This window comes from Streptomyces sp. NPDC031210 (assembly GCF_055570395.1).
The window spans coordinates 320,787-376,488 of sequence record NZ_JBVIHH010000004.1; the positions used below are offsets into that span (position 1 = coordinate 320,787).

The 55,702-nt window shown below is 72.5% G+C and carries 51 protein-coding genes (1 of these 51 running past the window's edge); 26 read left to right on the top strand and 25 right to left on the bottom strand.

Features of this window, described 5'->3' with window-relative positions; all coding sequences use genetic code 11:
- The first annotated feature begins 125 nt into the window (after positions 1 to 125).
- From mmpB to ACZ45Z_RS10955, 3 genes are all read left to right on the top strand, one after another.
- Positions 126 to 254 carry a morphogenic membrane protein MmpB gene (gene mmpB / locus ACZ45Z_RS10945; protein ID WP_468359492.1) on the top strand — a complete coding sequence of 43 codons (129 nt, stop codon included), beginning with the start codon at positions 126 to 128 and terminating at the stop codon, positions 252 to 254.
- Positions 255 to 348: 94 nt separating this feature from the next.
- Positions 349 to 1,833 (top strand): peptidoglycan D,D-transpeptidase FtsI family protein, encoded by a 1,485-nt coding sequence (locus ACZ45Z_RS10950; RefSeq protein ID WP_468359495.1) that lies wholly within the window; start codon positions 349 to 351, stop codon positions 1,831 to 1,833.
- A gap of 64 nt (positions 1,834 to 1,897) precedes the next feature.
- Entirely contained in the window at positions 1,898 to 2,509 is a 612-nt protein-coding gene (locus ACZ45Z_RS10955) for a nucleoside triphosphate pyrophosphatase (protein WP_468359498.1), read from the top strand.
- A gap of 54 nt (positions 2,510 to 2,563) precedes the next feature.
- Here the strand turns inward: ACZ45Z_RS10955 and ACZ45Z_RS10960 are convergent, their stop codons facing one another.
- The 4 genes from ACZ45Z_RS10960 to ACZ45Z_RS10975 all read right to left on the bottom strand — a co-directional run bounded on the left by ACZ45Z_RS10960 (position 2,564) and on the right by ACZ45Z_RS10975 (position 8,698).
- Complete coding sequence (locus tag ACZ45Z_RS10960) at positions 2,564 to 4,714, bottom strand: protein kinase domain-containing protein (protein WP_468359501.1); 2,151 nt, start codon at positions 4,712 to 4,714, stop codon at positions 2,564 to 2,566.
- Positions 4,715 to 4,778: 64 nt separating this feature from the next.
- Positions 4,779 to 7,007, bottom strand: a complete 2,229-nt coding sequence (locus ACZ45Z_RS10965; RefSeq protein ID WP_468359504.1) for a protein kinase domain-containing protein — start codon at positions 7,005 to 7,007, stop codon at positions 4,779 to 4,781.
- Positions 7,008 to 7,014: 7 nt separating this feature from the next.
- On the bottom strand, positions 7,015 to 8,070 hold the full coding sequence (locus tag ACZ45Z_RS10970; protein ID WP_468359507.1) for a protein kinase family protein: 1,056 nt from the start codon (positions 8,068 to 8,070) through the stop codon (positions 7,015 to 7,017).
- Positions 8,071 to 8,194: 124 nt separating this feature from the next.
- Positions 8,195 to 8,698 (bottom strand): hypothetical protein, encoded by a 504-nt coding sequence (locus ACZ45Z_RS10975; RefSeq protein ID WP_468359510.1) that lies wholly within the window; start codon positions 8,696 to 8,698, stop codon positions 8,195 to 8,197.
- A 436-nt stretch (positions 8,699 to 9,134) separates the two neighbouring features.
- On the opposite strand from ACZ45Z_RS10975, the gene ACZ45Z_RS10980 reads away from it, so the two are divergent.
- Positions 9,135 to 10,904 (top strand): acetyl/propionyl/methylcrotonyl-CoA carboxylase subunit alpha, encoded by a 1,770-nt coding sequence (locus ACZ45Z_RS10980; protein WP_468359513.1) that lies wholly within the window; start codon positions 9,135 to 9,137, stop codon positions 10,902 to 10,904.
- Positions 10,905 to 11,024: 120 nt separating this feature from the next.
- Here ACZ45Z_RS10980 and ACZ45Z_RS10985 read toward each other — a convergent pair whose 3' ends face one another.
- On the bottom strand, positions 11,025 to 12,209 hold the full coding sequence (locus ACZ45Z_RS10985) for an alpha/beta hydrolase (RefSeq protein WP_468359515.1): 1,185 nt from the start codon (positions 12,207 to 12,209) through the stop codon (positions 11,025 to 11,027).
- Between the two features lie 499 nt (positions 12,210 to 12,708).
- On the opposite strand from ACZ45Z_RS10985, the gene ACZ45Z_RS10990 reads away from it, so the two are divergent.
- Together ACZ45Z_RS10990 and ACZ45Z_RS10995 are read left to right on the top strand one after the other, a co-directional pair.
- Positions 12,709 to 13,284 carry an HD domain-containing protein gene (locus ACZ45Z_RS10990; RefSeq protein WP_468359518.1) on the top strand — a complete coding sequence of 192 codons (576 nt, stop codon included), beginning with the start codon at positions 12,709 to 12,711 and terminating at the stop codon, positions 13,282 to 13,284.
- Between the two features lie 325 nt (positions 13,285 to 13,609).
- Entirely contained in the window at positions 13,610 to 14,176 is a 567-nt protein-coding gene (locus ACZ45Z_RS10995) for a TetR/AcrR family transcriptional regulator (protein ID WP_468359817.1), read from the top strand.
- Between the two features lie 95 nt (positions 14,177 to 14,271).
- Here ACZ45Z_RS10995 and ACZ45Z_RS11000 read toward each other — a convergent pair whose 3' ends face one another.
- On the bottom strand, positions 14,272 to 15,222 hold the full coding sequence (locus tag ACZ45Z_RS11000; protein ID WP_468359520.1) for a DeoR/GlpR family DNA-binding transcription regulator: 951 nt from the start codon (positions 15,220 to 15,222) through the stop codon (positions 14,272 to 14,274).
- A 332-nt stretch (positions 15,223 to 15,554) separates the two neighbouring features.
- Positions 15,555 to 17,000, bottom strand: coding sequence for an NAD(P)H-quinone dehydrogenase (locus ACZ45Z_RS11005; protein ID WP_468359523.1), 1,446 nt, complete (start codon positions 16,998 to 17,000; stop codon positions 15,555 to 15,557).
- 140 nt (positions 17,001 to 17,140) lie between these two features.
- Here ACZ45Z_RS11005 and ACZ45Z_RS11010 point away from each other — a divergent pair, with 140 nt between their 5' ends.
- From ACZ45Z_RS11010 to ACZ45Z_RS11030, 5 genes are all read left to right on the top strand, one after another.
- Positions 17,141 to 17,578: a gamma-glutamylcyclotransferase family protein gene (locus ACZ45Z_RS11010; protein ID WP_468359526.1), complete on the top strand. Its 438-nt coding sequence runs from the start codon at positions 17,141 to 17,143 to the stop codon at positions 17,576 to 17,578.
- A gap of 177 nt (positions 17,579 to 17,755) precedes the next feature.
- A complete protein-coding gene (locus tag ACZ45Z_RS11015; protein WP_468359529.1) occupies positions 17,756 to 18,577 on the top strand; it encodes a purine-nucleoside phosphorylase in 822 nt (273 codons plus the stop codon).
- A gap of 209 nt (positions 18,578 to 18,786) precedes the next feature.
- Positions 18,787 to 20,493: a phospho-sugar mutase gene (locus tag ACZ45Z_RS11020; RefSeq protein ID WP_468359532.1), complete on the top strand. Its 1,707-nt coding sequence runs from the start codon at positions 18,787 to 18,789 to the stop codon at positions 20,491 to 20,493.
- Between the two features lie 196 nt (positions 20,494 to 20,689).
- The gene (locus ACZ45Z_RS11025) at positions 20,690 to 21,109 is read left to right on the top strand and encodes a hypothetical protein (protein ID WP_468359535.1); all 420 of its coding nucleotides are present in this window, start codon (positions 20,690 to 20,692) and stop codon (positions 21,107 to 21,109) included.
- A 50-nt stretch (positions 21,110 to 21,159) separates the two neighbouring features.
- Positions 21,160 to 21,492: a winged helix-turn-helix domain-containing protein gene (locus tag ACZ45Z_RS11030; protein WP_468359538.1), complete on the top strand. Its 333-nt coding sequence runs from the start codon at positions 21,160 to 21,162 to the stop codon at positions 21,490 to 21,492.
- Positions 21,493 to 21,540: 48 nt separating this feature from the next.
- On the opposite strand, the gene ACZ45Z_RS11035 is transcribed toward ACZ45Z_RS11030, so the two are convergent.
- The gene (locus ACZ45Z_RS11035; RefSeq protein WP_468359540.1) at positions 21,541 to 22,164 is read right to left on the bottom strand and encodes a PH domain-containing protein; all 624 of its coding nucleotides are present in this window, start codon (positions 22,162 to 22,164) and stop codon (positions 21,541 to 21,543) included.
- A 210-nt stretch (positions 22,165 to 22,374) separates the two neighbouring features.
- Here ACZ45Z_RS11035 and deoC point away from each other — a divergent pair, with 210 nt between their 5' ends.
- From deoC to ACZ45Z_RS11050, 3 genes are read left to right on the top strand one after another with little or no spacing between them, the layout of a single operon-like run.
- Positions 22,375 to 23,370 (top strand): deoxyribose-phosphate aldolase, encoded by a 996-nt coding sequence (gene deoC / locus ACZ45Z_RS11040; RefSeq protein WP_468359822.1) that lies wholly within the window; start codon positions 22,375 to 22,377, stop codon positions 23,368 to 23,370.
- Positions 23,371 to 23,377: 7 nt separating this feature from the next.
- Positions 23,378 to 24,808, top strand: a complete 1,431-nt coding sequence (locus ACZ45Z_RS11045) for an aldehyde dehydrogenase family protein (protein WP_468359542.1) — start codon at positions 23,378 to 23,380, stop codon at positions 24,806 to 24,808.
- Positions 24,801 to 25,661 carry an aldehyde dehydrogenase family protein gene (locus ACZ45Z_RS11050; protein WP_468359545.1) on the top strand — a complete coding sequence of 287 codons (861 nt, stop codon included), beginning with the start codon at positions 24,801 to 24,803 and terminating at the stop codon, positions 25,659 to 25,661. Before ACZ45Z_RS11045 ends, ACZ45Z_RS11050 begins: the two co-directional genes overlap by 8 nt.
- Positions 25,662 to 25,782: 121 nt before the next feature.
- Here the strand turns inward: ACZ45Z_RS11050 and ACZ45Z_RS11055 are convergent, their stop codons facing one another.
- Positions 25,783 to 26,184 carry a hypothetical protein gene (locus ACZ45Z_RS11055; protein ID WP_468359548.1) on the bottom strand — a complete coding sequence of 134 codons (402 nt, stop codon included), beginning with the start codon at positions 26,182 to 26,184 and terminating at the stop codon, positions 25,783 to 25,785.
- Positions 26,185 to 26,414: 230 nt separating this feature from the next.
- Here ACZ45Z_RS11055 and ACZ45Z_RS11060 point away from each other — a divergent pair, with 230 nt between their 5' ends.
- The gene (locus ACZ45Z_RS11060) at positions 26,415 to 27,038 is read left to right on the top strand and encodes an ATP-binding protein (protein ID WP_468359549.1); all 624 of its coding nucleotides are present in this window, start codon (positions 26,415 to 26,417) and stop codon (positions 27,036 to 27,038) included.
- 77 nt (positions 27,039 to 27,115) lie between these two features.
- Entirely contained in the window at positions 27,116 to 27,601 is a 486-nt protein-coding gene (locus tag ACZ45Z_RS11065) for an OsmC family protein (protein WP_468359552.1), read from the top strand.
- A gap of 195 nt (positions 27,602 to 27,796) precedes the next feature.
- On the opposite strand, the gene ACZ45Z_RS11070 is transcribed toward ACZ45Z_RS11065, so the two are convergent.
- On the bottom strand, positions 27,797 to 28,573 hold the full coding sequence (locus tag ACZ45Z_RS11070) for a SigE family RNA polymerase sigma factor (protein ID WP_468359825.1): 777 nt from the start codon (positions 28,571 to 28,573) through the stop codon (positions 27,797 to 27,799).
- A 228-nt stretch (positions 28,574 to 28,801) separates the two neighbouring features.
- On the opposite strand from ACZ45Z_RS11070, the gene afsQ1 reads away from it, so the two are divergent.
- The 5 genes from afsQ1 to ACZ45Z_RS11095 all read left to right on the top strand — a co-directional run bounded on the left by afsQ1 (position 28,802) and on the right by ACZ45Z_RS11095 (position 33,016).
- Entirely contained in the window at positions 28,802 to 29,479 is a 678-nt protein-coding gene (gene afsQ1, locus ACZ45Z_RS11075; protein ID WP_026169550.1) for a two-component system response regulator AfsQ1, read from the top strand.
- A gap of 116 nt (positions 29,480 to 29,595) precedes the next feature.
- Positions 29,596 to 31,461, top strand: a complete 1,866-nt coding sequence (locus tag ACZ45Z_RS11080) for an ATP-binding protein (protein ID WP_468359828.1) — start codon at positions 29,596 to 29,598, stop codon at positions 31,459 to 31,461.
- Positions 31,458 to 32,120, top strand: a complete 663-nt coding sequence (locus ACZ45Z_RS11085) for a hypothetical protein (protein WP_468359555.1) — start codon at positions 31,458 to 31,460, stop codon at positions 32,118 to 32,120. Before ACZ45Z_RS11080 ends, ACZ45Z_RS11085 begins: the two co-directional genes overlap by 4 nt.
- Positions 32,121 to 32,290: 170 nt before the next feature.
- Complete coding sequence (locus tag ACZ45Z_RS11090) at positions 32,291 to 32,764, top strand: VanZ family protein (protein ID WP_468359831.1); 474 nt, start codon at positions 32,291 to 32,293, stop codon at positions 32,762 to 32,764.
- A gap of 45 nt (positions 32,765 to 32,809) precedes the next feature.
- Positions 32,810 to 33,016: a PspC domain-containing protein gene (locus ACZ45Z_RS11095; protein ID WP_468359558.1), complete on the top strand. Its 207-nt coding sequence runs from the start codon at positions 32,810 to 32,812 to the stop codon at positions 33,014 to 33,016.
- A gap of 113 nt (positions 33,017 to 33,129) precedes the next feature.
- Here the strand turns inward: ACZ45Z_RS11095 and ACZ45Z_RS11100 are convergent, their stop codons facing one another.
- Complete coding sequence (locus tag ACZ45Z_RS11100; RefSeq protein WP_468359561.1) at positions 33,130 to 33,510, bottom strand: hypothetical protein; 381 nt, start codon at positions 33,508 to 33,510, stop codon at positions 33,130 to 33,132.
- Positions 33,511 to 33,649: 139 nt separating this feature from the next.
- Complete coding sequence (locus tag ACZ45Z_RS11105; protein ID WP_468359564.1) at positions 33,650 to 34,810, bottom strand: adenosine deaminase; 1,161 nt, start codon at positions 34,808 to 34,810, stop codon at positions 33,650 to 33,652.
- Between the two features lie 103 nt (positions 34,811 to 34,913).
- Here ACZ45Z_RS11105 and ACZ45Z_RS11110 point away from each other — a divergent pair, with 103 nt between their 5' ends.
- Positions 34,914 to 35,681 (top strand): alpha/beta hydrolase, encoded by a 768-nt coding sequence (locus tag ACZ45Z_RS11110; RefSeq protein ID WP_468359567.1) that lies wholly within the window; start codon positions 34,914 to 34,916, stop codon positions 35,679 to 35,681.
- A gap of 82 nt (positions 35,682 to 35,763) precedes the next feature.
- Here ACZ45Z_RS11110 and ACZ45Z_RS11115 read toward each other — a convergent pair whose 3' ends face one another.
- On the bottom strand, positions 35,764 to 36,786 hold the full coding sequence (locus tag ACZ45Z_RS11115) for a LysR family transcriptional regulator (protein WP_468359570.1): 1,023 nt from the start codon (positions 36,784 to 36,786) through the stop codon (positions 35,764 to 35,766).
- A gap of 62 nt (positions 36,787 to 36,848) precedes the next feature.
- On the opposite strand from ACZ45Z_RS11115, the gene ACZ45Z_RS11120 reads away from it, so the two are divergent.
- Positions 36,849 to 38,168, top strand: a complete 1,320-nt coding sequence (locus tag ACZ45Z_RS11120; protein WP_468359573.1) for an MFS transporter — start codon at positions 36,849 to 36,851, stop codon at positions 38,166 to 38,168.
- A gap of 72 nt (positions 38,169 to 38,240) precedes the next feature.
- Here the strand turns inward: ACZ45Z_RS11120 and ACZ45Z_RS11125 are convergent, their stop codons facing one another.
- The 12 genes from ACZ45Z_RS11125 to ACZ45Z_RS11180 form a co-directional block, all read right to left on the bottom strand.
- On the bottom strand, positions 38,241 to 38,837 hold the full coding sequence (locus ACZ45Z_RS11125) for a Uma2 family endonuclease (protein ID WP_468359576.1): 597 nt from the start codon (positions 38,835 to 38,837) through the stop codon (positions 38,241 to 38,243).
- A gap of 96 nt (positions 38,838 to 38,933) precedes the next feature.
- Positions 38,934 to 40,211: a thymidine phosphorylase gene (locus ACZ45Z_RS11130; RefSeq protein ID WP_468359579.1), complete on the bottom strand. Its 1,278-nt coding sequence runs from the start codon at positions 40,209 to 40,211 to the stop codon at positions 38,934 to 38,936.
- A gap of 87 nt (positions 40,212 to 40,298) precedes the next feature.
- A complete protein-coding gene (locus ACZ45Z_RS11135) occupies positions 40,299 to 40,694 on the bottom strand; it encodes a cytidine deaminase (RefSeq protein WP_468359582.1) in 396 nt (131 codons plus the stop codon).
- On the bottom strand, positions 40,691 to 41,983 hold the full coding sequence (locus ACZ45Z_RS11140) for an ABC transporter permease (RefSeq protein ID WP_468359585.1): 1,293 nt from the start codon (positions 41,981 to 41,983) through the stop codon (positions 40,691 to 40,693). The genes ACZ45Z_RS11135 and ACZ45Z_RS11140 overlap by 4 nt, the downstream gene beginning before the upstream one ends.
- The gene (locus ACZ45Z_RS11145) at positions 41,980 to 43,086 is read right to left on the bottom strand and encodes an ABC transporter permease (RefSeq protein ID WP_468359588.1); all 1,107 of its coding nucleotides are present in this window, start codon (positions 43,084 to 43,086) and stop codon (positions 41,980 to 41,982) included. The genes ACZ45Z_RS11140 and ACZ45Z_RS11145 overlap by 4 nt, the downstream gene beginning before the upstream one ends.
- Complete coding sequence (locus ACZ45Z_RS11150) at positions 43,083 to 44,729, bottom strand: ABC transporter ATP-binding protein (RefSeq protein ID WP_468359834.1); 1,647 nt, start codon at positions 44,727 to 44,729, stop codon at positions 43,083 to 43,085. Before ACZ45Z_RS11150 ends, ACZ45Z_RS11145 begins: the two co-directional genes overlap by 4 nt.
- Before the next feature lie 184 nt (positions 44,730 to 44,913).
- Positions 44,914 to 45,948, bottom strand: coding sequence for a BMP family lipoprotein (locus ACZ45Z_RS11155; RefSeq protein ID WP_468359591.1), 1,035 nt, complete (start codon positions 45,946 to 45,948; stop codon positions 44,914 to 44,916).
- Positions 45,949 to 46,078: 130 nt separating this feature from the next.
- The gene (locus tag ACZ45Z_RS11160) at positions 46,079 to 47,332 is read right to left on the bottom strand and encodes an amidohydrolase (RefSeq protein ID WP_468359594.1); all 1,254 of its coding nucleotides are present in this window, start codon (positions 47,330 to 47,332) and stop codon (positions 46,079 to 46,081) included.
- 127 nt (positions 47,333 to 47,459) lie between these two features.
- The gene (locus ACZ45Z_RS11165) at positions 47,460 to 48,668 is read right to left on the bottom strand and encodes a hypothetical protein (RefSeq protein ID WP_468359597.1); all 1,209 of its coding nucleotides are present in this window, start codon (positions 48,666 to 48,668) and stop codon (positions 47,460 to 47,462) included.
- Between the two features lie 22 nt (positions 48,669 to 48,690).
- Entirely contained in the window at positions 48,691 to 49,623 is a 933-nt protein-coding gene (locus ACZ45Z_RS11170) for an N-acetylneuraminate synthase family protein (RefSeq protein WP_468359600.1), read from the bottom strand.
- A gap of 80 nt (positions 49,624 to 49,703) precedes the next feature.
- On the bottom strand, positions 49,704 to 51,038 hold the full coding sequence (locus ACZ45Z_RS11175; RefSeq protein WP_468359603.1) for a cytidylyltransferase domain-containing protein: 1,335 nt from the start codon (positions 51,036 to 51,038) through the stop codon (positions 49,704 to 49,706).
- Between the two features lie 32 nt (positions 51,039 to 51,070).
- Positions 51,071 to 52,414 carry a DUF6716 putative glycosyltransferase gene (locus ACZ45Z_RS11180; RefSeq protein ID WP_468359606.1) on the bottom strand — a complete coding sequence of 448 codons (1,344 nt, stop codon included), beginning with the start codon at positions 52,412 to 52,414 and terminating at the stop codon, positions 51,071 to 51,073.
- Between the two features lie 187 nt (positions 52,415 to 52,601).
- Between ACZ45Z_RS11180 and ACZ45Z_RS11185 the strand changes: the two genes are divergently transcribed.
- The 3 genes in view from ACZ45Z_RS11185 to ACZ45Z_RS11195 are tightly spaced (each overlapping or abutting the next) and all read left to right on the top strand, a layout consistent with a single transcriptional unit that may run on beyond the window.
- On the top strand, positions 52,602 to 53,579 hold the full coding sequence (locus tag ACZ45Z_RS11185) for a glycosyltransferase family 2 protein (protein ID WP_468359609.1): 978 nt from the start codon (positions 52,602 to 52,604) through the stop codon (positions 53,577 to 53,579).
- Positions 53,579 to 54,925: an alpha-2,8-polysialyltransferase family protein gene (locus ACZ45Z_RS11190; RefSeq protein WP_468359612.1), complete on the top strand. Its 1,347-nt coding sequence runs from the start codon at positions 53,579 to 53,581 to the stop codon at positions 54,923 to 54,925. Before ACZ45Z_RS11185 ends, ACZ45Z_RS11190 begins: the two co-directional genes overlap by 1 nt.
- Positions 54,922 to 55,702 carry the 5' portion of an acyltransferase family protein gene (locus ACZ45Z_RS11195; RefSeq protein WP_468359615.1) on the top strand. It continues 383 nt past the right edge of the window, so 781 of the gene's 1,164 nt are visible here — the first part of the coding sequence; it begins with the start codon at positions 54,922 to 54,924; its stop codon lies off the right edge, out of view. The genes ACZ45Z_RS11190 and ACZ45Z_RS11195 overlap by 4 nt, the downstream gene beginning before the upstream one ends.

Below are 55,702 nucleotides of genomic sequence, written 5' to 3' on the forward strand. Positions count from 1 at the left end.
CCAACCCACCCCCCCCCCCCCCCCCACCCCCCCCTCCCCCCCCCCCTCCCCCCCTCCCCCCCCCCCCCCCCCCCCCCCCCCCCCCCCCCCCCCCCCACCGCTGTGACGGGCGCAGGATCGATTGCATGCTGTGGTCCGACCCGCCCGATGAGCCCCCCGACGAGCTGCGCGACGCGCAGGCCAAGCTCCGTCGGATGGGGATCGTGGTGGCCGTGGCGGCGGTGGTGCTGATGTTCCTGCTGGCCGGGAGGTGACACGCAACCCCGGCCGCGAAAATCTCCTCTTTCACTCCTGAAGAGCGCATTTGGGGCATGCGCCCGTACGTGCCGTACCGGGAGTGGGAGAGCGATGAACAGGCCGCTGAGGCATATAGCCGTCTTCTGCGGGGTGCTGGTGCTCGCGTTGCTGGTGCGGGCGACCTGGGTGCAGTTCGTCCAGGCCGACGCGCTCGCCAACGACACGCACAACCGCCGGGTGAAGATCGAGGCGTTCTCCTACCCGCGCGGCAACATCATCGTCGGCGGCAAACCGATCACCGGCTCCGTGGCGACCCCCGGCGACTTCAAGTACAAGCGGACGTTCACGAACGGCCCGATGTACGCCCCGATCACCGGTTACGCCTCACAGGCCCAGGGCCCCAGCTTCCTGGAAGGCGTGTACGACAAGGTCCTCAACGGCAAGGACGACCGGCTGTTCTTCAAGCGGGCGCAGTCCATCCTCACCGGCGAGAAGCCGCGCGGCGGCGATGTGATCACCACCATCGACGAGAGGGCACAGAAGGCCGCCTACAAGGGGCTGACGGACCTGCACGCCAAGGGCGCGGTGGTCGCCCTCGATCCGCGCAGCGGGAAGATCCTGGCGATGGCGAGCACGCCGTCGTACGACCCGTCCTCCTTCGCCGGCATCTCGCCGGCGGACGGCAGGAAGTTCCTCCGGCTCGACGCGGACAAGAGCAAGCCGATGAGCAACCGGGCACTGCGCGAGGTCTACCCGCCCGGCTCGACCTTCAAGATCCTCACGGCCGCCGCCGCCCTGGAGCACGGCACGGTCACCGACATCAACGCCTCCTCCGGCGCCCCCGCCCCGTACACCCTCCCGCAAACCCGCACCCAGGTCGGCAACGACATCAGCTCCGCGCCCTGCGACAAGGCGTCGATGAAGACCGGCATGCAGTGGTCGTGCAACAACGTCTTCCTGGACGCCGCGCACCGGCTCGGCACGGACAAGATGCGCGAGACGGCGGAGCGGTTCGGCTTCAACAAGGAGCAGTTCACGCCCGTCCGCTCGGCCGCGAGCGGCTACCCCGGCAAGCTGGACCAGCCGCAGACGGCACTGACCGGCATGGGCCAGGGCAGCCTGACCGCCACCCCGCTCCAGATGGCCATGGTCGCCGCCGGCATCGCCAACGACGGCAAGCCGATGAAGCCGTTCATGGTCGAGGAGCTGCGCGGACCGGATCTGTCCACCATCGAGAAGTTCGATCCGGTACCGCTGAATCCGAAGGATCCGCAGGCCGTCTCCGAGGCCACCGCGAAGAAGGTGCAGGAGATGATGGAGTACACCGTCTCGGACGGCACCGCCTCGAAGGCGAGGATCGACGGGGTGACGGTCGGTGGCAAGACGGGCACCGCCCAGCACGGCGCGGACGTCGACGACGCGCGCCCCTACGCCTGGTTCGTCTCCTACGCCAAGCAGAGCGACGGCAGCTCCCCGGTCGCGGTCGCGGTCTTCGTCGACCCCGAGGACATGGACATCCCCCGCTCGGAGATCGCCGGCGGCAAGCTGGGCGGCCCGATCGCGAAGGCGGTCATGGAGGCGGTGCTGCGGAAGTAGCGGCGCCGGGGCGCGGGCGGCGGCGGGTGCGGGGGTGTCCGGCGGGCTCCGTACGATGGCGGACATGACCGAAGAGCTCCGTCCCCGCCGTCTCGTCCTCGCCTCCCAGTCCCCCGCCCGCCTGGGCCTGCTGCGGCAGGCCGGACTGGCGCCCGAGGTCATCGTCAGCGGCGTCGACGAGGACGCGCTCACCGCCGCCACGCCCGGCGAGCTGGCCCGCGTCCTGGCCGAGGCGAAGGCGGCCGCCGTCGCCGCCCGCCCGGAGGCCGCCGGCGCGCTCGTCGTCGGCTGCGATTCGGTGCTGGATCTGGACGGCCGGGCCCTGGGCAAGCCGGCCGACGCCGAGGACGCCACCGCCCGCTGGAAATCCATGCGCGGCCGCTCCGGCGTCCTGCGGACCGGCCACTGCGTCATCGACACGGCGGCCGGCCGCCAGGTCTCTGCGACGGCCTCCACCACGGTCCGCTTCGGCGAGCCGACGGACGCCGAGATCGCCGCCTACGTCGAGAGCGGCGAACCGCTCCACGTCGCCGGCGCCTTCACCCTCGACGGCCGCTCCGCCCCCTTCATCGACGGCATCGACGGCGACCCCGGCAACGTCATCGGCCTGTCCCTGCCGCTGCTGCGCCAACTGCTGGCGGAGCTGGACGTGGCGCTCACCGACCTGTGGACGTGAGCCGGGCGGGATGACGCCGCCCGGCGCCCCGCCCGGCCACCAGGTGACCCGGCGTCAGAACACCGGCAGCGCGTAGAGCGCGTCGTCGTTCATGACGAAGACGCGGTTGCCGTCGGCGACCAGCCACTGGCGCTCGGCCTTGGGAAGCCTGAACGCCAGGACCTGGTAGCCGTCGGCCGCGTTCATCGCGTTGACGGCGTAGTACGCGTCGCCTTCGATCGTCCAGAGGCCGTTTCCCTGGAGGACCACGGGTGTGTCGATGTTGGCCGACCCGTGGAGTTGGAACACGTCGCCGCCGTCGCCGGGCTTCCACTTGTGGGGAAGCGAGGACTTCGAGCCGGTGTACGCCCGGTGGGTGGCGTACAAGGCGTCCTCGGTGGCGGTCACCGGACCCCAGTCCGTGAAGACCTCGTCGCCCCAGGAGGGCCCGGGCGTGTCCGACTGGCCGCGTTTTCTGACCGCCCACAGCTTCTTGCCGTCGGTGATCCGCAGGGCCGTCATGCTCTTGCCGCCGAGATAGACCGTGCCGCCGTGGCACGCGGGGCGGAGGAAGGAGTCGGACTGGTCGCGGAGCTCCCACACCCGGCGGCCGTTCGCGGTGTCCACGGCGAGGACGTCACCGCCGAGGGTCCCGAGGACCAGACGGCCGTGGGCCGTGACGCCGGGCGGGTTGACCTTGGTGCGGAAGGGCTCGTCGAGGGGCGCGGTCCAGCGGACCGTGGCGTCGGAGCGGCCGATGGCACGCAGCCGGTGGTCCTTGGTCAGGACGTAGACCGCCTCGTCGTCCGCGGCCAGCAGAGAGAGCGCGTCCGCGGCGGCGGTCCACCGGGGTTCGCCGGTGGAGGCGACGAAGGTGCGCAGCGTTCCCTTGCCGTCGACGGCCGCGATCAGGCGGTCGGAGAGGGAGAGGTAGCGGCCCTGGGCGTGGATTTCCTTCACCGCCCAGCGGCGTTCGCCGTCCACGACGTTGTGCGCGGCGATCCCGCCGCCGACCGCGCCGAAGACGATCACGTCGCGTACCGGCAGCGGGGCGGGGCTGTCCTCGTGGAGGACGCGCAGGGGGCCCCACAGCGGCTCGGGTGACCCGCCGACGATGAAGTCGCCGTCGTCGGCGTTCATCAGGTGCGCCGCGGGCGTCTTGACGGCGGGCGGGAAGGCGAAGAGGTCGACCTTCTTCCTGGGCGGCCGGGCCCCGCCGGTCGGCCAGAGCGCTACGGCCGCGCCGCCGCCCGCCGCGAGGACCACGCCGCCCGTGGCCAGGCCGGTCAGGAGCCGGCGCCGGGTCACGCCGTGCGGGGAGCCGGGCGCGGCCGGCCCGGTCAGCGTGGTCAGCGCATGGATCCCGGTCTCCCGGTCCTTGATCGCGTCGGCCACCTTGCCGCGCCGCCAGGCCCGTTCGGCTCCCTTGGGCGGCGCGAAGGCGGCGGCGATCCGGTCCGGGGTGGGTCGGGCGGCGGGGTCCTTGGCGAGACAGGGGGCGATGAGATGCCGCACCTGTTCGGGGACGCCGTCCAGGTCGGGCTCCTCGTGGACGACCTTGTACTGGAGGGCGGCGACATGTCCGCCCTCGAAGGCGCGGCGGCCGCTCGCCGCGTACACGAGGACCGCGCCGAGGGAGAAGACGTCGGCGGGGGGCGCGACGCGGCGGCCCAGGACCTGTTCGGGGGCCCCGTAGCCGGGGGTGACCGGGATCTGTCCGGTGGAGGTGAGCGTGAGGCCGTGCTCCGGGCGGGCGATGCCGAAGTCGATGACCCGCGGGCCGGTCGAGGTGAGGACGATGTTCGGGGGCTTGAGGTCGCGGTGGATCAGGCCCGCGGCGTGGATGTCCGTCAGGGTGCGGGCGATCGACGCGGCGAGGGCGCGTACGGCCGGTTCGTCGAACGGGCCGTACGCCTCGACGGCTTCGTCGAGGGTCGGTCCGGCCAGGAACTCGGTGGCGATCCACGGGTGGTCGCCCTCGGTCCGCGCGCCGAGGACGCGCGCCACGCCGCCGCTGGTCACGGCCTGCGCGGCCTGCGCCTCGCGGACGAACCGCTGGACGAGGTTGGCTTCGTGGACGAGTTCGGGCCGCAGCACCTTGACGGCGGCCACGGTCCCGGCGCCGTCCTGTCCGACGTAGACCTTGCCCATGCCGCCTTCGCCCAGTACGCCGAGCAGACGGTACGGGCCGAGGCGGAGGGGGTCGCCGGTGCCGAGGGGGTTCATGGGTGGAGGCGGCCTTCCGCGGAGGTCGGTGGGGTGGTCGGCGGGTGCGGGGGTGGCTGGGGGATCACTGGAGGGGGAAGCCGGCGAGGAAGTGCTCGCCCGACGCGATGATCATCTTGCTCGCCTCATGGGCGGTGAAGTGGTTCCCGTTGGCCTTGTAGAGGCGGGCGGTGGTGCGCGAGGCGAGGCCGATCGCCCGGAGCGTCCCCTCGCTCTCGCTGTAGGTGTACGCGTACCGGGAGCCGATGACGGGGCGGGTGGTCGGGGACGCCTTCGCCCCGTCGGTGCCCTTCTCCGTCCATCGCGGCTTCCCGGTGCCGGCGTCGGCCCCGACGAGGCCGAGGCCCTTCTCCACCGCGTACACCACACCGTCCTTCAGCACCGGCGGCCCGTAGCTCTTCCCCGGGGCCGATTCCCACGCCTTTCCCCCGTCGCTCAGCCGCAGCGCCCGGAGCCGTCCGGTGCCCAGGTAGAGGCGCTCGCCGTCGGCCGTCAACGGGTGGTGCACGTCAGCCGGCTTGACGCCGTCCCACGGCTTGTCCCAGGCGACCCTCCCGGTACGGGTGTCGTGGGCGACGACGCGGACCGTGCCGTCGTTCGTCTCCTGGAGGAGCAGCAGGCGGTCGCCGACGGCCTTGGCGGCGAGGAAGTGGTTCCGGTCCGACTTCTGCGACCGGAACTCCAGCGGCCGGGTCCACCGCCGGCTCCCCGTGGTGAGGTCCACGGCCGTCACGGACCAGGGAAGCTGGCGCTCGTACAGCTTGACCTTCCCGTGGGAGATCGCCATGTAGAGGGTGTCGCCGGCGACGGTCAGCAAGCGGGCGTTGAGGCCGCCGTAGGCGGAGTCCGACACCGCGGCGAGGTGCTTGCCGGCCTTGCCCGTGCCGAGATCGACGCGGGCGAGGAACCAGGAGACGGACTTCGGGAGCATGCCGCGCCCGGCACGCTCCTCGACTCGCACGTTCTGGTAGACGCGCTTGCCGTCCGAGACGACCTGCCAGGAGTCGTCCGCCCACAGCGAGAACGTCCACGCGGTCTCACCGGACTTCGGGTCGATGGCGCGCGCCTGGGCACCCCACACCAGGACGACCAGGTCACCGGCGACCAAGGGCACGTCGGGCGTCTGATCCTGGCTGGGGCCGCCGGACTGGAACTGCCAGACCGAATCCCGCTTCTTCTTCTCCGGCTCGCGGACGCTCGGCCCCGGCGTCGGCTTCTTGTACGAGGCCGTCGGCCCCGGTGCCGGCTCGTCCCGGCGCAGCCACGCCCAGACTCCGGCCCCGGCCCCGGCGACGCCGAGCACCGAGGCGGCCCCCGCCATCAGCACCCCGCGGCGGGAGGGGCCGGTCGCGGGCGGCGGCCCGGCCGGGACGGTCGGCGGCTGGTCGGCGGGGGCGGGCAGCCGCCGCGGCAGGACCTGCCAGACCTCGCTCGCCCGCCGGCCGATCTCGGCGAGCACCGTCTCCGGCAGGTGGTCGGCGAACTCCCCGGACCCGTTGTGCAGTTGGGCGGCCAGCTCGGACGTGCTCGGACGCTCGGCGGGGTCCTTGGCCAGGCAGCGGGACAGCAGCGGGACGAGCGCGGCGGGGGCGCCCGTGAGGTCCGGCTCGGCGTAGCGGACCCGGTAGAGGAGATCGGCGGGCTGTCCGTCGCCGAAGGGCCCGCGGCCGGTGGCGGCGAAGACCAGGACCGCGGCGAGCGCGAACACGTCGCCGGCCGGGGTGTGTTCCCGCCCGGTGGCCTGCTCCGGTGACATGAACGCCGGGGTGCCGACCGCGGCGCCGGTGTGGGTGAGGCGGTCGTCGCCGAGGGCGCGGGCGATGCCGAAGTCGATGACCTTCGGGCCGTGGGCGGTGACCATGATGTTGGACGGCTTCAGGTCGCGGTGCACGACGTCGGAGCGGTGCAGTTGGCCCAGCGCCCCGCACAGGGCCGCGCCCAGGGCCCGCACGGTCGCCTCGGGGAGCGGGCCGCACCGCTCCACCGCCTCGTCCAGCGGCGGCCCGAGGACGTATTCGGTGGCCAGCCAGGGGGTTTCGGCGAGCGGGTCGGCGTCGGCCACCCGCGCGCCGTGGCGGCCGCCGATGACCCGGGCCGCGTCCACCTCCAGGCGGAAGCGGGTGCGGAAGCCGGTGTCGGTGGCGAGCCGGGCGTGCAGCGTCTTCAGGGCGAGGGTGCGGCCGTCCGGGGAGCGGGCCAGGTAGACGGTGCCCATGCCGCCGCCGCCCAGCCTTGCGAGGAGGCGGTACGGGCCGAGGGCGGACGGATCGTCGTGGGTGAGCGGGAGAGGCATGCGGGTGTCAGTCCTGGCGGTCGGCGGGCGGAACCGGGCTGTGCGCGGCGAGCAGCTCGGCGGACTGGTGCGCGAGGGCGGCGACGACGCGTCCGGGCAGCCAACCGGGGCCGAGCAGCGCGGCGGCGCGTCCGGCGGGGTGCGCGGCGCCGTCGAGGGCGGTGGGCTGCGGCGCGGCGGCGGGCGCGGGTGCTCCGGGCGGCGCGGGTGCTCCGGGCGGCAGGAGTGCTCCGGGCGGCGCGGGTGCTCCACCGGCCGCCTGCGCCGGGGCGAGCGCTCCAGGGGGCGCCTCCGCCGGGGCGAGCGCTCCAGAAGGCGACTCCGCCGGGGCGAGCGCCGCCAGCAGCTCGGCGGGGTGCGGACGCGCCGCCGGGTCGCGGGACAGGCAGGCGCTCACCACGGCGCGCAGAGCGGCCGGGAGTTCGTCGCGCTCGGGGACGGTGTGGCCGGTGGCGGCGTAGGCGAGGGTCGCGCCGAGCGCGTAGAGGTCGCCGAGCGGGTCCGGACGGCCGCCGGCGGCCTGTTCGGGCGGCAGACTGCCCGATTCCAGGCCCGGCAGCCCGGAGCGCGGGCTGCCGTCCTCGGCCGCGGCCCGTACGGCTCCGAAGCAGGTGAGGCGGGGTCCGTCGGCGGCGAGGAGGACGGCGGCGGGCGACACGCCCGCGTGGGCGAGGTTCTGCCCGTGTCCGATGATGAGCGTCTCGGTCAGGGCCGCGCCGAGGGCCCGGACGGTGCGCTCGGGGAGCGGGCCGCCGTGCGCCGCGAGGGCGGCGGGCAGCGGCAGGGCGGGCAGATAGGGGCGGGCGTGCCAGGGCGCCGTGCCCGGGGCCGCGAGGTCGGTGGCCGGCGAGGACCAGGGGCCGAGGAGGTAGCGGGAGGCTTCCGCCTCGGCCATGAACCGCCCGGGATCCGCGCCCGGCAGCGGCACGCTGATCAGGACCGTACGGTCGCCGTCGGCACTCCGAGCGAGGAAACGTTTCTCCGGTACGGGTATGCCGCAGGCCGCGTCGTCCAGTTCACCCAGCACCGCGTACGGCCCGATCCAGCCACCGCTCCCGCGCACTCCCGGACCCCCCTGTGGCGCACGCACGCGCCCCACCCCCTCCCCCGATGATCCAGCGCCCAGAGCCTACAAGGGCGGGCGGCAGGGGCCGGTGCGGGTGGAGTCGGGCCGGGAGGTGGCCGGTTCAGGCCGGTCCGGCGGCCGTCGGGGGTGGCCCTCCAGGAGTGCCGGGGGCGCCGCCGGGGTGGTCGTACGCCGTGCCCTCCCCGCCGTCCTCGGCCGTCCGGGGCTCGCCGTACGCCACCAACGTCAGCACGAGCAGCGCGAGAACGGCCGACATCGCCACGAACGCGGCCCAGCCGACCAGGCCGACGGAGAAGGCGCCGAGCACGCCGTGGACGACCGCGCAGCCGATCAGCGTGATCCGGGTGGGGTTGCCGGGGGCGCGGTCGCGCAGTGCGGTGCGGATCAACAGGAAGGCGCAGAGCAGGAGATACAGGCCGAACAGGACACCGGCGGCCCAGGCGCCGGCGTACATCGCGTCCGGCCGCAGTCCCGCCAGGGACATCTGCTGCCGGTCCACGACAATGCTGAGGATCCAGTTGAGCAGCACGATCCCGAACGCTTCCAGGATCAGTACCACCGCCGCCGCCCATGCCACCGGTCTGCGCGCCACCACCCCGCCCACCCACTTCCGCCGTTGCCCGGCCCTGGCGCCCGGTCGGCGCTCGTTACCCCGAGTACGAAGACATCGCGCACGCTACTAACGGGTAATAGCTGGGGCAAGGGGTCTGCACGGGTGGGTGCGGACGCCGCGCGAGGCGGCGGGCCGGCGGAAGAGACGTACGCAAAGTTTCTTTCGCCCATTCGTAGGGACTCCACAAAGAATTGACGATCCGCGGAACACCCGCCTCCCGAGATCTAGGCCACATCCGGCTCCGGCCCCGGGCCCGGAATTCCGGGCCTACCCTGGGACACCAGGGGACTTCGCTCCCTCACTGGCGCCCCCAGCACACTCCGTGTGGGCAAGGTCACCCATGGGAACGGGTCGGCACGCGGTGTCGCCAGTCCCTAAACTCGCGTCGTTGAATTTGTTGCGGCGAAGCGCCAAGGAAGGACCCATCGTGCGCAAGGTGCTCATCGCTAACCGTGGCGAAATCGCTGTCCGTGTGGCCCGTGCATGCCGGGACGCCGGGATCGGGAGCGTAGCGGTCTACGCCGACCCGGACCGCGACGCCCTGCACGTCCGCGCGGCAGACGAGGCATACGCCCTGGGCGGTGACACACCTGCCACCAGCTACCTGGACATCGCCAAAGTTCTTTCCGCGGCCGCCGATTCCGGCGCGGACGCCATCCACCCCGGATACGGCTTCCTCTCCGAGAACGCCGAGTTCGCGCAGGCCGTGCTCGACGCCGGCCTGACCTGGATCGGACCGCCTCCGCAGGCCATCCGCGACCTGGGTGACAAGGTCGCCGCCCGGCACATCGCCCAGCGCGCCGGTGCGCCGCTGGTCGCCGGCACGGCCGACCCGGTCTCCGGCGCGGACGAGGTCGTCACCTTCGCCAAGGAGCACGGCCTGCCGATCGCGATCAAGGCCGCCTTCGGTGGCGGCGGCCGCGGCCTGAAGGTCGCCCGGACCCTCGAAGAGGTCCCCGAGCTGTACGACTCCGCGGTCCGCGAGGCCGTCGCCGCCTTCGGCCGCGGCGAGTGCTTCGTCGAGCGGTACCTCGACCGCCCCCGGCACGTCGAGACCCAGTGCCTGGCCGACAAGCACGGCAACGTCGTCGTCGTCTCCACCCGCGACTGCTCGCTCCAGCGCCGCCACCAGAAGCTGGTGGAAGAGGCCCCCGCGCCGTTCCTGTCGGACGAGCAGAACGCCGAGCTGTACCGCGCCTCCAAGGCCATCCTCAAGGAGGCCGGCTACGAAGGTGCGGGCACCTGCGAGTTCCTCGTCGGCCAGGACGGCACGATCTCCTTCCTGGAGGTCAACACCCGTCTCCAGGTGGAGCACCCGGTCACCGAAGAGGTCACCGGCATCGACCTGGTCCGCGAGATGTTCCGCATCGCCGACGGCGAAGAGCTCGGCTACGACGACCCCGCGGTGCGCGGTCACTCCTTCGAGTTCCGCATCAACGGCGAGGACCCGGGCCGCGGCTTCCTGCCCGCCCCCGGCACCGTCACCCGCTTCGACGCCCCGGCCGGCCCCGGCGTCCGCCTGGACGCGGGCGTGGAGTCCGGTTCGGTCATCGGCCCCGCCTGGGACTCGCTGCTGGCCAAGCTCATCGTCAGCGGCGCCACCCGGCAGCAGGCGCTCCAGCGCGCGGCCCGGGCGCTGGACGAGTTCACCGTCGAGGGCATGGCCACCGCCATCCCCTTCCACCGCGCGGTGGTCAAGGACCCGGCGTTCGCGCCCGAACTGACCGGTTCGACCGACCCGTTCACGGTCCACACCCGCTGGATCGAGACCGAGTTCAAGAACGAGGTCCCGCCCTTCGTCGCCCCCGGCGCGGAAGAGGCCGAGGCCGACAGCCGCGAGACGGTCGTCGTCGAGGTCGGCGGCAAGCGCCTGGAGGTCTCGCTGCCGTCGTCGCTGGGCATGCCGCTGGCCCGGGCCGCGGTCGCCGGTGGCGCCAAGCCCAAGCGCAAGGCCGCCAAGAAGTCCGGCAGCGCCGCCTCCGGTGACGCGCTGGCCTCGCCGATGCAGGGCACCATCGTCAAGATCGCCGTCGAGGAGGGCCAGCAGGTCGCCGAGGGTGACCTCGTCGTCGTCCTGGAGGCGATGAAGATGGAGCAGCCGCTCAACGCCCACCGGGCCGGCACCATCAAGGGCCTGACCGCCGAGGTCGGCGCGGCCCTCACCGCCGGCGCCGTGATCTGCGAGATCAAGGACTGACCGAAGCGAAAGCACAGGAGGGGCGCCCGACGGATATCCGCCGAGCGCCCCTCTTTCGCGTTCCGTTTACCTTCTTGCCTTCGCTTGCCTTCGCTTGCGTGCCGGACGTGCCCCGGCCCGTCAGGAGTTGCCTACCCCATCCTCGGGGAAGGTCAGTGACGTGCTCATCCACTCCAGGGCGGCGGGCAGTTCGTGCCGCCAGGTGGCGAAGTTGTGGCTGCCGTGGTCGAGCACGATCGCGTCGGCCTTCATGGGCGGCCTGACCGCCGCCAGGAACTCCCGCGCCGCCGGGTAGTTCCGCTCGCCCGAACGGCTCGTGCCCACCAGGACGTGCACCCTCGGTACGGGCAGTTGCCGCAGCCGCCACAGCAGGTCGTGCTCCTGGCGCCGGCGTATCCGGTCCTTGCCGCCGCCGAAGAGGTCGCCGGTGGTGGGGTCGTTGGTGACCCGGTAGTCGGGTGACAGGGCGGCGGCCGTGGGGTAGGTCAGCGGATGGCGCAGGGTCAGTTGCAGGGCGCAACTGCCGCCCGAGGAGTAGCCGAGCAGCCCCCAGCCGCCCGGGTCGTGGCCGACGCGGTAGTGCGACCGCAGGGCGTCGGGCACGTCGCGGGCGAAGAAGGTCTCGGCCTGCGGGCCGCCCGGCACGTCGACGCACTGGGTGTCGCGCGGCGGGGCGACGGTGGGCCGCAGCATCACGATGACGGTGGGTTGCATACGGCCCGCCCGGATCAGCGCGGCGGCCGTCTGCGGCACCCTCAGATGCTGGCCGAGCAGGAACGTCCCGCCCGGATAGCCGCTGAGGGCGACGATGACGGGGAAGCGCTGGCGGGCGTAGGCGGGTTGGAAGTACTGCGGCGGCAGGTAGACATAGGCCGGGTCCACCAGCCGGGTCCGCCTGCCGACCAGGCGCACGGTCTCCACCTTGCCCGCCGTCCGCGGCGGCCCCTTCGGCAGCCCGTGCACCTTGTCCAGCCCCTCCGGGCCCGACGGCTGCACCAGGCCCTTCGACGGGTCGCCCACGGGCCCCGCCGTGCCGCTCGCGCCCCATTTGCCGACGGCGCCCGGCGCGTCGTCGTACAGGCCGAGGAGTTCGTGCCATGAGGTGTAGAACGCGAAGTGGGCGTTCACCGCGAGGCCGAGGGCGGCCACGAGGGTGAGCTGGGTCGCGACGATCGCCCCGAGCCGGCCCAGCAGAGCCCGCGGCCCGCGCCCGGCGAACCGCGGCCACAGCCGGAGCGTGAGCCCCACACAGACCACGGCGGCCACGGCCACGGCGTACAACAGCGAGCGGCTGGTCAGTCCCATGACGTCGCGTCCCCCGGATTCCCCGTGCCGCGCCCGCCCGATGCCCCCACACGGGAGCCACACCGGGCCACGACGGCATGTACCGACGGTCCCCGGAACCCCGGAAGACCTCATTGCGCCAGGTTTGATGCCTCTTGGGACGGAGACGTTGCGACGCGCGCGGGGAGTTCGCCCACCCGCCGACCGCGGGCTGCCGGGGCTTCACCGGGGGGCCGTCGGCTGTCCACCGGCCGGCTGGGCACCGGGCGTTACCAGGCCATCGGTAACGCCATCCGATGCACCCGCCTTCCACGGCACGCATCGAAAGCGGTCACACGAGCCCGATGTGGGCCCTCCTCACCGCGCGTCCCGGATTGCTCCGGCCCGGCCCCCAGATCCGGGCCCTGCGTGATCGACTGGCAGTGATACTGGAGAGCGGGGGACTCTCCACGCATGGGCGTCGAGAGCTGGAGAGCATCCGGTACGCGATCCGCCTCGCCGAGGCGTGAGAGGACACGAGATGGCTGAAGGCTTGTCCGCGGTGGCGAACTTCCTGTTCGAGGCCGGCACCCTCAAACAGGCCCGCCGAACGGGCTGGTGGATGGCGGGGGTGCGGGATCCGGAGAGCGTCGCCGAGCATTCATGGCGTACCTCTCTCATCGCCTCGATCGTCGCGAAACTGGAAGGTGCCGACCCCGCGAGAGCCGCGTTCCTGGCGGTATGGCACGACTCTCAGGAATCTCGCACGGGAGACGTCAACCACCTGGGCAAGAAGTACGCGCCGAGCGCGGCACCCGAGCAGGTGACCGCCGATCAAATGGCGGGGATGCCGGCACCGCTGGTCTCAACCGTGCTGGAGCTGGTGGCTGAGTACGAGGCGAAGGAGTCCCCGGAAGCGATCTGCGCGAGGGAGGCGGACAAACTGGAATGTCTCCTCCAAGGCATCGAGTACCGGGCGCAAGGATACGAGGGCGCTCAGCGTTGGATCGACAACAGTCGCGGTCGGCTCGTGACCGAGACCGGCAAGCAACTCGCGGAGCAACTTCTGGAAGCGAATCCGCTCGATTGGTTGCGCGATGCCATGGGCGAGAAGTAGCCGGGAAGTAGCTGAGCAATCGCTCGCCGTCATCTGGGCGGGAACTCTCGCCCGGCCCAGGCCAGGCCGCAGGTTTCCCGCCGCGCCCTGGCGTGACATGTACCGCCGGAAGCCGCCGACCGCTGGAGCGGCGGCCGGAGCCCCCGCGCGTCGCCCCGGGCGACGCGGAGGTCGGCTCCCGTTGCGCAATGGCATCCTGGACCCACCGGGCCGGGACCGGCCCGGTCGAGGGAGGACGGCGATGGCGACCGAGACGGCAGGGCAGCAGCGGGCGAGGCGGGGTGCTGAGGCGCACGTGTCGGCGGAGGCGCACGCCGTACGCCCCATGCGGGCCGACGCGCGCCGCAACTACGACCGGCTGCTGACCGAGGCCCGTACGGCGTTCACCGAGCACGGCACGGACACCTCGCTGGAGGACATCGCGCGCCGCGCCGGCGTCGGCATCGGCACCCTCTACCGGCACTTCCCCAACCGCACGGCCCTGATGGGCGCGGTCTTCCAGGGCGAGGTGGAAGCGCTGCTCACGCGCGCCAGGGAACTGGCCGACGCGCCGCGGCCGTGCGGCGCGCTGGTGGAGTGGCTGCGGGCGATCATCACGCACGCCAGCACCTACCGGGGCCTCTCGCGCGCCCTGATGGCGGCGACGGCGGACGCCGGCCCGGACGCCACCTCGGGGATGGCGCGGTGCTGCGCGCCGATGCGGGAGGCGGGCGAGGCGCTGCTGAGCCGTGCCCAGCGGGCCGGGGCCGTACGCTCCGACGTGAGCATCGGCGATCTGCTCCAGCTCACGAACGGGATCGCCCTGGCCGCCGAGGAGTCGCCCGACGACCCGGAACTGGCCGACCGGCTGCTGACCCTGACGCTGAGCGGGCTCACCGCGGAGTGCCGGTAGCCCGTCGGCGGAGTGGCGGTGATCCCCTGGGAGCCGCTGAGGGGCTCCCAGGGGAGGGCGGGGCCGCACCCGGGCCGCCGCCCCCTCGTCACCTCTCAGCGCCGCCGCGGGGCCAGATCCGCGACCCGGCCGCCCGGCGCCTCGGACAGGGGCGCGGCCGACCGCAACTGGGACGCGGGTCCCTGGCCGCCGGGCGGGTGGTTGCGCCGCTGGCCGGGCAGCGGCACGTCCCGCCGGCCGGTCCTGCGGTCGCCGCCCGCGGCTTCCCCGCCCGGCTGGCCCGCCGGCTGTGCGGCACCGGAGCCGCCGGCGACGGCGATCTGCACGCCCTGGTCGGCCAGTGCCTGCAACTCGGTCGCGGCCCGGTCGTCGTGGCCCGGCGGCTCGTCCGTGACCAGCCGGGTGATCACGTCCGTCGGCACGGTCTGGAACATCGTGTCGGCGCCGAGCTTGGTGTGGTCGGCGAGCACCACCACCTCCCCCGCCGCCTGCACCAGCGCCCGGTCGACGCTGGCGGAGAGCATGTTGGAGGTGGACAGGCCGCGCTCGGCGGTCAGCCCGCTGCCCGACAGGAAGGCACGGGAGACCCGCAGCCCCTGGAGGGACTGCTCGGCGCCGCTGCCCACCAGGGCGTAGTTGGAACCGCGCAGGGTGCCGCCGGTCATCACGACCTCGACGCGGTTGGCATGGGCCAACGCCTGCGCGACCAGTAGGGAGTTGGTGACCACGGTCAGGCCGGGCACGCGGGCGAGCCGGCGGGCCAGCTCCTGCGTGGTGGTGCCGGCGCCGACGACGATGGCTTCGCCTTCCTCGACGAAGCTCGCGGCGAGGTCGGCGATGGCCGTCTTCTCCGCGGTCGCTAGATGGGATTTCTGCGGGAAACCGGACTCCCGGGTGAAGCCTCCGGGCAAGACCGCACCGCCGTGCCGGCGGTCGAGCAGCCCTTCCGCCTCCAGCGCCCGCACGTCCCGCCGTACGGTCACTTCGGAGGTCTGGACGACACGGGCGAGCTCCCGGAGCGAGACGGCTCCGTTCGCGCGCACCATTTCTAGGATCAATTGGCGACGTTCTGCAGCGAACACGAAACTGACAGTAACGCCAACGACCGTCTGTTTTCCGCAGGTTGCACCAATTAACGGAAGTTGTGCACGCCGCGGACGGTGAAGTGGTATGCGGTGCGCATATGTCGAACTCCTGGGCGACGCACTGTGCGTGACCGCTGGTCAGTCCCCTGGCCGCTCCGTTCCGGCGCGCGCCGGGAGGGGCTGGCGGGCCGCCTTCGCGGACGGCGCGGGTAGCCCCCAGTGCTCAGCGGTGGCACAAACATTCCCGCCCGCGCCGACCCGCCGAAGGGCCCGGCGCGGCCCCGTGGCGCCGCCTACTCGCTGGCCGTCTTGCGGCTGTGGAGCTGCCGCGCGACCTCGGCGATGGAGCCCGAGAGCGAGGGGTAGACGGTGAAGGCGCTGGCGATCTGCTCGACGGTGAGGTTGTTGTCCACCGCGATCGAGATGGGGTGGATCAGTTCGCTGGCGCGCGGCGAGACGACCACGCCGCCCACCACGATGCCGGTGCCGGGTCGGCAGAAGAGCTTGACGAAGCCGTCGCGGATGCCCTGCATCTTGGCGCGCGGGTTGCGCAGCAGCGGCAGCTTGACGACCCGGGCGTCGATCCGGCCGCTGTCGACATCGGCCTGGGAGTAGCCGACGGTGGCGATCTCCGGGTCGGTGAAGACGTTCGCGGAGACCGTCTTGAGGTTCAGCGGCGCGACCGCGTCACCCAGGAAGTGGTACATCGCGATCCGGCCCTGCATCGCCGCGACGGACGCCAGCGCGAAGACGCCGGTGCAGTCGCCGGCCGCGTACACGCCGGGCGCGGTGGTGCGCGAGACCTTGTCGGTCCAGATGTGGCCCGAGTCCTTGAGCTTGACGCCGGCCTCTTCCAGGCCGATGCGCTCGGTGTTCGGGATGGAGCCGACGGCCACCAGGCAGTGCGAGCCGGAGATCGTCCGGCCGTCGGCGAGGGTGACCTCCACCCGGTCGCCGACGCGCTTGACGGCGGCGGCGCGGGAGCGGGCCATGACGTTCATGCCGCGGCGGCGGAAGACGTCCTCCAGGACGGCGGCGGCGTCCGGGTCCTCGCCGGGCAGCACGCGGTCGCGGGAGGAGACGAGGGTCACGCGGGAGCCGAGCGCCTGGTAGGCGCCGGCGAACTCGGCGCCGGTGACGCCGGAGCCCACCACGATGAGTTCCTCGGGGAGCTCGTCGAGGTCGTAGACCTGCGTCCAGTTCAGGATCCGCTCGCCGTCGGGCAGGGCGTCGGGGATCTCGCGGGGGTGCGCGCCGGTGGCGATCAGCACCGCGTCCGCGGTCAGCGTCTCCTCGGTGCCGTCGGCGGCGGTCACCGTCACCCGGCGCGAGCCGTCCGGCGACTGGCCCGGCTCCAGGCGGCCCCGGCCGCGCATCACCCGGCCGCCGGCGCGGGTGACCGACGCGGTGATGTCATGCGACTGGGCGAGCGCGAGGCGCTTGACCCGCCGGTTGACCTTCCCCAGGTCGACGCCGACGACACGCGCGGGGCGGTCGATGTGCGGCGTGTCGTCCTCGACGATGATGCCCAGCTCCTCATAGGAGGAGTCGAAGGTCGTCATCACCTCGGCCGTCGCGATAAGAGTCTTCGACGGGACGCAGTCGGTGAGCACCGACGCCCCGCCCAGACCGTCGCAATCGACGACGGTCACCTCCGCGCCGAGAGAGGCGCCCACCAGGGCCGCCTCGTATCCGCCGGGTCCGCCACCGATGATCACGATCCGAGTCACGTACTCCATTGTCCCGCACGCCCCCGCGTCCCTCTCGCCCGGGGGCTCCGGGCGGGCCTCCCGAGCGGCGGGGTGCGCTCCCTCCTGCGGTGTTGTGCGAATCTCCGGTACCAAGAGCGCACTCGGTAACCTCCCGTACCCTCGGAACCATGTCGCTCTACGCCGCGTACGCCGGCAACCTCGACGCGCGGCTGATGTCCCGCCGCGCACCGCACTCGCCGCTGCGCGGCACCGGCTGGCTGAACGGCTGGCGGCTCACCTTCGGGGGCGAGCAGATGGGCTGGGAAGGCGCGCTGGCGACGATCGTCGAAGCGCCCCGCTCCCAGCTCTTCGTCGCGCTCTACGACATCGCGCCCATGGACGAGGACTCCATGGACCGCTGGGAAGGCGTGGGCCTGGACATCTACCGCCGGATGCGGGTGCGGGTGCACACGCTGGACGGCGAGGAGCCGGCCTGGACGTACGTCCTCAACGGCTACGAGGGCGGTCTGCCGTCGGCCCGCTACCTGGGCGAGATCGCGGACGCCGCGGAATCGGCGGGCGCGCCGCACGACTATGTGATGGAACTGCGCAAGCGGCCCTGCTGACGCACCGCGGACACCGGCGGGCGGCCGCGGGCGCGGTGACGCGTGCGCGGCGCTGCTCCGTACGGGTGGCGCGACGCGCCCGGGCGGCGCGTTCGTCAAAAAACACAAGTCGACAACCTCAGCACCGTGGGCAGTGACATCTACGCGCGTAGGGGATTTGCGGCTACCCTCGTCCGCGTGAACGCATTTGCTACTAACGACCTCCAGGCAGACCCGCAGGGTGCCGCCGACGCCGCCGCCGCCCGCCTGCGCGAGCTGACCGGCGCCGAGACCCACGACGTGGCCCTGGTGATGGGCTCCGGATGGGCTCCGGCCGCCGAAGCGCTCGGGGCGCCCGAGCACGAATTCCCCGTCACCGAGCTGCCCGGCTTCCCGCCCCCGGTCGTGGCCGGTCACAGCAGCAAGGCCCGCTCGTACAAGATCGGCGACAAGCGCGCGCTGGTCTTCCTGGGCCGCACGCACTTCTACGAGGGCCGCGGCGTCGCCGCCGTCGCGCACGGCGTCCGCACCGCCGCCGCGGCCGGCTGCAAGACCATCGTCCTCACCAACGGGTGCGGCGGTCTGCGCGAGGGCATGCGCCCGGGCCAGCCGGTCCTCATCAGCGACCACCTGAACCTCACCGCCACCTCCCCGATCATCGGCGCGAACTTCGTCGACCTGACGGACCTGTACTCGCCGCGGCTGCGCGCGCTGTGCAAGGAGGTCGACGCGAGCCTGGAAGAGGGCGTCTACGTCCAGCTTCCCGGCCCGCACTACGAGACCCCGGCCGAGATCAAGATGATCCGCACGCTGGGCGGCGACCTGGTCGGCATGTCCACGGTGCTGGAGGCCATCGCCGCCCGCGAGGCCGGCGCCGAGGTGCTGGGCCTGTCGCTGGTGACGAACCTCGCCGCCGGCATGACGGGCGAGCCGCTCAACCACGAAGAGGTGCTCCAGGCCGGCCGCGACTCCGCGACCCGGATGGGCAGCCTCCTCGCCCAGGTGCTCGGCAAGCTCTGAGCCCGGGCGGACGACACGCCCCCGCGGCCGGGCGGGTGCCACGGCACCCGCCCGCCGGCACCCGCCGCACCCCGGCCCGTCGAGTGGCTTGGCCGGTTCGGCGGCACGAAGTACACGCGCAATGGGTAGAGCCTGTCTTCGGCATGACCTGATTTCGGGCATGACCGAACCGGGCGCCGCCCCACCGCATCCACCGTCAGGAGCATCACGTGGCTACCGATCCCGCGGAGCTGACCCACCGGGCCAAGGCATGGCTGGCCGAGGACCCCGACCCGGAGACCCGGGAGGAGCTGTCCCGGCTGATCGCCGACGCAGCGGACGACAGCGCGAGCGCGGCCGAGCTGGCCGGCCGGTTCGCCGGCACCCTCCAGTTCGGCACCGCCGGGCTGCGCGGTGAACTGGGCGCGGGCCCGATGCGGATGAACCGCTGTGTGGTCATCCGGGCCGCGGCCGGCCTCGCCGCGTATCTGAAGTCCCAGGGGGACGGCGGCGGACTGGTCGTCATCGGCTACGACGCCCGCCACAAGAGCGCCGACTTCGCCCGGGACACCGCGGCCGTGATGGTCGGCGCGGGCCTGCGCGCGGCGGTGCTGCCCCGCCCGCTGCCCACCCCGGTGCTGGCCTTCGCCATACGGCACCTGGGCGCGGTCGCCGGTGTGGAGGTCACCGCCAGCCACAACCCGCCGCGCGACAACGGCTACAAGGTCTACCTCGGTGACGGCTCGCAGATCGTGCCGCCCGCCGACGGCGAGATCGCCGCCGAGATCGCCGCGATCCGCTCGCTGGCGGACGTGCCGCGGCCGGAGAGCGGCTGGGAAACCCTCGGTGAGGACGTCCTGGCGGCCTACCTGGCGCGTACGGACGCCGTACTGACCCCCGGCTCCCCCCGCGACCTGAACGTCGTCTACACGCCGCTGCACGGCGTCGGCCGCGACACGCTGCTCGCCGCCTTCGCGCGGGCCGGCTTCCCCGCCCCGGCGGTCGTCGCGGAGCAGGCCGAGCCCGACCCCGACTTCCCGACCGTCGCCTTCCCCAACCCCGAAGAGCCCGGTGCGATGGACCTCGCGTTCGCCGCCGCCCGCGCCGCGGAGGCCAGCGGCGCGGTCGATCTCGTCATCGCCAACGACCCGGACGCCGACCGCTGCGCCGTCGCCGTCCCGGCCCCCGGTACGGACGAGGGCTGGCGGATGCTGCGCGGCGACGAGGTCGGCGCGCTGCTGGCCGCCCACCTCGTCAGCAAGCAGGGCGCCGGTGGCGGGACCTTCGCCACCACGATCGTGTCGTCCTCGCTGATGTCCCGGATCGCGGCCGCCTCGGCCCTTCCGTACGAGGAGACGCTGACCGGCTTCAAGTGGCTGGCGCGCGTCGACGGCCTGCGCTACGCCTACGAGGAGGCGCTGGGCTACTGCGTCGACCCCGAGGGCGTCCGCGACAAGGACGGCATCACCGCCGCCCTGCTGATCGCGGAGCTGGCCGCCGGCCTCAAGCGGGCCGGCCGCACCCTCACCGACCTGCTGGACGACCTGGCGCTGGAGTTCGGGCTGCACGCCACCGACCAGCTCTCGGTCCGCGTCGAGGACCTGTCGTTGATCGCCGACGCGATGCGCCGGCTGCGCGAGCGGCCGCCGACGGCGCTGGCGGGCCTGGCGGTGCGGGAATCGGACGACCTGAGCAAGGGCACGCCGGACCTGCCGCCGACCGACGGGCTGCGCTACTACCTGTCCGGTACGCCGGACACGGGCGTGGAGGCCGGCCGGGTCGTGGTCCGGCCCAGCGGCACCGAGCCCAAGCTCAAGTGCTACCTGGAGGTCGTCGTCCCGGTGTCCTCCCCGGAGGCACTGTCCGAGGCCCGGACGCGGGCCACGGCGGCCCTGGAGTCGATCAAGTCCGACCTGTCGGCGGCGGCCGGCATCTGACGACGCGCGCCGAGCAGGAAGCGGGCCCCGGTCTCGGACCGGGGCCCGCTCCTCGTTCACGGGAGGACCGCACGCCGCTTCGCCACCGGCCCCGCGACTGGCTCCTTGCAAGAATGGAAAGTACTTGCCACTATGCACTGGCCATCCCGGCAGATGAGCGCCCGGCGGCCTGCCGGGGCAGCGACGAGGGGGAACGATGAACGAATCCACGGACGCCGTGGCGACATTGGGGCGGGCGGCCGCCGCCGAGCGGGCGACGCGGGCGCACAGCGGCTGGTACGCGCGCTATCTGTCGGTGTTCGCGGCCGGGCAGCTTGCGCTCGTCCCGATCGCGCTCTTGTGGCACGGCCTCGCCTCGGCGGTGGTCTTCGCGGCGGCCAACACGCTGCTGGTGACGGGCCTGAGCGTGTACGCGGCGCGCCAGCGCGTCGTACGCCGCGGTTTCGGTGTGCGGCACGGGGTGCTGGTGGGGACCTGGGCCGCACTCTTCGCGCTGACGGTCGCGCTCGGGACCACGGCGTTCGCCGACAGCCCGGCCTTCGCGGCGGTGGGAGCACTGGGGTGCGCGCTGCCGCTCGCCACGGGCGCCTGGCTGGAGAGGCGGCGGTCGTCGTGACGGGCGGAGAGACCGTGGGAAACGGAAAGGTCAGGGGGGACGGGGAGGCCATGGAGGACGCCACGGGCACACCGCGTGGCAGCCATCCGCGGCACGCCCTCGCGCCCCTGCTCAACGCGCCCGTGCGCCTGTCGGTGGTGGCGGCCCTGGCCCCGGTGGACAGGGCCGAGTTCGGCTTCGTCCGCGACCTGGTGGAGGTCACCGATTCGGTGCTGTCCAAGCAGGTGGCGGCCCTGGAGGAGGCCGGCTGGGTGGCCGTTCACAAGGGGCGGGTCGGCCGGCGCCCGCGGACCTGGCTGTCGCTGACCGCCGAGGGCCGGGAGGTCTACCGGCGGCACCTGGCCGCGTTGCGCGCCATCGCCACGGGGGAGGCGGCGCCGTGACCCGGACTCCGTGATCACGACGGCGCGCTCACAACCGCGCGATCAGGACTACAGCGCGACCATCACGGCCAGGCCCACGGCGCCCACCACGCAGGGCGCGATGACCTCGTACGCCCAGCGCACCACCGGCTCGCCCGTGGCGGTCGCGCGGTGCGCGGCGCGCTCCTTGATCTCGCGCAGGTCCTCGATGGTCTGGTCGGCCATGGCGCGCGGTACCGGGCCGGTGTCCGCGTCGAAGCCGAAGCGGGTGCCCGCCGCCGCGCCGCGCGCCTGCTGCCGCGCGGCCTTCTTGCGCTGCCGCAGCGAGACCGGCACGGCCCACAACTGGTACTTCCCGGCGGTGGTGAGGACCTCGGTGGAGAACGAGGCGCGCAGGTCCTCCACGGCGCTCCAGGGCAGCGTGATCGTCCGGAAGGGGTTGCGGACCGTCAGCCGGTCCTCGCCCGCCCGTACCAGGGGGCGCAGGGTGTAGGCGGCCACCAGGGGCACGCCGAGCAGGAGCGCGAAGAGCGCGGTGAGCTTGGTGTGCCCGCCGCCGCGCAGCAGTGCGTCGCCGCCGAGCCAGAGGCCGAGCAGGAGGAGCAGCACCCCGCCGGCGAGGGACGCGGGCGAGCGGTAGCTGCGCTCCGCGTACTGCTGCTGAGGCGGGGTGGACCGATCCGGGCTCGTCATGCCGCCGATTCTGCCTGACCGTCCGGATCCCGGACATTGCGTTACGGCATCTTTCGGGCGGGGCCCGGAAGGCGGCCCGGGCCGTGCGGGGGCGCGTGCGGCGCGCCGGAGCCCGGACGGGGGCGCCGCGCGAGCCGTTTCGTGACCGGATTCGGACGGCTGAGGGGGATGACAGGGCGCTACGCGCGTAGATATGCTCCCCTCGTGACCATGCCCATCACTGTTCCCGCATACGGCAAGGAAGCCGCGGGGCGTCTGGCGTCGATGGCGGACGTGACCGCCAACGACGGTGCGCTGCGCCGCTTCCTCCACGGCCTCCCGGGCGTCGACGCGGTCGGCCTGCAGGCCCGCGCCGCCACCCTCGGCACCCGCTCGATCAAGACGACGGCGAAGGCGTACGCCATCGATCTCGCCATCTCGATGATCGACCTGACGACCCTCGAAGGCGCGGACACCCCGGGCAAGGTCCGGGCCCTGTGCGCCAAGGGCGTCCGGCCCGATCCCACCGACCGCACGGCCCCCAAGGTCGCGGCGATCTGCGTCTATCCCGACATGGTCGCGACGGCCAAGGAGGCGCTCGGCGACTCCGGCATCCACGTCGCGTCCGTCGCCACCGCCTTCCCCGCCGGCCGGGCCGCTCTGCCGGTCAAGCTCGCCGACACCCGTGACGCGGTCGCGGCCGGCGCCGACGAGATCGACATGGTCATCGACCGGGGCGCCTTCCTCTCCGGCCGTTACATGTCCGTCTTCGAGGAGATCAAGCAGGTGAAGGAGGCGTGCCGCCGCGAGGACGGCAGCGCGGCCCACCTCAAGGTCATCTTCGAGACGGGTGAGCTCCAGACGTACGACAACGTCCGCCGCGTCTCCTGGCTGGCGATGCTCGCGGGCGCCGACTTCATCAAGACCTCGACCGGCAAGGTGGCCGTCAACGCCACCCCGCCCGTCACCCTGCTGATGCTGGAGGCGGTCCGCGACTTCCACGCCGCCACCGGCGTCCAGGTCGGCGTGAAGCCGGCCGGCGGCATCCGTACGACGAAGGACGCCGTCAAGTACCTGGTGATGGTCAACGAGACGCTCGGCGAGCGCTGGCTGACCGCCGACTGGTTCCGCTTCGGCGCCTCCAGCCTCCTGAACGATCTGCTGATGCAGCGCCAGAAGCTCAGCACCGGCCGCTACTCCGGCCCCGACTACGTCACGGTGGACTGAGGCACCCATGACCTTCGATTACGCACCCGCACCCGAGTCCCGCTCGGTCGTCGACATCGCGCCGTCCTACGGCCTGTTCATCGACGGCGAGTTCGCGCCGGGCTCCGACGGCAAGGTCTTCAAGACCGTCTCGCCCTCGTCCGAGGAGGTCCTCTCCGAGGTCGCCCAGGCGAGCGCGGCGGACGTCGACCGTGCCGTGAAAGCCGCCCGCAAGGCCTTCGAGAAGTGGTCCGCGCTGCCCGGCGCCGAGCGCGCCAAGTACCTCTTCCGCATCGCCCGGATCATCCAGGAGCGCTCGCGCGAGCTGGCCGTCCTGGAGTCGCTGGACAACGGCAAGCCGATCCGCGAGTCCCGCGACGCCGACCTGCCGCTGGTCGCCGCGCACTTCTTCTACTACGCGGGCTGGGCCGACAAGCTCGGCCACGCCGGCTACGGCGCCGACCCGCGCCCCCTGGGCGTGGCCGGCCAGGTCATCCCGTGGAACTTCCCGCTGCTGATGCTGGCGTGGAAGATCGCCCCGGCGCTGGCGACGGGCAACACCGTCGTCCTCAAGCCCGCCGAGACGACCCCGCTGTCCGCCCTGTTCTTCGCGGACATCTGCCGTCAGGCGGGCCTGCCCAAGGGCGTCGTGAACATCCTCACCGGTGACGGTTCCACCGGCGCCGAGCTGGTCGGGCACCCGGGCATCGACAAGGTCGCCTTCACCGGCTCCACCGAGGTCGGCAAGGCCATCGCCCGTACGGTCGCCGGCACCGACAAGAAGGTGACCCTCGAACTGGGCGGCAAGGCGGCGAACATCGTCTTCGACGACGCGCCCGTCGACCAGGCCGTCGAGGGCATCGTCAACGGCATCTTCTTCAACCAGGGCCACGTCTGCTGCGCGGGCTCGCGCCTGCTGGTCCAGGAGTCGGTCGCCGAGGAGATCCTCGACGCCCTCAAGCGCCGGATGGGGACCCTCCGGGTGGGCGACCCGCTCGACAAGAACACCGACATCGGCGCGATCAACTCCGCCGAGCAGTTGGCCCGCATCACCTCGCTGGTCGACGCGGGCGAGGCCGAGGGCGCCGAGCGCTGGGCCCCGGCCTGCGATCTGCCCGCCTCCGGCTACTGGTTCGCCCCGACGCTCTTCACCGGCGTCACGCAGGCGCACCGCATCGCCCGCGAGGAGATCTTCGGCCCGGTCCTGTCCGTCCTGACCTTCCGCACTCCCGAGGAAGCGGTGGAGAAGGCCAACAACACGCCGTACGGCCTCTCGGCGGGCATCTGGACGGAGAAGGGCTCGCGGATGCTGTGGATGGCCAACCGGCTCCGCGCCGGTGTCATCTGGTCCAACACGTTCAACAAGTTCGACCCGGCCTCGCCCTTCGGCGGCTACCAGGAGTCGGGCTACGGCCGCGAGGGCGGCCGGCACGGTCTGGAGGCGTACCTCAATGTCTGATCGGCTGAGCGTTCTCAAGACCTACAAGCTGTACGTCGGGGGCAAGTTCCCCCGGTCCGAGAGCGGGCGGGTGTATGAGGTGACGGACTCCAAGGGCGAGTGGCTCGCCAACGCGCCGCTGGCTTCCCGTAAGGACGCCCGGGACGCGGTGGTCGCGGCGCGGAAGGCGTTCGGCGGCTGGTCGGGCGCCACGGCCTACAACCGCGGGCAGATCCTCTACCGCGTCGCCGAGATGCTGGAGGGCCGCCGCGACCAGTTCATCGCGGAGGTCGCCGCGGCCGAGGGGCTGTCGAAGTCCAAGGCCGGCGCGGTCGTCGAGGCCGCCATCGACCGCTGGGTGTGGTACGCGGGCTGGTCCGACAAGGTCGCCCAGATCGCCGGCTCGGCCAACCCGGTCGCGGGCCCGTACTTCAACCTGTCCTCCCCCGAGCCGACCGGTGTCGTCGCCGTCCTGGCCCCCCAGGACTCGTCGTTCCTCGGACTCGTCTCGGTCATCGCCCCGGCGATCGTCACGGGCAACACGGTGGTCGCGGTGACCTCGCAGGACGCCCCGCTGCCGGCCCTCTCCCTGGCCGAGGTGCTCGCCACCTCCGACCTGCCGGGCGGCGTCGTCAACATCCTCTCGGGCCGCACCGCGGAACTCGCCGCCCCGCTCGCCGCCCACCAGGACGTCAACGCCCTCGACCTCACGGGCGCCGACGCCACGTTGGCGAAGGACCTGGAGACGGCCGCGGCCGACAACCTCAAGCGCGTCCTGCGCCCGAAGCCCGAGGACTGGACCACCGACCCCGGCACCGGCCGCCTGCTCGCCTTCCTGGAGACGAAGACCGTCTGGCATCCGATGGGCGTCTGACCACCCGGCCACCCCTTTCCGGCCACCGACACGGGGCTCCTTCCTTCGCGGAAGGAGCCCCGTGCGGCTTCGTCGTCGCGGCCTGCGACGGCCGCTGGAAGCGGCCCGTCGCGCGCCGGTCTCAGCCCGGGAGTACGTCCGTCGCCTGCCCGGCCACCGGGAGGTCCTTCAGGCCGCCGCCGCTCGACAGGCTTCCGGTGGCCATGGTGGTGTCCACCGGCTTGAAGTCGGCGATCTGCGTGCCGACGACGTTGGAGAACGGGTCCACGGGGGTGTTGGCCAGCGGGTTGAGCTGGAGGTTCTTGGCCGTGCCGAGGCCGGCCTCCGCCGCGCGCGCCATGGAGTCGGGCAGCAGGGACGCCGTGGCGCCGGTGTCCTTGCTGGAGTCGGACTCCGGGGCGGGCGCCGCGCTCGCGCTCGCGCCGCCCGCCACCAGTGCGGCGCCGGCCGCGGAAAGGGCGAGCGAGACGCGCAGGAGCGTGCGCGGGGCGCGGCTGGACTTGAGACGTACGTACGAGGACATGTGCCACCTGCCTGGGGGTCGGAAGGCATCCACCGGGCGGAGACCTTCTGTGAGAGGCGCGCGAACGCCGCGTAATCGATTGAATGCGTACAGTAGTTGAGTGGCGCCGGTCGATCCACCTCGCGCGCCAGGGGTAGCTCACACGGCTCAATGCCCGACAATGGATCCCCGTGAGCTCCCAGTCCCCCTCCCCCAGGCTCTCGACTTCGTTCGAGCAGGGAGGCACCCCCATGCCGCCCGCCGCCCAAGTCGTTCTGCTGACCGGCCCGTCCGGCTCCGGCAAGACGTCCCTCGCCGCCCTGACCGGCCTGCCCGTCCTCAATCTCGACGACTTTTACAAGGAGGCGACGGACCCGACGCTGCCGCGGCTGCCGGACGGCGGCGGCACCGACTGGGACTCCCCGCTCTCCTGGGACGCCGAGGCCGCGGTGGCCGCGATCGACGCGCTGTGCCGCGAGGGGCGCGCCACCGTCCCCGTGTACGACATCGCCGCCAGCGCCCGGGTCGGCGAGGCGGCCCTCGACCTCGGCGGCGCCGCGCTGTTCATCGCGGAGGGCGTCTTCGCGGCCGATGTCATCGCGGCCTGCCGCGCGGCGGGACTGCTGGCCGACGCGCTGTGCCTGCACGGCCGCCCCACGACGACCTTCCGCCGACGGCTGGCCCGCGACCTGCGCGAGGGCCGCAAGTCCGCGCCGTATCTGGTGCGCCGCGGGCTGCGGCTGCTGCGCGCCGAACGGACGATCGTCGCCCGGCACCGCGCGCTGGGCGCGCACGCCTGCGCCAAGCCGGAGGCGCTGGCGCGCATTTGTGCGATCCGGGCTGCGGACCCGGTCGGCGCGGCCGTACGCTCCTGATCGTGCGGCCCGGGTCGGTCCGATCTCGTCCGGTACCGTGCCGGACGGCGGCCGGGGCGGCGCGCGAGGGGATGCCGATGGCCAGGCAGCACACATACCGCGCCCACGTCCTGTGGACCGGCAACACCGGCTCGGGGACCAGCGGTTACCGCGCGTTCGACCGGGACCACGAGGTGAGCGCCGACGGCCCGCCGACGCTCGCGGGCACCGCCGATCCGGCCTTCCGGGGCGTCAAGGACCGCTGGAATCCGGAGCAGCTACTGCTCGCCTCGCTGGCGCAGTGCCACATGCTGACGTATCTGGCGCTGTGTTCGCTGGCGGGCGTGGTCGTGACCGGGTACGCGGACGAGGCCGGCGGCACCATGACCGAGGACGGGGCGGGCGGCGGGCGGTTCTCCGAGGTGGTGCTGCGGCCGCGGGTGGAGGTGGCGTCGGAGGCGGACGCCGAGCGGGCGCGGGCGCTGCACCACGAGGCGCACGAGAAGTGCTTCATCGCCAACTCGGTGAACTTCCCGGTGCGGCACGAGCCGGTGGTGACGGTGGGCGGCGGCGCGCGGCCGTAGTCGGCGCGCCCCGAACAGCAGGAAGCGGGTTCGGACGGCCCCCCCGGCCTTCCGAACCCGCTCCGTTTCCCCCGTGCTCCCCCGTATCCCCCGTATCCCCCGTATCCCCCGATACGCCGGCCTCCCCGGATCGCTCCGGTTCGGCCGTTCCCCCGTATCCCCCGTTACCCGTCCCCTCGGGCCTTTCCCCCGTCCTCAGGCCACCAACTGGCCGAAGGACTCCTCCTCGTCACGGCCGAAGCTGAGGACCTCGTCCTCGCGCAGCCGGCGCAGGGAGCGCCAGATGCTGGACTTCACCGTGCCGACACTGATGTCGAGTATGTCCGCGATCTCCGGATCCGTGCGGCCTTCGTAGTAGCGCAGCACCAGCATCGTGCGCTGCGTCTCGGGCAGCCGCGCCAGCGCCTGCCACAGCACGGCGCGCAGCTCGGTGCCGCGCATCGCGTCCACGTCGACGACCGTCTCCGGCAGTTCCTCGGTCGGGTACTCGTTGAGCTTGCGCCGGCGCCAGGCGCTGATGTGCAGATTGGTCATCGTGCGCCGCAGATAGCCGCCGAGCGCCGCCTTGTCGCTGATCCGGTCCCAGGCCCGGAAGGTCGAGAACAGCGCGCTCTGGAGCAGGTCCTCGGCCTCGTAGCGATCGCCGGTCAGGTGGTAGGCGGTGGCGTACAGGGAGGCCCGGCGCTCCTGGACGTAGGCGGTGAAGGCCGCTTCGGCCTCGGCTGCCTCCGACGCGGAGCGCCGTTCCCCCGTGTCCTCCCCGTATGCCGCTCCCCCATTGTCGCCCGGGCGGCCGGCGTCCGTGCCGCCTGCCGCCCGGCCCGCCGCCGTCGCGTCGATGGCCACCATGAAAGGCGCCCTTTGACGCCCGACGCCGCGAGCGCACCCCCGCGCTCCCCCCTGGGTGGTCCGTACGACGTCGTGGAGCCGCGTGATTACTGCGCTGGAAGTGGTGCCGTGCAGTGTGTTCATCTCGCGCCCCCCGTCGTAGAGCCAGCTCGTTCGGTGCATCCGCCGGATGTTGATCTCTCCCGGTGCCCAAAAGACTGCCAACCCAGTTTCATCACGCTGTCCGCCGACTGTCACAGCCGTGTCACAGGGGTGCCGGGAGTCGGGCGTGGGGCGGCGACGGGTGCGGGGGTTGTGTGGGAAGGCGGCGCCGGTCGATCTCCCGGCCTGGCATGGGCCAGAATGGCGCACGTGCCTTTCCTGTTGCTGATCGAGGACGACGACGCCATCCGCACGGCCCTCGAACTCTCCCTGTCGCGCCAGGGTCACCGTGTGGTGACCGCGGCGACGGGCGAGGACGGCCTGAAGCTGCTGCGCGAGCAGCGCCCGGACCTGATCGTGCTGGATGTGATGCTGCCGGGCATCGACGGTTTCGAGGTGTGCCGGCGGATCAGGCGTACGGACCAACTGCCCATCATCCTGCTCACCGCGCGGAACGACGACATCGACGTCGTGGTGGGTCTGGAGTCCGGCGCCGACGACTACGTCGTCAAACCGGTCCAGGGGCGGGTGCTGGACGCCCGCATCCGGGCCGTGCTGCGCCGCGGGGAGCGGGAGTCCAGCGACTCGGCGACCTTCGGCTCACTGGTCATCGACCGGTCGGCGATGACGGTCACGAAGAACGGCGAGGACCTGCAACTGACGCCGACCGAGCTGCGGTTGCTGCTGGAGCTGAGCCGCCGGCCCGGCCAGGCGCTGTCCCGCCAGCAGCTCCTGCGGCTGGTGTGGGAGCACGACTATCTGGGCGATTCACGCCTGGTGGACGCGTGTGTGCAGCGGCTGCGCGCGAAGGTGGAGGACGTGCCGTCCTCGCCGACGCTGATCCGTACGGTCCGCGGGGTCGGCTACCGGCTGGATTCGCCGCAGTGACGGACGGCAGGACGCGCGGCGGCAGGGAAGAGCACTCCCGCCCGGTCGCCGCGCCCGAGGATGACGGGGCGCCCGGCGGGCGGCTGTTGCGGCTGGCCGGCCGCGCCTTCGGCCTGCTGCGGTGGACCAGCCTGCGGCTGCGGCTGGTCGTCGTCTTCGCGCTGGTGGCGCTGACCGCCGCGGTGTCGGCGTCCGGCATCGCCTACTGGCTCAACCGCAACACCGTTCTGGACCGTACGCAGAACTCCGTGCTCAATGACTTCCGCAAGTCGCTGGAGGACAGCACCCGCTCGCTGCCGCTGCGGCCGCCGTGCTCCGAACTCCAGGACGCGGCGCGCCGGATAGCGGGCGGGCCGCAGAACTACGCGGTGCTGCTGATCGGCGTGGACCACAAGGGCAAGGACTGCGCGGCCACCACGGACAAGGACCTGCTGACGCTCAAGAACGTACCGAAGCCGCTGCGGACGGCCGTCAACGACCTGCGTCCGGTCGACGACTCCAATCGCTACGCGCATCACCTGTACTGGCAACGCGAGGAGATCGAGGACGTCCCGTACCTCATCGCCGGGGCGAAGGTGATCGGCGGCGGTCCGACCGGCTACATGATGAAGTCGCTGGCCGCCGAGCGGCAGGACCTCAACTCGCTGGCCTGGTCGCTGGGGATCGCGACCGCGCTGGCGCTGGTCGGCTCGGCGCTGCTGGCCCAGGCCGCCGCGACGACCGTCCTGCGGCCCGTGCAGCGGCTCGGGCACGCCGCCCGGCAGCTCGGCGAGGGCCGGCTGGACACCCGGCTGCGGGTGACCGGTACGGACGAACTCGCCGATCTCTCCCGTACGTTCAACCGTACGGCCGAGCGGCTGGAGCAGCGGGTGGAGGAGCTGAGCGCGCGGGAGGCGTCCTCGCGGCGGTTCGTCGCCGATATGTCGCACGAGCTGCGGACGCCGCTGACGGCCATCACGGCGGTCTCGGAGGTGCTGGAGGAGGAGGCCGACTCCCTCGATCCGATGATCGCGCCCGCCGTGCAGTTGGTGGTCAGCGAGACCCGGCGGCTGAACGATCTCGTGGAGAACCTGATGGAGGTCACCCGCTTCGACGCGGGGACGGCCCGTCTGGTGCTGGACGACGTCGACGTCGCGGACCAGGTGACCGCCTGCATCGACGCGCGGGCCTGGCTGGACGCGGTGGACCTGGACGCGGACCGCGGCATCGTGGCCCGCCTGGATCCGCGGCGGCTCGACGTCATCCTCGCCAACCTGATCGGCAACGCCCTCAAGCACGGCGGTTCGCCGGTGCGGGTGTCGGTGTCGACGGAGCCGGCGGGGGGCGTGGAGGAGGACGGCGGGTCGGGCCCGGCTCGTGGCGGGACTTCTTCCGGCGGGCAGGACGCGGCCGGGGGGCACGGGGCCGCCGGGCCACGTGAGGGCTCCGAGGGTGACGAGGTGCCGGAGCGGGACGGACGGCCCGGGCGGGGCGAGCGGTCCGCGCGAATGGAGCGTTCCGGGCGCTCCTGGGCCGACGCGCGAGGCGAGGCCGAAGCGCGGGCCGAGGTCGGCGGGGGCGACGGCCCGGACGAAGCGGCCGACCTCGTGGGCGACGGGCGCGGCGCCGGGGGCGGGGATCTGGTGATCCGGGTCCGCGACCACGGGCCGGGCATCCCCGAAGAGGTCCTGCCGCACGTCTTCGACCGCTTCTACAAGGCGAGCGCCTCCCGGCCCCGGTCGGAGGGCAGCGGCCTGGGCCTGTCGATCGCGCTGGAGAACGCGCACATCCACGGCGGCGGGATCACCGCCGCCAACTCGCCCGAGGGCGGCGCGGTCTTCACGCTGCGGCTGCCGATGGACGCCTCCCGGCTGGCGGACGACGCCGGGGACGGCGGGAGCACCATCCAGGGGCGTACCACCGGCGAGCGCCGCGGTGGCGCGCGGGACGACGGCCGGACGGCCGGCGGCGCGGCCGACGAGGGCACGGAGGACGACCGATGACGCGGTCCGCACGCATGCGGGACGGCCTCCCCGGCCCGCGACCGGCCCGCCGGTGGCGGCGTACCGCCGTCGTGGCGGCCCTCGCGCTGGCCGCCGCGGGCTGCGGTATCCGGGGTACGTCCGTGCCGGTCGACGCGGGGGGCGCGCCCTCGCGGGTGAGCTGCAAGGCTCCGGACAGCGAGACGGCGACCGGCGTTCCCGGCGGGGTGCCGGTGATCGTCTACCTGGTGTGCGGCTCGGCGCTGATCGAGGTGGAGCGGACGGTGTCGGGGCCCGAGGGCGAGCCGTCCGCGGCGACGCGCCTGCGCTCCGCCCGTGCGCTGTTGCGCGAGCTGCAAAAGCAGCCCTCGGCCGCCGAGGAGCAGGCCGGGTTCAGCAGCGCCCTGCCCGAGGACCTGCGGGTCCAGGGGCCGCGCGCCGGCGACCCGGCGGACGCGCTGCGGCTGAGCATCCGGCCGGACGACCTGCCGTCGTTCGCGCTGGCGCAGTTGATGTGCACCTACGGGGCGAGCCCGGCGCTCGGGCGGACGCGGGCGGCGGTGCTGGGCGGGCCCGGCGACTCCGCGCCGCACCGCTACGACTGCTCCGCGGAGGTGCGGGCCAGCCCGGACATCGCCCAGCACGCGGACTGGGGCGACCCGCTGTCGCGGAAGAGCTGAGACCGGGTGTCGCGGAAGGGCTGAGGACCGGCTCGGCAAGACGGGAGTGTCCGGGCGGAACCGCGGCCCCCGCTCCCCGCGTCCTGGCCTGTGTGCAGCGTCCTGGCCCCGGCGACACCGCCGCCCTCCGTTTGCGCGCCACCGGACTTCTCCTCCTTGTGGCGCATCTGATGAGCGTCGGCTGGCTGATGCTGCGTCCTCGTACGGTGCCGTGGGTGCCGGCCCCGAATCTCGAACCGCTGGCGACGATCGGCGCGGAGCTGGCCCGCGGGCCGTGGGAGGCCACGCAGAGCCTGGGCGGGCCGGTGCTGCTGCTGGCGCCGCTCGGCGTGCTGCTGCCGATGTCGGCGGGGCGGTTGTACGTGTCCCCGCTGGCGTCACTGACCCGCACGACGTTCGCCGGCGCGATGATCGCGCTGGCCGTCGAACTGCTGCAGACCGGGGTTCCCGGACAGGTCCCCGATATCGACATGGTGCTGCTGAACACGCTCGGTGTGCTGGTGGCGCACCTGTCCGTGGTCCCCGGGTGCCGGGCCCGGCTACGCCGCCGGTACGAGCGTCTCGGGGTGGCGACCCCGAGAATCACCAGGGTCGGCATGGCCCCGCAGACCGATGCCCTCTCCGGCTCCCGGACCTACCTTTGAGACATCGGGGTATCCGCCCCGCGTAGTCGAGAAGGAGTCGTCCTCATGGCCGCCGCACTGGTCCGCCCCCGCAACAACCGAATGATCGCCGGAGTGTGCGCGGGCCTGGCCCGTCGCTTCGGCACCACCCCGGCCACCATGCGCGTGATCTTCCTGGTGTCGTGCCTGCTGCCCGGCCCGCAGTTCCTCGTCTACCTCGCGCTGTGGATAATCCTGCCCTCCGAGGGCTCCAGCCGCGCCGCCGCCTGGTAGCCGCCCGGCGGCCCGCCGCACCCGCCGCCGGGGCGCGGAACCGCGTACGGCCGTGCCCCGGCCCGTACGCACGGCGGCGTACGAACCGGGGCACGGCCCGACGGTGTCCCGTCTCAGCCGCCCAGGGGAAGGGTCCTGGTGACGGCGCCGGTGGGGAGGTTCCTGACCGGCAGGCCGCCCAGCAGGTTGCCCTTGGAGTTGGTGTTGGAGCTGAACTGGCCGTTGCCCGGCTTGCCCTTGGTGGCGCCCTTGACGCCCTTGCTCGCGCCGTTCACACCCTTCGTGGCGCCCTTGACGCCCTTGGTGGCGCCCGAGACGGTCTTGGTCGCGCCGGAGACGGTCTTGGTGGCCTGGTCGACCGGCAGGTTGTGCAGCACCTTGGTGGTGTCGGCCGTGTCCATGGCCGGCGCGGCGGCGGCGGTGCCCGCGGCGGTGGCGGCGAAGGCGGCGCCGAGGGCGGCGGCACCGAGAGTCTTGATGGTTCCCTGCTTCATCGAATTACGTCCTCATGATGGGGGCTTGACCGGCTAGGAACCTAGTGACGTGGCCACCGCCGCCGCAAACAGCCAAGGCCGTACGAAAAACGGCCGGTGGACAATCCACCGGCCGTTCCGCTAAACCTCCGACACTACGTCACACAGCGTCAGGAGCGCTGCTGGCAGGGGGTGTTGAGCCCGCCTGAGGGAACAGCCACTCGGCCCGGAGTTCGGCATATCCCGGCTTGATCACGTCGTTGATCATGCCCAGACGTTCATCGAAAGGAATGAATGCTGATTTCATCGCATTGACTGTGAACCACTGCATGTCATCGAGCGTGTATCGGAATGTCTTGACCAGGTGCTCGAATTCCTGGGACATGTCCGTGCCACTCATCAGCCGGTTGTCGGTGTTGACGGTCAGGCGGAAATGCAGGCGGCGCAGGAGACCGATGGGGTGCTCGGCGTAGGAGGCGGCCGCGCCGGTCTGGAGGTTGGAGGTGGGGCACATCTCCAGGGGGATGCGCTTGTCGCGCACGTAGGAGGCGAGGCGGCCGAGCTTGATCGAGCCGTCGTCGGCGACCTCGATGTCGTCGATGATGCGGACGCCGTGGCCGAGGCGGTCGGCGCCGCACCACTGGAGTGCCTGCCAGATGGAGGGGAGGCCGAAGGCTTCGCCGGCGTGGATGGTGAAGTGGTTGTTCTCCCGCTTGAGGTACTCGAAGGCGTCGAGGTGGCGGGTGGGGGGGAAGCCGGCCTCGGCGCCCGCGATGTCGAAGCCGACGACGCCGGTGTCGCGGTAACGGTTGGCGAGTTCGGCGATCTCCAGGGCGCGGGCGGCGTGCCGCATGGCGGTCAGGAGGGCGCCGACGCGGATGCGGTGGCCGTTGGCGCGGGCCCGCCGCTCGCCTTCGCGGAAGCCCTCGTTGACGGCCTCGACGACCTCTTCGAGGCTGAGGCCCTGCTCCAGGTGCTGCTCGGGCGCGTACCTGACCTCGGCGTAGACGACGCCGTCGGCGGCCAGGTCCTCGGCGCACTCGGCGGCCACCCGGACCAGGGCCTGGCGGGTCTGCATGACGGCGCAGGTGTGCGCGAAGGTCTCCAGATAGCGCTCCAGCGAGCCGGAGTCGGCTGCCTCGCGGAACCAGATCCCGAGCTTTTCCGGGTCGGTTTCGGGGAGGCCGCCGTAACCGCACTCGCGGGCGAGGTCGACGATCGTCGCGGGGCGCAGGCCGCCGTCGAGGTGATCGTGGAGCAGCACCTTGGGGGCGCGGCGGATCTGTTCACTGGTCGGGAGGTTGGTGGTCTCGCTCGTCATCTCGGCACTCTAGCCCCTACGCGCGTAGATATCACCGAACGATACGTAACAGTGACCCGTACGCGGGGTTGCCCGCACCCCACCTTCTGCCATGGTTCTTGTCATGGCTCAGCAAGCGCTGCCGGTGCGCGAGGCCCGGCTGGGAAAACCGCTGGGAACGGCCGGGACGGAACAGGCGGTCAACGGTGTCGCCCTCTTACTGCCGGAGGGAGGGCCGACCGGGTTCCGGCGCCCGTCGCCGGTGTCGGCGCTGGCGGTCCGTCCGCTCGCGGCCCGGCTGGCGCGGGCCGGGCGGGCCGAGGGGCTGACCGCGCATGTGGTGCGCTACCGCTGCCGGGGGTGGAACGGCACGGCGGCCGATCCGGCGCGGGACGCGACGTGGGCGCTGGACGAGGTGGTCCGGCGCTACGGCGATGTGCCGGTCTGCCTCGTCGGTACGGGCATGGGCGCCCGGGCCGCGCTGCACGCCGCCGGTCATCGCGCGGCGCATTCCGTCCTGGCGATCGCCCCCTGGTTTCCCGAGCCCGGTCCGGACCCGGCGGAGCCCGATCCGGTCAAGCAGCTCATCGGCCGGCAGGTGCTGCTCGTCCACGGCACGAACGACGAGCGCACCGACCCCGAGCTCTCCTACCGCTACGCCGAGCGCGCCAAGAAAATCAACCGTGACACCTGCCGGTTCGAGGTGCACTCCGACGGCCACGCGCTGCACCAGCATCGCGCGGAAGTCCTCGCGCTGGCCGCCGACTTCATGCTCGGTTCGCTCTTCGCCGGGGACTACGCCCGCCCGGTGAGGGACGCCCTGGCGGCGCCGCCACCTCTGGGCCTGCGCATGCCGCTGGCCGCCGGGTTCGGTGCGTCCTTGCGGCACTGAGGCGGAGACCGCGGGGCGGGGCGCCGCCGCCCCCGGCCGCTCGCCGCTCCCCCGGCCGCTCGCCGCTCCCCCCGGCCGTTCGTCACCGGGGGAGAAGCACCCCGCGCCGGCTCAGCAGGAACTTCTTGAAGGCGGCCACCGGCGGTGTGTCCGGATGGCCGTCCAGCCAGGCCACGCCGATCTCGCGGACCGCGCGCGGTGCCGTGACGGTCAGTTCGGCGACGCCGGGGCGGGGTACGGCGGGCGGCGGGAGCAGGGCCACGCCCAGGCCGGCCGCGACCAGCCCGCGCAGCGTCTCGGCCTCCTCGCCCTCGAACGCGATCCGTGGGGTGAACCCGGCCTCGGCGCACAGGGCGTCGGTGATCCGGCGCAGGCCGTAGCCCGGTTCGAGGGTGACGAAGAGTTCGCCGGCGGTCTCGGCGAGCCGGACGCGTTTGCGGCCCGCGAGCGGATGGTCGTCCGGGACGACCAGGCGCAGCCTCTGCTCGTCGAGCCGGCGGGCGACCAGGTCCGGGTAGTCGGGGACGGGCGAGGTCAGGCAGAGGTCGAGGTCGCCGGCGCGCAGCCGTTCGATCATCGCCTCGCCGTAGTTCTGGACGAGTTGGAAGCGGACGCGCGGGTGGTCGGCGCGGAAGGTACGGATGAGGCCGGGGACGGTTTCCGGGCCGAGGGTGTGCAGGAAGCCGAAGGCGACCTTGCCGGCGGCCGGGTCGGCGTCGGCGCGGACGGATTCGGTGGCCCGTTCCATGTCGGTCAGGGCGCGCTCGGTGGTGGCGAGGAAGGCGCGTCCGGCCGGGGTGAGGGAGAGGGTGCGGCCGTGCCGGGCGAAGAGGGCGACGCCGAGGTCGTCCTCCAGGCGGACGATGGCGCGGCTGAGGGTCGGCTGGGGCATGCCGAGCTCGTGGGCGGCGCGGGTGACGTGTTCGTGCCGGGCGACGGCCGTGAACTGGGCCAGACGCGGGGCGAGCGTCAACGCCCAGGAGCCGAGGCCGAGTTCGGCCGCCTCCGGCTGCCCTTCGCCGCCCGCGCCCGCTTCTCTTCCCCCGGTGTCTTTTCTGTTGCGAGGTTGCGACAGGGGCGCTCGTGAACTGGGATCATGTGCCACAGCATCGATTATGGCGTTTCTATGCATTGGACGCATAAAAAACGCGGGCCTATCTTCGAACCATGCCTCCCGCTGATACCGGGGCGTCCGTCACCGACCGTGCGGCCGCCTCTCCCCAGTCGTCCCCTGACTCCCGCGCCGCAGCCCCCGCCGTCGACCCCGAGTCCGGCCAACTGCACCCGGGCGGCCCCGGCTACCGCCGGATGTCCTTCGCCCTCTTCGCCGCCGGAGTCGCCACCTTCGCGCTCCTGTACTCCACGCAGGCCCTGCTGCCCGCGATCTCCGCCGACCTGCGGGTGACGCCGGACCGGGCGAGCTGGACCGTGTCGGCGGCCACCCTCGGACTGGCGCTCGCGGTGATCCCGCTCAGCGCGCTGTCCGAGCGGTTCGGCCGCCGCACGATGATGACCGCCTCCCTGTCGGTCGCCGCGCTCCTGGCGATGCTGGTGCCCCTCGCGCCCTCGCTGGACTGGCTGATCGCGCTGCGCGCCGTCCAGGGTGTCGCGCTGGCCGGGCTGCCGGCCTCGGCGATGGCCTTCCTGGCCGAAGAGGTACGCGCCAAGGCGCTGGTGGCGGCCATCGGCCTGTTCGTGGCGGGCAACAGCATCGGCGGCATGTCCGGGCGGATCGTGACCGGCTGGGTCGCGCAGGTCTGGGGCTGGCGGGCCGCGCTCGGCGCGGTGGGTGTGATGGCCGTGGTGTGCGCGCTGGTCTTCCGGCTGCTGGTGCCCAAGGCCCGTCATTTCACGCCGCGTTCGGTCGGCCCGCGGGCGCTGGCCCGCACCCTCGGCGGGCACCTCGGCGACCCGCTGCTGCGCCGCCTGTACGGCATCGGCGCGCTGTTCATGACGGTCTTCGGCGCGGTCTACACCGTCATCGGCTACCGCCTGGTGTCCGCGCCGTTCCACCTCCCGCAGGGCGTCGTCGGCTCGATCTTCATCATCTACCTGGTCGGTACGGTCTCCTCGGCCGCGGCGGGCAAGCTGGTCGGCCGGATGGGCCGGCGCGGCGCGCTCTACCTGGCCGTCGGCGCGACCTCGGCCGGTCTGCTGCTCTCGCTGGCCGATTCCGTCGCCGCGGTGCTGGTGGGCCTGGTCCTGATCACGGCGGGCTTCTTCGCGGGGCACGCGGTCGCCTCGTCGTCGGTCAGCCGCACGGCCAGGACGGCCCGCGCCCAGGCGTCGGCCCTCTACCAGTGCGCGTACTACATCGGCAGCAGCCTGGGCGGCGCGCTGGGCGCCATGGCCTTCCACGCAGCCGGCTGGGAGGGCACCGTCCTGCTCGGTCTGCTCGCGATGGCCGGCGCCGCCGCGATCACCCTCTACGCCACCCGCAAGGCCGTGGCCGAACGCCGCCTGCTCCACCTGGAGAAGGCCGCGTAACCACCGCGACACGGCCCACGAACGCGAAGGGCCCGCCCCGCCACCTGTCCTGGCGGGGCGGGCCCTTCGTCGTCAGGCGCCGCCGTAGGGGAACACGCTGGTGTCGAGGGTGAGGCCGAAGGGTGCGGGGAGGTGGACGTCCTCGCCGAACTTCGCCCTCTGGAGCTCCTTGTAGACCTCGTCCTTCGGGTCCCCGTAGAGCGTGACCGTGGGCCCGGAAGGGGCGAAGCGGTCGATGAGGAGGTAGAGCGGAACACCCGCCTGCGCGTAGGCGGCTGCCTTGTTGATCCGGTCGTAGCTCGCGTTGCACGGCGAGGTGATCTCGACGACCAGTTCGGCGGCTGTGAGCGGGGCCGAATCTCCTCCCTCCAGCCGGTCCACCACCGCGTCCGGGATCACGACCAGATCCGGGATGTAGAGGCGGCCGCGGGAGGCGTGGGCGACCCCTAAGGTCTGGTGGACACCCCAGTCCTCGGGAAGCACGGTGTACAGGCTGCGCCGGACCTTCGCCGCAATACGGTGATGGGGCGCGGAGAGTGGTGGTGTCACGACGATGGCCCCGTCAGTGATCTCCGCCTTGCAGCCCTCGGGCCAGTCCGATTGCTCCCAGAAGCGGAGAAGCTCTTCCCAGTGCTGAGCCGGTGCGGGTTCAGCGGGGAGTGCACTCATGGCGGTCTCCTTACTCGTGTGACACCGATCCCAACATGCCCAACGGGACCCGTGCCAGTCCACAGGTCCCGTTCACCCGAACGATAAAGCCCCAGGTCAGCCGATACGTTCCAGCACTACCGGCGTGGCCGCGAAGGCCGTGTCGGCGGGGCCGACGAGGACGCCTCCGTCCAGGGCCTCCAGGGCGTAGGCGAACTTCTCGGGGGTGTCGGTGTGCAGGGTCATCAGGGGCTGGCCGGCGGTGAGGGTGTCGCCGGGCTTGGCGTGGAGTTCGATGCCGGCGCCGGCCTGGACCGGGTCTTCCTTGCGGGCGCGGCCGGCGCCCAGGCGCCAGGCCGCGAGGCCGACGGCGTAGGCGTCGAGGGTGGTCAGGACGCCCGAGGAGGAGGCCGTGATGACGTGCTGTTCGCGGGCCACGGGCAGGGCCGCGTCGGGGTCGCCGCCCTGGGCGGTGATCATGCGGCGCCAGTGGTCCATGGCGGAGCCGTCGGCCAGCGCCTTGGCGGGGTCGGCGTCGGTCAGGCCGGCCGCGTCGAGCATTTCGCGGGCCAGGGCGAGGGTCAGGTCGACGACGTCCTGGGGGCCGCCGCCGGCCAGCACCTCGACGGATTCGCGGACTTCGAGGGCGTTGCCGGCGGTGCGGCCGAGCGGGGTGGCCATGTCGGTGAGCAGGGCCGCCGTGCGCACACCGTGGTCGGCGCCCAACTCCACCATGGTGGCGGCCAGTTCGCGCGCGTCGTCGATGTTCTTCATGAAGGCGCCGGAGCCGACCTTGACGTCCAGGACGAGGGAGCCGGTGCCCTCGGCGATCTTCTTGGACATGATGGACGAGGCGATGAGGGGGATGGACTCGACGGTGCCGGTGACATCGCGCAGCGCGTAGAGCTTCTTGTCGGCGGGGGCCAGGCCGTCGCCGGCGGCGCAGATGACGGAGCCGACGTCGCGCAGCACGCCGAGCATCTCGGCGTTGGAGAGCTGGGCGCGCCAGCCGGGGATCGATTCGAGCTTGTCCAGGGTGCCGCCGGTGTGGCCCAGGCCGCGGCCGGAGAGCTGGGGTACGGCCGCGCCGCAGGCGGCGACCAGCGGGGCGAGGGGGAGGGTGATCTTGTCGCCGACGCCGCCGGTGGAGTGCTTGTCGGCGGTGGGGCGGGGCAGCGAGGAGAAGTCCATCCGCTCGCCGGAGGAGATCATGGCGGCGGTCCAGCGGGCGATCTCCGTGCGGTTCATGCCGTTGAGGAAGATGGCCATCGCCAGGGCCGACATCTGCTCGTGGGCCACCTCGCCGCGGGTGTAGGCGTCGATCACCCAGTCGATCTGATCGGGTGTCAGCTCACCGCGGTCGCGCTTGGTGCGGATGACGGAGATGACGTCCATGGACGGTTCCTTTCGAACGAGTAGGTCCGTTCTACACGCATAGAGCCGGGGGCGGCCACCTGCTTGCCGCCCCCGGCTCCCGGTGCGTTATCCGGCCAGGTGCCCCGGCCCGAAGGCGTCCGGCAGCAGCTCCGACAGCGGCCGGATACCGGCGGCCGTGTCGACCTGGAGCCGCGGCCCGCCGTGCTCGTGGAGGAGCTGCCGGCAGCGGCCGCACGGCACGAGCAGCTCGCCCGCGCCGTCGACGCAGGTGAAGTGCGTCAGCCGGCCGCCGCCGCCCGCGAACAGGGCGGAGATCAGGCCGCATTCGGCGCACAGGGCGAGGCCGTAGGAGGCGTTCTCCACATTGCAGCCGGTGATGATCCGGCCGTCGTCCACCAGGGCCGCGGCGCCGACGGGATAGCCCGAATACGGGGCGTAGGCCCGGGACATGGCCTCCCGGGCTCGCGCCCGCAGCGACTCCCAGTCGGGAGCTGTGTTCACTTGCCCTGGCCTCTTCGGTAGATCTTTCCGATGGCCTTCGGCGGCCGCAGCCGCTGTGCGGCCAGGGAGAGCACCAGGAGCGTGGCGATGTACGGGGCGACGCCGACGATCTCCAGCGGGACCGTCTCGGTGGTGGCGTACCACAGGGCGAGCAGCGCGGCGACGACCACGTTGAGCGCGGCCTGGACGCGCCGGCCGGAGCGCAGCTTCCACAGGGCGACGCCGACCAGCAGCACGGCCAGGAGCAGCAGCAGCGCGTGGACGGTGGGGCCGCCGCCGCGCAGTTGGAGCGCGTCCATGAAGCCGAACAGGCCGGCGCCCATGGCGACGCCGCCCGGCCGCCAGTTGCCGAAGATCATGGTGGCGAGGCCGATGTAGCCGCGGCCGCCGGTCTGGCCGTCCTGGTAGATGTGCACGTAGATGGCCAGGAACGCGCCGCCGAGGCCGGCCAGCGCGCCGGAGGCGATGACCGCCGCGTACTTGTAGCGGTAGACGTTGACGCCGAGCGACTCGGCCGCGATCGGGCCCTCGCCGCAGGAGCGCAGGCGCAGTCCGAAGGAGGACCGCCACAGGACGAAGAAGCTGAGCACGAAGACGGCGACGGCCAGCAGGGTCAGCCAGGAGACGTTGGTGACCAGGGAGCCGAGGATGCCGGCCAGGTCGGAGACCAGGAACCAGTGGTGCTTCTCGACGGACGTGAGCCATTCGGACAGGCCGGGGACGGTGAACGTCGGCATGTCCGGCATGGGTGGCGACTGCTTGTCGTTGCCGCCGGCCGCCGAGGCCGCGCTGCCGTCTGCGCCGAACCAGAGCTTGGCGAGGAACTGGGTCAGGCCGAGCGCCATGATGTTGATGGCGACGCCGGAGATGATGTGGTCGACGCCGAAGGTGACGGTGGCCAGGGCGTGCAGCAGGCCGCCGAGCGCACCGCCCAGGATGCCGGCCAGCGCCGCGGCCCAGGGGCCGTGCTGCCAGCCGATCGCGCCGGCGGAGAAGGCACCCAGCATCATCATGCCTTCGAGGCCGATGTTGATGACGCCGGAGCGCTCGGCCCACAGGCCGCCGAGACCGGCCAGGCCGATCGGCACGGCGGCGTTGAGGGCCGCGGTGTACTGGCCGGAGCCGGTGAGGTTGTTGGCGCCGGTGACGACCCGCAGCAGGGACAGCAGTATCAGGCTGCCCGCGATGATCAGCAGGACCTTGGGATACGTGAGCTGGATCCGGGAGGTCTTGCCCTTTTTCTTGCCACCGGGGTGCTGCGCGACCGGGGCCGTGAGGTTCGTGCTCACGAAGACACCTCCGCCTTGTCGGTCTTGCGGGACTGGGCGGCGAGCTGCTCGCCGACCTGCCGCTGCTGGAGTCTGAGGCCGTAGCGGCGCACGAGTTCGTAGGCGATGACGACGCAGAGCACGATGACGCCCTGCATCACGCCGACGATCTCCTGCTCGTAGTCCTCGAATTCGAGTTGGGTGCCGGTGCGTTCGAGGAAGCCCCACAGCAGCGCGCCGGCGGCCATGCCGACGGGGTGGTTGCGGCCGAGCAGCGCGATGGCGATACCGGTGAAGCCGATGCCGATGGGGAAGTCGGTGCCGTAGTTGTAGGAGACGCCCAGGAGCGTCGGCATGCCGATCAGGCCGGCCGCGGCGCCGGAGAGCAGCATGGAGGTGACGATCATGCGCTTGACGCTGACGCCGCCCGCCTCGGCCGCCGATTCCGACTGCCCGACGGTGCGCAGGTCGAAGCCGAACCGGGTGCGGTTGAGGACGAACCAGTACACGAAGCCGACGACGACGGCGATGACGAGGAAGCCGTCGAGGGGCTTGGGCGTGGTGGGGATGGTGAAGAAGTGGCTGGAGGCGGGGAGGTTCGGCGTGTGGAAGAGGTTGCCGTCCTTCTGCGCCAGCCGGCCTTCCTGGAGGAAGTAGCCGATGACCGCGGCCGCGATGGCGTTCAGCATGATCGTGGTGATGACCTCGCTGACGCCGCGGGTGGTCTTCAGCAGACCCGCGATGCCCGCCCAGAGGGAGCCGACCACCATCGCCACGATGATGATCAGCGGGATCTGGAGGAAGCCGGGGAGCGTCAGCGCGCCGCCGACCACGGCCGCGAAGAACGCGGCGATGCGGTACTGGCCGTCCACGCCGATGTTGAACAGGTTCATCCGGAAGCCGACGGCGACGGCCAGCGCGGACAGGTAGTAGGGGACGGCCTTGTTGATGATCCAGACCTGGCTGTCGCTCTTGGAGCCGAAGTCGACCATCACGGTGTAGGCGTGGATCGGGTCCTTGCCGGTGGCCATGATGATCAGCGAGGTGATGGCCAGGGCCGCGACGATCGCCAGGACGGGCGCGGCGATGCCCAGGATCAGCTTGTTCTTGTCGGGCTTCTTCACTCGGAATCCGCCTCCTCGGACGGCGGGGACGGCTTGGACGAGCGCGGCCGGTCGCCCTCGGCGGACTCGCCGCCGGGCGCCGTGAGATGGCCGCTGGCGGCACCGGTCATGGCCGAGCCCAGCTCCTCGGGGGTGATGGTGGCGGGGTCCGCGTCCGCGACGAGCCGGCCGCGGTACATCACCCGCAGGCCGTCGGACAGGCCGATCAGCTCGTCGAGGTCGGCGGAGATCAGCAGGACGGCGAGTCCCTCGTGGCGGGCGGTGCGGATCTGGTCCCAGATCTGCGCCTGCGCGCCGACGTCGACGCCCCGGGTGGGGTGCGCGGCGATCAGCAGCTTGGGCCGGTGGCTCATCTCGCGGCCGACGATCAGCTTTTGCTGGTTGCCGCCGGAGAGGGAGGCCGCGGTGACCTCGATGCCGGGGGTGCGCACGTCGTACTCGGCGACGATCCGCTCGGTGTCGGCGCGGGCGGCCTTGAGGTTCAGCAGCCGGCCCTTGGCGTTGGGCTTCTCCGTGACGTGGCCCAGGATGCGGTTCTCCCACAGCGGGGCTTCCAGCAGCAGGCCGTGCCGGTGGCGGTCCTCGGGGATGTAGCCGATGCCGTCCTCGCGCCGGGTGCGGGTGGGCGCGTGGCTGATGTCGGTGCCGTCCAGGGTGATGACGCCCGCGTCGGGGTCGCGCATGCCCATGATGGCCTCGACCAGTTCGGCCTGGCCGTTGCCCTCGACACCGGCGATGCCCAGCACTTCGCCCTTGTGGATGGTCAGCGACACATCGTCCAGGACGGTGCGCGTCACCCCCTCGGCGTCCGCGGTGAGCAGCCGCAGCCCTTCGACCTTGAGCATCTCCACGTCCGTGACGGTGGATTCGCGGGTCTGCGGGGACGGCAGCTCGCTGCCGACCATGAGTTCGGCGAGCTGCTTGGGCGTGGTCTGGCTGGGCACCACGGAGGCGACGGTGGTGCCGCGCCGGATGACCGTGATGTCGTCGGCGACCGAGAGCACCTCGCCCAGCTTGTGGGAGATGAAGATGACGGTCAGACCCTCGGCCTTGAGTTCGCGCAGGTTGTCGAAGAGCGCGTCGACCTCCTGGGGGACCAGGACCGCGGTCGGCTCGTCGAGGATGAGGGTGCGGGCGCCGCGGTAGAGGACCTTGAGGATCTCCACGCGCTGGCGGTCGGCGACGCCGAGGTCCTCGACGAGGACGTCGGGGCGCACGCCGAGGCCGTAGCGCTCGGAGATCTTGAGAATCTCGGCGCGGGCCTTGCCGCTGATGCCGTGCAGTTTCTCGCCGCCGAGAACGATGTTCTCCAGGACGGTGAGGTTGTCGGCGAGCATGAAGTGCTGGTGCACCATGCCGATGCCGCGGGCGATGGCGTCGGCCGGGCTGTGGAAGCTGACCTGTTGGCCGTCGATGCCGATGGTGCCCTCGTCCGGCTTCTGCATGCCGTAGAGGATCTTCATCAGGGTGGACTTGCCGGCACCGTTCTCGCCGACGAGCGCGTGCACGGTGCCGCGCCGGACGGTGATGTCGATGTCGTGGTTGGCGACGACTCCCGGGAACCGCTTGGTGATCCCGCGGAGTTCCACCGCGGGGGAAGCGGCGGAGGCGCTGTCTGCCTGGGGGCTGCTGGACGCTTTGATGGCGCACTCTCCTCGGGGGACAGGGAGTGGTGTGGAGGAGTGGGGAGGCGACGATATCGCGCCAACTCCACGCTACGCGCGTAGTGTTGGCGACGAGGAAAGCCGGACGAGAGGTGCCGGATCGCTCCGGCGCCGCGGGCCGGCGCGGCGGTCGGTGACCACCGCGCCGGACCCGGGCGGAACGCTACTTCTGGGGGACGTCGCTGACCTTGACCTCGCCCGACGCGATCTTCTTCTTCGCCGCGTCGATCTTGGCCTTGATGTCGTCGATGAAGCCGCCCGAGGTGGACAGCCGCACGCCGTCGTCCTTGAGCGTGTAGCTCTTGGTGCCGGTCAGCGCCTTCTTGTCGTGGACGCTCTTGACCAGGTCGAAGACCGCCACGTCGACGTTCTTCATCACCGAGGTGAGGATGGAGGACTTGTACTTCGCCAGGCCCGGCTGCAGGTACTGGTCGGAGTCGACGCCGATCGCCCAGGTGCCCTTCTTGGAGGCGACCGTCTCGATCGAGCCGTTGCCGGACTGGCCGGCCGCGGTGTAGATGACGTCGATGCCGGCGTCGAGCATGCCCTTGGCCTTGCCCTTGGCGGCGGCCGGGTCGTTGAAGCCCTTGTCGTCGTTGGCGTAGAGGTACTCGGAGGTGACCTTGGCCTTGGGGTCGGTGTCCTTGACGCCCTGCTCGAAGCCGGCCTGGAACTTCTGGATCAGCGCGTTGTTGACGCCGCCGATGAAGCCGACCTTGTGGGTCTTGCTCTTCAGCGCGGCGGCGACGCCGGCGAGGTAGGAGCCCTCCTGCTCGGCGAAGACCATGCCGTAGACGTTCTTGGCCTCGGCGGGCGAGTCGACGACACCGAAGGTGGTGTCGGGGAAGTCCTTGGCGACCTTGTTGACGGACTTGCCGTAGTTGAAGCCGACGCCGATGACGGGGTTGAAGCCCGCCTCGGCCAGCGAGGACAGCCGCTGCTCGCGGTCCGCCTCGGTCTCGCCGTTCTTGGCGGTCATGAGCTTGGACTTGACGCCGAGGTCCTTCTCGGCCTTGTCCACGCCACGGGCGGCCGCCTCGTTGAACGAGTGGTCGTCCCGGCCGCCGACGTCGAAGGCGAGTCCGACGCCCTTGTTCTTCCCACCGGACTCGGTGGAGGACTCGCCACAGGCGGACAGCGAAGCAGTGAGGGCCGCGGTGGCGATGCCCGCGGCAACGATCTTGGATACCCGGCGCACGAGGGGCCCCTTCGACTCGTAGCGCCTTCGTCGGCGCTGATTCCGCCGCATCGTAACGCGCGTAGATGCCAGAAAAGGGGGAGGCTGGAAGCCGTTATCGGATCGTCGCGAACAGAAGTCGACGGGCGGGTTACGGCAGGTCGCCGTCGATCAGCGCGGCGGCGGTGAACATCTCCACACCCACCGTGATGGCCCGCTCGTCCACGTCGAAGTCGCCTCGGTGGAGATCATGGCGGGCCAGTTCGCCGGGCCGGCGCACCCCGAGCCGGGCCATCGCGCCCGGGACGTGTTCGAGGTACCAGGAGAAGTCCTCCCCGCCCAGGGACTGCTCGGTGTCCTCGATGCTCGCGGCGCCGCGGCGGGCGGCCATCGCGTCGTGCAGGAGCTGCGCCGAGTCGTGTTCGTTGACCACCGGCGGGACCCCGCGGACGTAGTTGATCTGCGACTTCGCGCCGTGCAGCGCGGCGACCTCGTCGATCGCGGCGTGCACCAGGTCGGGGGCCTCGTGCCAGGCGGTCAGGTCCAGGCAGCGGACCGTGCCGGACAGCTCGGCGTGCTGCGGGATGACGTTCGGGGCGTGGCCGGACTCCAGGCGGCCCCAGGTGATGACGAGGCCCGCGCGGGCGTCGATCCGGCGGGCCAGCAGCGCGGGCACGTCGAGGGCGACCCGCGCGGCGGCGGTGACCAGGTCGGTGGTCAGGTGCGGGCGCGCGGTGTGGCCGCCGGGGCCGTCCAGGCCGACCTCCAGCCGGTCGCAGGCCGAGGTGATCGCTCCCGTACGCAGTCCGATCCGGCCGGCGTCCACCCGCGGGTCGCAGTGGACGGCCAGGATCCGGCCGACGCCCTCCAGGGCGCCGGCGGCGATCACGTCGGACGCGCCGCCGGGCAGGACCTCTTCGGCGGGCTGGAAGATCAGCCGGACCGGGCGCGGCAGCCGGCCGGCGCGGGCCAGCCCGGCCAGGACCAGGCCGGTGCCCATGACGACGGTGGTGTGGACGTCGTGGCCGCAGGCGTGGGCACGGTCGGGGACCGTGGAGCGGTAGGGGACGGTTTTGGTGTCCGGGATGGGCAGGGCGTCGATGTCCGCGCGCAGGGCGAGTGCGGGGCGCGGGTCGCCGGGCGTGGCGGTGCCGGGCGAGGGGAGGATGTCGCACACCAGACCGGTGCCGCTGTCCAGGACGCGGGGCCGCAGACCGGCCTGCTCCAGGCGCGCCCTGATCGCCGCGGTGGTCCGGAACTCCTGGTTGCCGAGCTCGGGGTGCATGTGCAAGTCGCGGCGGAATGCGATGAGTTCGGTGCGCAGCTCCTCGGGCAGCGCGCCGGGGAGCTTGGCTCCCGCGGAGGTGTCATCGTCGTCGGAATCGCGGGACTTCTGTTGGTTCACCTGTTGAAGGTTACGGGGCCCGATGGGGCAACTGTCCCTCGATCAACAAAAGTTCAGCCCCATAGGGGACGGGAATCTAGGCCGCCCGGCGCATGGAGGGTGCGCGGCAGGGGTATGAACTTGGGCTTCATCCGGCGGCCATCCGGGGGGCGCGGGGCAGGCGTCGCACGTCGCGGGCGGTTCCGGTGACCCCGTCGAGGAAATCCTGCGCGCGCGGCGAGGCGGTGTCCGTCAGCCACGCCGGATCGACGTCACAGACCGCGACCTCGACCTCGGTGCCGAGCAGCGCCAGCGGCAGGGTGTGCACGACGGTCGAGGGGAAGGAGAGGATCAGCCGCCCGATGGGGCCGCGCCGGGCTATCAGTTCCAGCGGCAGGTCCGGGCGGACGATCTCCAGGCCGGTCCCGGTCGCCAGCCGGTGCAGTTTGTCGGTGCTCTCGCGGCGGTGCGCGAAGTAGCGGGTGGCGCCGTGGGCGCGGGCCAGCGCGCGGACCGCCTCCAGGTAGCGGTCGGTGTCGACGACGCCGGTCTCGGCCAGGGAGGTGCCGACGATGTCGGTGCCGCGGGTCAGCCGGGGTGGGCCGAAGCGGCCGCGGGTCCAGGAGAAGTCGTTGGTGGTGACGCGCACGCCGGGCGGCGGGTCGACCGGCATGGAGCTGAAGAGGCCGACGGTGCGCCGGCCGCCCTCCGGGGCGGGGGTCAGGCGGCGGCGGGCGGTGGCCGAGAACGGCGCGAAGAACAGGTCGCGCGGGCCGCGGCCGCTGCCGTGCCGGTGCCAGCGCACCAGCCGTTCGCCGCGCGCGAGTTGGCCGATGAACTCCATGGTGGCGGTGCCGTCGTCGACGACGACCAGGTCGCGGGCCCGGGTGAGGGTGAGCAGCAGTTGGACGTAGCGGGAGAAGGGGTCGCCGATGACGACGCGGCGGGCGCGGCGCAGCAGCGGGGTGAGTCCGCCGATGGTCCGCATCGGTGCGGTGGGGCCGCCGCGGGCTTCCTCCCAGCGCACCGCGTGGCCTTCCTCGCGGGCGAGTTCGGCCATCCGGCGCAGTTGGCCGCGGGTCATCGGATCGTGCGGGGAGAGCACGACGACGGTGAGCGCGGTGGCCCGGGCGGTGTGCGCCCATTCCAGGACGTTCAGGAGCTGCACCGGGCTTTCGACGAAGGCGAGGGTGCCGGCGTCCGGGGCGGCGCCGGTCCGTTCGCCGGCGGGTGCGCGTCCGCCGCGCTGCCGGGGCACCCCCAGGAGGCGGCGGGCGGGAGTACCCGCCGCCTCCTGGGGCGGGACCTGCGCGCCGGGCGCGGACGGCGCGGCGCGGGTCCCTTCGGATGAGCTCACGTCGGGAACTCCTGTCGGTCCGTCAGACTGCCGCGGGCTCGCGGTCGGCGCCCTCCGACTCGGCCACCACACCGGCGACCCGGCGCAGCTTGCGCATCGGGCCGAGCTCGCTCTCGTAGACCTTCTTGACGCCGTCGCCGAGCGAGTCCTCGATGGTGCGGATGTCGCGGACCAGGCGGGTCAGGCCGCCGGGCTCGACGGAGGCGGCCTGGTCGGAGCCCCACATGGCGCGGTCGAGGGTGATGTGGCGCTCGATGAAGGTGGCGCCGAGGGCGACCGCGGCCAGGGTGGTCTGGAGGCCGGTCTCGTGGCCGCTGTAGCCGATCGGGACGTTGGGGTACTCGTCCCGGAGGGTGTTGATCATGCGCAGGTTGAGCTCCTCGGCCTTGGCCGGGTAGGTGCTCGTGGCGTGGCAGAGCAGGATGTTCTCGCTGCCCAGGACCTCGACGGCGTGCCGGATCTGCTGGGGGGTGGACATGCCCGTGGAGAGGATGACGGTGCGGCCGGTGGCGCGCATGGCGCGCAGCAGCTCGTCGTCGGTGAGGGAGGCGGAGGCGACCTTGTAGCAGGGCACGTCGAACTTCTCCAGGAAGGCGACGGACTCGACGTCCCAGGGGGAGGCGAACCAGGCGATGCCGCGCTTCTTGCAGTACTCGTCGATGGCGCGGTAGCCGTCCTCGTCGAACTCCACGCGGTGGCGGTAGTCGATGTAGGTCATCCGGCCCCAGGGGGTGTCGCGCTCGATGTCCCACTGGTCGCGCGGGGTGCAGACCTCCGGGGTGCGCTTTTGGAACTTCACCGCGTCGCAGCCGGCGTCGGCGGCGGCGTCGATCAGCGCGAAGGCGTTCTCCAGGTCGCCGTTGTGGTTGATGCCGATCTCACCGGTGACGTAGACGGGGCGGCCGGGGCCGACCACGCGGTCGCCGAGGGTGCGCAGGCGGGAGTTGCTGCTCATGAGGAGGATTCCTTCGGTAGGGAGAGCGGTGGATGTCGGGGACATCCGGTGGGAGGGGTAAAGGGGTGGGGTTCGGGGGGCTAGAGGGACGGGCCCAGGAGCCAGCCGGCGATCTCGCGGATCGCTCCGCCGCCGCCGGGCGTGGCGGTGACCGCGCGGGCCGCGCCGCGCACCACGTCGTGCGCTCCGGCGACCGCGACGGGCCAGCCGACGAGGTCGAAGCAGGGCAGGTCGTTGACGTCGTTGCCGACGTAGAGCACCCGCTCGGGCGCGATGCCCGCCTCCTCGCACCACTGTTTGAGGGCGAGGTCCTTGCGGTCGACGCCGTGCAGGACGGGCACCTGGAGCTTGCGGGCGCGGGCGGCGACGACCGGGTTGGTCTCGGAGGAGAGGATCAGCAGCTTCAGCTCCGCCTTGCGCAGCGCGGCGATGCCGAGGCCGTCGCCGCGGTGCACGGCGACCAGCTCCCGCCCGTCGGCGTCGATCAGCACCCGGTCGTCGGTCTGGGTGCCGTCGAAGTCCAGGACGACCGCGTCGATGTCCCGGCCGGTCGGGAGGTGGGGGGCGGCGGCGCCGGACGGGTCGCCGGGGCGCGGGGCGTCCAGGAGCGGCGCGAGGGCGCGGGCGCGGGCGAGGTCGTGCGGGTCGTCGATCTCCAGGACGCGGGCGGGATCGGTGCGCACGAGGTCGGTGCGGCCGAAGAAGCGGTGGCCGCGGGCGCGGAAGCCGGCCGCGTCCATGGCGTAGGCGGCGCCGGTCTCCAGGAGGTCCTGGGGGCGGTCCTGGCGGCGGGGCCGGAAGGACTTGTCGTGGTTGACGCCGTAGCCGCCGGTCGTGGTGGTGACGGTGGTGGTCGCGGCGGCGGGCTCGGCGGGGAGCGCGGCGGCCGGTGCGGGCGCGGCGGCCGGTGCGGCGACCGCGTCGTCCACGAGGCCGTCCTCGTCCCGCCACACGAAGCCATGGAACGGTGCGACGGTCAGCGCGCTGTCCGCCCCGTCCTCGACGACGGCGGCGGCGACCGCGTCGACGTCCTCGCAGGTGAGGAAGGGGCTGGTGCACTGCACCAGGAGGACGGCGTCCAGGGGCGTGGCGTGCTCGGCTTCGTAGGCGTCCATGGCGTGCAGGACGGCGGCCTCGCTGGTGGCGGTGTCGCCCGCGATGTCGCCGGGGCGCCGCACGACGACGGCGCCGGCGCCGCGCGCGGCGGCCGCTATCGCCGCGTCGTCGGTGGAGACGACCACGTCGGTGACCAGGCGGGCGCCGCGGCAGGCCCGGACCGCGCGGGCGACCAGGGGCACGCCCCCGACGGCGGCGAGGTTCTTGGCGGGTACGCCCTTGGATCCGCCGCGGGCGGGGATGACGGCCACCACGGTGGGACGGCGCTCGGGCGTCCGGTCCTGCGGGCTGAGCGGCATTTCGGGCTCCTTCCGGGGGCCGTGGGGGCGGGTCACAGTTGCCCCCAGCGGCGGATGGCGGGGGCGACGCGCTGGACGCCGTGGCGGTAGGCGCCGCGGGCCGCCTCGCGGACGGTGTCGCGGGCGACCCGGCGCAGTCCGCCGGTCGCCTCGGGGGTGTCGGCGTAGCCGGCGAGCGGCGCGCCGCGGGTGTCCAGGCCGTGCCGGGCGAGGATGCCGGGGAGGTAGCCGGGGGCGGTGCGGGGTGTGTAGTAGGGGGTGAGCGGCGGCAGTCGGTCGGCCGTGCGCAGTGCGGTGACCCGGTCGCGGGCCGCGTCGAAGGCGCGCTCGTAGTCCCCCGGCTCGGGGGCGACGCCCTGGCGGGCGAGCCATGCCGGGTCCGGTACGGGGCGGTGCCCGGCGTCGAGTTCGTCCCAGGAGGCGAGGCAGCCGGAGCCGAGGAAGTGGTGGTTGCCGAGGGCTTCGCGGATGCCGAGGTCGGTGAGGACGGCGGTGGGGATGCCGCGGTGCAGGGATTCCAGGGCGGCGGTCGAGCTGACGGTGACCATCAGGTCGGTGCGGTCCAGGACTTCGCCCATGTTGCCGTAGACCAGGCGGCAGTTGGCGGGCAGGCCGCCGGGCGCCTTGGCGGCGAGCCTTTGGTAGGGCAGTTCCTCGATGTGGGTGGTGTGCTCACCCGGCTTGCTGCGGAGTTTGACCAGTACCTCGCGGTCGGGGTGCTTGCGGGCGTGCTCGATCGCCCTGCGCAGCAGGTACGTGCGGTCCGCGCGGCTTTCCGGTACGGAGGGCTGGGCGGCGAACACCACGGTGCGGGGCTCGCCCGCCCCGGTGTGGGGGGCGCCGCCCAGGAAGGGCAGGGCGCATTCGACGACGCTGCCGTCGTCGGCGCCGACGCCGCGGTAGACCTCGCGGAACCGGTCGGCGTCGTGCCGGGAGTTGGCGAGGACGACGTCCGCGCCGTGCCGCAGCAGCAGCCCGTCGGCGAGCTTTTCGTAGACCACCCCGACGTAGCCGGTGACGACGACGGGCCGGTGCGCGGCGCCTTCCCAGGCGCGGGCCAGGCCGTGCAGCATCGCCTGCACCGCGCCGCCCACGCAGGCCAGCACGACGACGTCGGGGCGGGTCCCGGCGTCGGGGCGGACGCCGTCCCGCATCGCGTGCAGGAAGTCGACGCCGCGGATTTCGCGCAGCGCGTCCGCACGGGCGCCGACCTCGTGGAGCTGGCGGACCGTGGGCGTGGCGCGGCCGCGGAGGAGGTAGCCGTCGAGCCGGATGTCCGATTGGATGCGGTGCGCTGTCAAAGCGCCCCATTTCCATCGGGTATCCGAATCGGCGAGTACGGCGACTCGCGGCGAAGAAGTGGTACGTGAGGGCACGGCGATGACGCTAGGAAGGCATTCCGTTTCGCGGGCCAACTGGGTCGCAACAAACGGTTAACAGCGGGCCGACGAACGACGAACCGGCCCGTCCGGCACCCCGGTTAACCATTCCGCCATTCTTCGTTCACCACAAAGACCGCATCGCGTAAAGACGGATGCGGGCGCCGCACCTAATGTCACCCGGGTGGTTAAGCTCTCCGTCATCGTGCCGTTCTACAACGTGCAGACATACGCGCCCGACACCCTGAAAAGCCTGGCGGCCAACGCCCGCGAGGATTTCGAATTCCTCCTCGTCGACGACTGTTCGCGCGACGAGACCCCGCAGATCCTCGCGCGCGCCGAGGGTGAGCTGCCGGGCGCCAGACTGCTGCGGCACGAACGAAACGGCGGCCTGGCCACCGCCCGCAACACGGGCCTGGACGCGGCCCGCGGCGCCTACCTCACCTTCCTCGACGGCGACGACTGGCTCGCCCCCGGCTACCTCGCCCAGCTCCTCTCCCGCATCGAGGAGTTGGACTGCGACTTCGTGCGGACCGACCATGTGCAGTGCACCGCCCGGGCCCGCACCGTCCACCGCGTGCCGCACGGCCGGCGCGACGTCGTCATGGACCCGCGCGAGCTGATCCTGCCCGCCGACCGCTCCACCTCCGTCGACTACGCCTACGCCTGGGCCGGCATCTACCACCGGCGGCTGCTGGACGAGGGGGTGCTGCGTTTCCGGGACGGGCTGCGCACGGCGGAGGACCGGCCGTGGATCTGGCGGCTGCACCGCGAGGCGCGGTCGATGGCGGTGACCGGGCTGCTCGGTGTTTTCTACCGGCGCGGCGTGGCGTCCTCGCTGACCCAGATCGGAGATGTGCGGCAATTGGACTTCATTCGCGCCTTTGACCAGGTGATCGAGGAAACGGCGCGGGACCGCGACGCGGATGTTCTGTTGCCGAAGGCGGTACGCACCTATTGCGCGATCATTTCGCATCACCTGGGATCGATCGAACGTTTCGAACCGCAGGTCGCCCGGAAATTGCGGGCGATGAGTGCCGCGGCGATGAAACGTATGCCGCAGGACGTGTTGAAGGAAGCGCTGGATTCGATGGACGCGGGACGCGCCTCCCGGCTGCGGCGACTGCGCCGCCGCCCGGTCCCGGCGGAGGTGGCGGCCTGATGCGCACCCGGCCTCGTACCCAGATCTTCCTGGCGTCCACGCTCTACGGCGCGGCGACGCTGGCCGCCGCGCTGGACGCCGGCTGCTTCGAGCCGGCCGGCCGGCGCCTGCTGCTGGTCAGCAACAACGCCACGACCCCGGAGACCACCCCGGCGCTGGACACCGCGCCCGGCTTCGAGCGGCTGCGCGGCCGCTTCGACGGGGTGCTGTCGTGGAACGAGACGATCAGCCCGTTCCACCCCGGCGGCTGGTCCCCCCGGCCGGACGACGTACCGCTGTGGGAGCGGCACCTGCGGCTGCTGTGGGGGCTGGGCGACGACCGCGTCGAGCTGGTCGTGGAGTCCCTCCAGGTCAATCCGGCGCTCGCGCTCGCGCAGTTGTTCCCCGACGCGCCCGTCGACGTCTACGCCGACGGCCTGATGAGCTACGGCCCCACCCGCAACAAGCTCGACCCGCTGGTCGGCACCCGCGTCGGCCGCCTGCTGCACCTGGACCTGGTGCCGGGCCTGACGCCGCTGCTGCTGACCGAGTTCGGCGTCCCCGCGCGGACCGTGCCGACCGACGCGTTCACCAAGGTGCTGGCCGAACTCGCCGACGCCGCCGGCCCGTTGGACGTGCCGCGGGGTGCGGCACTGCTGCTCGGGCAGTACCTCTCCGCGCTGGGCATCCTCACGCCCGAAGAGGAGGAGGACCTGCATGTGCGGATGGTGCGCGGCGCCGTCGCGCGCGGCCACCGCGAGGTGGTCTTCAAACCGCACCCCTCCGCACCGGCCCGCTGGTCGCGCCTGCTGGAGCGGGAGGCCGAGAAGCTGGACGTGGAGCTGACGGTGCTGGACAGCCCGGTGCTCGCCGAGGTGCTCTACCAGCGGATGCGGCCCGCGCTGGTCGTCGGCTGCTTCTCCACCGCGCTGCTGACCGCCGCCACCTTCTACGACCTGCCGACCGCGCGGACCGGCACCGGCCTGCTGCTGGAGCGGCTCACGCCGTACCAGAACAGCAACCGCGTGCCGGTGACGATCGTGGACGCGCTGGTGCCCGACCTGTCCGAACCGGACTCCGCGCCGCTCCCCGCCACCGCCCTCGGCGGCCTGGTCCCGGCCGTCGGCTACGCGATGCAGCACCAGATATACCCGCACCTGCGGCCGGCCGCCGAGCGCTATCTCGCGGCCCACCTCGACCAGCGCACCTGGCGCTATTTCAAGCGCCGCCGGCTCACCGCGCTGGCGCTGCCCGGGGCGGTCCCGTCCCAGCTCGCGTTCCTTCCCCGCAACGCGGCCCTGCGCCGGGTCGCCCGCCGGGCGCGGGCGGTGCGGCGGCGCCTGAAGAAGCGGGCCGCGTTCGGATGAGCGCACCCCAACTGGCGGCCGGTGCGCCGGAGGTCGCGCCGGACCTCCTCGGCCCCGCCCCGGCGGCCCGCACACGGGGCCGCGACCGGGGCGGCCCGTCGCGGCTGCGCGCCCTGGACGGGCTGCGGCTGCTCGCCGCCCTGATGGTCGCGGCCTACCACTACGGCGGGCGCGACGGCGAGATCGCCCAGGCGTGGGGCGGTTCGCCCGCCCAGCAGTTCCCCACCGCGTCGCCCTTGTTCGCCTACGGGTGCCTGGGCGTGCAGATCTTCTTCGTGATCAGCGGTTTCGTGATCTGCCTCAGCGGCTGGGGGCGGACCCTGCGCGCCTTCGTCGCCTCGCGCGTCTCCCGCCTCTACCCGGCCTACTGGGCGGCGATACTCCTGGTCACCGCCGTCTTCGCGCTGCCGTGGGTGGCGTATGAGGCGCTGTCGCCCAGCGAGGTCCTGACGAATCTGACCATGCTTCAGCAGCCGTTGGGCGCGGACCGGGTGCTCGGGGTGTGCTGGACGCTGTGGGCGGAGATGCGCTTCTACGCGCTGTTCGCGCTCTGCGTGGTCCTGCCGGGCGCCACCCGCGGCCGGGTGGTGCTGTTCTGCGCGGGCTGGACGCTGGCCGGCGCGCTGGCGCAGGCCGCGCACCAGCCGTTCCTCGACGTGGTTCTGATGCCGCGGTACGCGCCGTTCTTCATCGGCGGCGTGGGTCTGTACCTGCTGCACCGCTACGGTGCCCGCGATCCGATCGCCTGGGCGATAGTGCTGGTGAGCTGGCTGACCG

What these genes read in the sequence shown, in the direction of transcription:
- mmpB (WP_468359492.1), top strand. Translation starts at nt 126, where the DNA reads ATGCTGTGGTCCGACCCGCCCGATGAGCCCCCCGACGAGCTGCGCGAC.
- ACZ45Z_RS10950 (WP_468359495.1), top strand. Translation starts at nt 349, where the DNA reads ATGAACAGGCCGCTGAGGCATATAGCCGTCTTCTGCGGGGTGCTGGTG.
- ACZ45Z_RS10955 (WP_468359498.1), top strand. Translation starts at nt 1,898, where the DNA reads ATGACCGAAGAGCTCCGTCCCCGCCGTCTCGTCCTCGCCTCCCAGTCC.
- ACZ45Z_RS10960 (WP_468359501.1), bottom strand. Translation starts at nt 4,714, where the DNA reads ATGAACCCCCTCGGCACCGGCGACCCCCTCCGCCTCGGCCCGTACCGT.
- ACZ45Z_RS10965 (WP_468359504.1), bottom strand. Translation starts at nt 7,007, where the DNA reads ATGCCTCTCCCGCTCACCCACGACGATCCGTCCGCCCTCGGCCCGTAC.
- ACZ45Z_RS10985 (WP_468359515.1), bottom strand. Translation starts at nt 12,209, where the DNA reads ATGGGACTGACCAGCCGCTCGCTGTTGTACGCCGTGGCCGTGGCCGCC.
- ACZ45Z_RS10990 (WP_468359518.1), top strand. Translation starts at nt 12,709, where the DNA reads ATGGCTGAAGGCTTGTCCGCGGTGGCGAACTTCCTGTTCGAGGCCGGC.
- ACZ45Z_RS10995 (WP_468359817.1), top strand. Translation starts at nt 13,610, where the DNA reads ATGCGGGCCGACGCGCGCCGCAACTACGACCGGCTGCTGACCGAGGCC.
- ACZ45Z_RS11000 (WP_468359520.1), bottom strand. Translation starts at nt 15,222, where the DNA reads ATGGTGCGCGCGAACGGAGCCGTCTCGCTCCGGGAGCTCGCCCGTGTC.
- ACZ45Z_RS11005 (WP_468359523.1), bottom strand. Translation starts at nt 17,000, where the DNA reads ATGGAGTACGTGACTCGGATCGTGATCATCGGTGGCGGACCCGGCGGA.
- ACZ45Z_RS11010 (WP_468359526.1), top strand. Translation starts at nt 17,141, where the DNA reads ATGTCGCTCTACGCCGCGTACGCCGGCAACCTCGACGCGCGGCTGATG.
- ACZ45Z_RS11025 (WP_468359535.1), top strand. Translation starts at nt 20,690, where the DNA reads ATGAACGAATCCACGGACGCCGTGGCGACATTGGGGCGGGCGGCCGCC.
- ACZ45Z_RS11030 (WP_468359538.1), top strand. Translation starts at nt 21,160, where the DNA reads ATGGAGGACGCCACGGGCACACCGCGTGGCAGCCATCCGCGGCACGCC.
- ACZ45Z_RS11035 (WP_468359540.1), bottom strand. Translation starts at nt 22,164, where the DNA reads ATGACGAGCCCGGATCGGTCCACCCCGCCTCAGCAGCAGTACGCGGAG.
- deoC (WP_468359822.1), top strand. Translation starts at nt 22,375, where the DNA reads ATGCCCATCACTGTTCCCGCATACGGCAAGGAAGCCGCGGGGCGTCTG.
- ACZ45Z_RS11045 (WP_468359542.1), top strand. Translation starts at nt 23,378, where the DNA reads ATGACCTTCGATTACGCACCCGCACCCGAGTCCCGCTCGGTCGTCGAC.
- ACZ45Z_RS11050 (WP_468359545.1), top strand. Translation starts at nt 24,801, where the DNA reads ATGTCTGATCGGCTGAGCGTTCTCAAGACCTACAAGCTGTACGTCGGG.
- ACZ45Z_RS11055 (WP_468359548.1), bottom strand. Translation starts at nt 26,184, where the DNA reads ATGTCCTCGTACGTACGTCTCAAGTCCAGCCGCGCCCCGCGCACGCTC.
- ACZ45Z_RS11060 (WP_468359549.1), top strand. Translation starts at nt 26,415, where the DNA reads ATGCCGCCCGCCGCCCAAGTCGTTCTGCTGACCGGCCCGTCCGGCTCC.
- ACZ45Z_RS11065 (WP_468359552.1), top strand. Translation starts at nt 27,116, where the DNA reads ATGGCCAGGCAGCACACATACCGCGCCCACGTCCTGTGGACCGGCAAC.
- ACZ45Z_RS11070 (WP_468359825.1), bottom strand. Translation starts at nt 28,573, where the DNA reads ATGAACACACTGCACGGCACCACTTCCAGCGCAGTAATCACGCGGCTC.
- ACZ45Z_RS11085 (WP_468359555.1), top strand. Translation starts at nt 31,458, where the DNA reads ATGACGCGGTCCGCACGCATGCGGGACGGCCTCCCCGGCCCGCGACCG.
- ACZ45Z_RS11090 (WP_468359831.1), top strand. Translation starts at nt 32,291, where the DNA reads ATGAGCGTCGGCTGGCTGATGCTGCGTCCTCGTACGGTGCCGTGGGTG.
- ACZ45Z_RS11095 (WP_468359558.1), top strand. Translation starts at nt 32,810, where the DNA reads ATGGCCGCCGCACTGGTCCGCCCCCGCAACAACCGAATGATCGCCGGA.
- ACZ45Z_RS11100 (WP_468359561.1), bottom strand. Translation starts at nt 33,510, where the DNA reads ATGAAGCAGGGAACCATCAAGACTCTCGGTGCCGCCGCCCTCGGCGCC.
- ACZ45Z_RS11105 (WP_468359564.1), bottom strand. Translation starts at nt 34,810, where the DNA reads ATGACGAGCGAGACCACCAACCTCCCGACCAGTGAACAGATCCGCCGC.
- ACZ45Z_RS11110 (WP_468359567.1), top strand. Translation starts at nt 34,914, where the DNA reads ATGGCTCAGCAAGCGCTGCCGGTGCGCGAGGCCCGGCTGGGAAAACCG.
- ACZ45Z_RS11120 (WP_468359573.1), top strand. Translation starts at nt 36,849, where the DNA reads ATGCCTCCCGCTGATACCGGGGCGTCCGTCACCGACCGTGCGGCCGCC.
- ACZ45Z_RS11125 (WP_468359576.1), bottom strand. Translation starts at nt 38,837, where the DNA reads ATGAGTGCACTCCCCGCTGAACCCGCACCGGCTCAGCACTGGGAAGAG.
- ACZ45Z_RS11130 (WP_468359579.1), bottom strand. Translation starts at nt 40,211, where the DNA reads ATGGACGTCATCTCCGTCATCCGCACCAAGCGCGACCGCGGTGAGCTG.
- ACZ45Z_RS11170 (WP_468359600.1), bottom strand. Translation starts at nt 49,623, where the DNA reads ATGAGCAGCAACTCCCGCCTGCGCACCCTCGGCGACCGCGTGGTCGGC.
- ACZ45Z_RS11175 (WP_468359603.1), bottom strand. Translation starts at nt 51,038, where the DNA reads ATGCCGCTCAGCCCGCAGGACCGGACGCCCGAGCGCCGTCCCACCGTG.
- ACZ45Z_RS11190 (WP_468359612.1), top strand. Translation starts at nt 53,579, where the DNA reads ATGCGCACCCGGCCTCGTACCCAGATCTTCCTGGCGTCCACGCTCTAC.